The following is a 56,684-nucleotide window of genomic DNA, read 5'->3' on the forward strand; positions in this document are numbered from 1 at the left end:
GGTGCGGTCACACGGGTTGGCTGGACGGACACGGCATTCCTCCGGCGGGGACAGAGTTGCGGTGGGGGAGTTGCTCAGGGGTCGACGAGCGCGCCGTCGTGCATGACGACCTGGTCGCCGATCTCGATGGTGGGCGACCGGAACACCATGTCGACGTGTAGGCCGCCGTCGATCACGTCGATGCCGGGGTCGGCCGGCGTGGTGCCCACCGCGACGTGGGCGGTTCCGTAACATGCCTCGGCGCTCGTCACGTTGTCGATCAGCTTCGCCTGGTCGTTCAGGCCGATGCCGATCTCGCTGACGCCGAACGCGTTCGGGTTGTCCGCGGAGCGCAGCAGCCGCATCAGCTCCGCGCCCTGTGGGCCGCCGTCGATGTCGACGACGCGCCCGGACTCGACCTGGACCGTGAACGCCTCGTCCACCAGGCCGATCCCGACGCAGTACGCGTCGACGACCACGGTGCCGTTCGCGGTTCCCGCGACCGGCACCACCCCGGCCTCCAGGAACGGCGGTGCGCCGAACTGCCCCGGCTGGGTGGCCAGGCCGGTGAGCGCGCGCCCCGGCCGGCCCTCGGCGGAGACGGTGATGTCGGTGCCTGCCGCGCTGGTGAGCCGCATCCGGTCCGCGTTCGTCACGAAGTCGGCGACCCGCTCGATGCGCGGCGCGAGCGCGTGGAAGTCCGCGCAGACCGCGCCGGGGCCGCGGAGCATGTCGGCGTCGATGTCACCGATGAACAGGTAGCGCAGGCCGCGCTGCTGACCGTCCTGGCGCGCCTTGCTGTGTTGTACGAAGCGACTGGTCAGCTCGATGACGAGGGCCGCGCCGTGGAAGGCGGCGGCGGCGACCTCGGTGGGCCTGAGCTGGGCCTGCGGCCGCGGCCGCATCTGCACCACGGAGGCCTCGGCACCGGTCTCCTCGACGGCCGCGCGGAAGACCTCCACGATCTCGGCCGCAACCCGTCGCCGGTGAGCAACAGCACCTCTTCGTCCGGGCGAGGGTCACCACAGGCCACCAGGCGCCTTGCGGCCCCGGAGCAGTGTTTCGTCGGTCATGCGTACGGCTCCGCCTTCAGCTCTCGCTTCGCTTGTACGGCCGAATCCCCGGAGGGTGCTTACCCTTACCGAAGGCGTACAGATGTCAATGGCGAAACCGTTCGTCCTCGAACCCGCCCGCACGATCCTCCGCCAGTGCCTGAACGTCCGTCCGGGCGAGAACCTGCTGGTCATCTCGGACACCGGCACCGTCGCCTACGGCGAGGCGTTCGTGCTCGCCGGCAACGAGCTCGGCGCGGAGGTCGTCACCACCGTCATGGCGCCGCGCACCAAACACGGCGAGGAGCCGCCGGCGACGGTGGCCGCGGCGATGTGCGCTGCGGACGCGATCGTCGCGCCGACCACCTTCTCGGTGAACCACAGTGAGGCGCGGTTGGCGGCCAGCGCTGCAGGGGCGCGACTCATCTTCATGCCGGACGTGTGCGACGATGTCTTCCTCGACGGCTCGCTCGACATCGACTTCATGGAACGCAAGGCCGTCATCGACCAAGTGGCGCGCGTGCTGGACAACGGCACGGAGGTACGGGTGCGATCGCCGCGCGGCACCGACCTGTGGATGAGCATCGCCGCCAAACGCGCGGTGCCGCAGAGCGGCATCTGTCACGAGCCCGGCACGATCTCGCCGCCGCCGTGCATCGAGTGTGCCGTCGCGCCCGACGAGGGCACGACGACCGGGACGATGATCATCGACGGCGCGACCGTACCCGGCGGGCCGGTCACCGAGCCCATCACCGCGACGTTCGAGGCGGGCCGCATCGTCGCCCTCGACGGCGGCGCCGAGGCCGACCGGCTGCGCGCCACGCTGGACGGTTACGGCGACCCGAACATGTACTGTCCCGTCGAGATGGGCATGGGCATGAACCCCAAGGCGCGTATCGGCCAGGGTGGTCCGCTCGAGGACGAGGCGGAGTTCGGCACCATGCACATCGGCATCGGCAACGGCATCACGTTCGGCAGCTCGATCCGCGCGCCCGGCCACTGCGACCTGGTGATGCGCGACGCCGTCGTGGAGGTCGACGGGCAGGTGCTGCTGGCCGAATGCGAGCTCCACCTGCCGTGAGCCGCCGCTACGGCAGCCCGCCGGTGGCGCGGATGTTCTGTCCGGTCAGCCAGCGTGCGTCCGAGGTGGCCAGGAACGCGATCACGTCGGCGACGTCGGACGGCTGGCCGAGGCGGCCCAACGGGGTGAGCTGTTCGGTCAGCTGCAGGGTCTCTGCGGTGTTCGTGGACCGGAGCAGGTCGGTGTCGGTGGCGCCCGGTGCGACGGTGTTCACCGTCATGCCCCTGGGGGCGAGCTCGCGCCCGCGACGTGGGTGAACTGCTCCACGGCGCCCTTGCTCGCGGCGTAGGCGGCGAGACCGGGTGCGGCGAGCACGGTGTTGAGGGTCGACAGGTTGACGATCCGGCCGCCGTCGCGCATGTGCCTGGCGGCGAACTGGATGGCGACGAACACGGCCTTCGTGTTCACCGCAAGCACGCGGTCGTACTCGTCGTCGGTCAGGTCGGTGGAAGCTGGTCGGGGTGTGGGGCGCGGCGGCGTTGTTGACGAGGATGTCGAGGCCGTCAGGTGGTCGAGTGCCCGGTCGAGGAACGCGCGGGTGGCGGCCGGGTCGCCGAGGTCGACCTGGATGCCATGTGCGCGGCCGCCGCCGTGGTCGGCGGTCTTCTCCACGTCCAGCGCGGCCGCGGTGTTCTCGGCGTAGCCGAACACCACCGCGACACCGTCACGGGCGAGCCGGTCGACGACTGCCCGGCCGATGCCGCGCGAGCCGCCGGTCACGATGGCGGTCCTGCCCGCCAGTTCGCCCATCAGCTGGTCGACCATGGTCACTGATCGTAGAGGCAGCGACCCGGTAGCTTGCTACGGCAGCAGGTCGCTGATCCGACAGGCCAGCGACCGGGATGCGTCCTTCCCCGGCGTCTTGCACGCCTCCGACGACTCGCTCGGCGACGGCGAGGAGGACTCGGTCGACGGGGTCGTGGTGGGCTCGACCGGCGTGCTCGTCGTGGTGCTCGGTGAGCGCTTCAGGCTGGCCTCGGTGCTCGTCTGGGTCGTGGGTGCGGGGCTGTCGTCGCTGCCCTGGCGTTGCTTGCTGGAGGTGCTGCTGGCAGGGGTACTGCCTTCGGGGGCGTCCCCGCCGCCGGTGGTCCTGCGCGGGCTGCCCACGCCGTCCGCGCGAGGCGAGGTCGTCGCGGTGCGCACCGTGCGGGACGCGGACGTGGACTCGGTCAGCTGGCTCTTCGGGGTGGTGCTCGGTGCCCCTCCGGCGTCGACCGTGGGGCGGATGGTCATCCCGACGAGTATGCCGACGCAGGCGAGCGCGACCAGGCCGGCCCCGATCGCGTGGCGGACGGGGCGGCGCCTGGGGCCGCTGGGGGTGGTGGCTGCGGGGGTGATTCTTGCGTGTCGGCCGACCGACGTGCGGCGGGGCATGGTGGGGAATCCTCCTGGGGCGAGAGGACCGGCTACCTCTGGGGCGAGAGGACCGGTTCGTCCTGAACGTACCGACTCTAACCACCGGGCGTTATCAATTCGAGATCAACTGGCCGGGGTGTTGGGCCATGCGCGTACCGCACCAACGGACCGGTACTGCCTCACGCTGAGTGAGTGTGGACGTCGAGTGTGCTGGTCAGAGGCTCACAACGCGTCCCGGGCGGCGATCGCGTCGAGCTCGACGCGGGCCCGGAACGGCAGCTCGCCGACCGCGAAACAGGTGCGGGCCGGCAGGGGAGTGGGCAGGACGTCCAGGTAGACCTCGTCCATCGCGTTCCTGTCGGTCATGCTCGCCAGGTACACGGTGATCTTGACGACGTGCTCGAACCCGAGGTCCGCGGACGCGAGCGCGTCCTGCAGGTTGGCGAAGGCCTGCCGGGTCTCCGCGACGATGCCGCCCGGCACGATCTCGCCGTCGGCGACGCCGAGCTGCCCGGAGACGAACACGAGGCCAGCGGCCGTGCCGCGTACCCGGCTGTAGGGGTGCTGGGCGTCGGAGTAGCTGGCCGGTGCGGCGTTCTCGGTCATGCGACGACCGTACCTGTTGCCGGTCGTCGGTTCAGGCATCCGGGCTTCTCGACCTCCGCCGTACGTCGTTCTCGCTGGCGACCAGGCGCGCGGCCAGGTCGCGGAGCCTGGTGTTGCTGTTCTGCGACGCCCGCACGAGCAGGGTGAACGCCTCGTCCGTCGTCAGCTGGTGGCGTTCGGCGAGGATCCCGGTGGCCTGGCCGATCTGTTGCCTGGTGACCAGCGCCCTGGCGAGCTCCGCGTGGCCGCGCTCCTCGGCGATGGCGACTGCCGCATGCGCGGCGAAGACCTGTGCGACGTCGCGAGTGACCTCGTCGAACGCACCAGGCGTGTCGGAGTACAGGTTCAGCGCCCCCAGGGTGTCCGCATGGGTGTACAGCTGGATCCCCAGCGCGCTCCTGATGCCTCGCTCCACGGCCGCGGCGGCGAACTTGGGCCAGCGCTGCTCTTCGGCGAGGTCGTCCGACCAGACGACCCGGTCGTGCCAGAGCGCGGTGACGCAGGGCCCGTCGCCGAGCTGGTACTGCAGGTCGTGCAGGTCCTCCGACGCGGGGCTTGTGGTGGCGAGCGTCCGGCCACGCTGCTCCCGCCGCGCCTCGATGATCCCGGCCCGCCGACAGCCGGCGATGACGGCTACCGCCCGGTCGCAGACCTCGTCGAGCGTCGCCTGTGTCCCCGGGGCCGCCTCGAAGTCCCGCGCGGCATCGGCAAGCAGCTGCGCGACGTCCTGGCTGTCGCCGGAGTTCGCCATCGCTGCACCGTAACCCGGGTCGGGGAGGATGCCAACCGCGCGAACGGTTTGGTCGGCTCGTGGTGTGGTATCCGTGCTCTCAGCCGGGGGATGTCGAGAACAGTGCGTCCCCGGCGAGCTGGGGTACGCGCGACGCGGCCGGTCGCGCTCCCCAGCGCCTGGAGCGCCGCGGCGGTCAATCGGCGAGTTCCGCGCGCAGGGCGGCCAGTGTCTGCTGGAGCAGCCGGGAGACGTGCATCTGCGAGATGCCCAGCTGGTCCGCGATCTGGACCTGGGTCTTGTTCCCGTAGAACCGCAGCAGGACCATCTCCTGCTCTCTGGCCGGCAACCGGTCGAGCAGCGGCCAGAGAGCTTCGCTGACGACGAGGTCGTCGAACCCACCGTCCTCGACGGCGAGGGCGTCCAGCCGCGTCGGAGTATCGCCGTCAGCGGTGTCCAGAGGTGTGTCCAGGGACATCGGGGCGAACGTGTCATCGGCGGCGAGAGCGTCGGAGATCTCGTCCTCGTCGACATCGAGCTCGGCCGCGAGGTCGGCCACCGTCGGCGGCCGACCGTACCGCTGGGTCAGCTCGTCGGTGGCTGCGTTGATCCGCGCCTTGAGCTCCTGCAGCCGGCGGGGCACCTTGATCCAGCGACGGCGGTCGCGAAAGTGGCGGCGGATCTCACCGAGGACGGTCGGGCGGGCGAAGCTGACGAAGTCGACGCCACGGGCCGCGTCGAACCGGTCGATCGCCTCGACCAGGCCGACGTAGCCGACCTGCTGCAGCTCCTCGACGTCCTCGCCGCGGTTCGCGTACCGGCGCGCTGCCCACCGGACGAGCCAGTCGTACCTCCGCACCAGCTCGTCGAAGATACGTTCCCGTTCCGTGGCGTCGGTGCGGTCGTCGAGTCGGGCGAAGAGCTCTTCGTCCACGGCAGGTTGGGTGGTGTGAGGGACGGTGGTCATGAGGACGGCCTCTCGTGCGTTTACGTCGGCTCGGCCACCGGCCGGACCGACGAGCCTTGAGACCGACGGCACGTGGCTGAACCGTCGTAGATCTGAGAAGTATAGCGGCTTGATGGGCGCCGGACGTTTACGACGAGGCTCTTCGCTGCCGGCCGGCGGGGCTACGGCTGGACGCCTTCTTCGCGGTACGGCCACGACCGCCCCCGGACCGTTGACGCTGCGACGTGCTGCGCTGTGCGGGCTGTTCCCCGGTCTCGTCCGTCTCGTCGACGGGTTCGTCCTCGTCGGCTGGCTCCTCCTCGTCGGCCGGTGGGGAGCTGTCGCCGCGCAGCTGCTCGGCGCGGTGCTCAAGATTGTCGCTGAGCCGGTCGACGCCTCGGCTGGCCACGGCGCCGGCGGCCGCGGTGGTGTCCGCCAGGCGCACACGTACGTCGTCGAACAACGTCTGCAGCCCGGGCGCTTTCTGCACCAGCTCGGAACCCTGCTGTACCAAGGTCTTCAGGTTTCCTGTGCGTCCCACGGCAACTGCGCCGAGCATCAGCCCGAGCTTCATCTTCTTCGTACGCCCGAGCAGATAGCCGACGGCAACTCCTACCGCGACTGCCTTGCCATTCGTCACGCCGTTCTCCTTGCCCACCCCGGCATCGTGTCCGGGTGTATGGAGTGCGCTACCCGGTTCGTAGATCATTAACCGGTCGTCGCGAATCACGTCACTCCCTATTTGTCATGCTGCGGCGAAACCAGATATCGGGGAGTGGCCAGCGAGCTGGAGGTGGGCATCAGGCGCTGTTCGGGGTCGGTGAGGTCGAGTCCGGTGACCTCGCCGGCCTTGCGTACTCGGTAGCGCAAGGTGTTGGGGTGCACGTGGATCCGTTCGGCGGCCGCGGCGACGTTGCCGAACGCGTCGAGGTAGGCCAGGAGGCTCGCGGCGAGGTTCCCGCCGTGACGGGTGTCCCACCGCAGCAGCGTCCGGGCGTGGCCGTCCAGGAGGTCGTCGTGTTGGGTCATCAGCTGGTGGAGCCGGTCGACCTGGACGGCGGTACGCACCTCGTCGTAGCTGGCGACGCGGGTGGTGCCCGTGGGGGTGCGGCGCCGCAGCACCCGCAGCACCGCGTCCGCGTCCCGGTGCGATCGCGGCAGCTCCGCCAAGGTGCCGCTGACCGTGCCTGTCGCGGCCAGCACCGGTTGTCCCATGCTGTGCGCGGCGCGGTTCACCAGGTCGCGGGTGGTCTCCAGCGGGATGCCCGCTTCGCCGAGGTCGCAGAAGACCAGTTCGACCATGCTTCTCGATATCAGGCTCATCGTCGAGTGCTGGTACGCGGAGAGGTGCATGGTGAGCAGGTTGCTGAGCCGCCGACGGTTCTGCGGCTCCGGTGTCCACGCGATCAGCACGCCGCACGCCCTGTCCGGTTGCACGCCGAGCCAGCTGGCCGCGGCGTCGACGTCTGCGTCACCGGCAAGCAGCTGCAGCAGGACGCCCTCGTTGAACCGGCGCTGCGACAGTGCTCTCGTCTGCAGCCACACCAGGTGTCCGCTCGCCGCCGAGGCCGCGCTGCGCAGGATCGCGTCGGCGTCCGATGCCAGCTGCTCGCGGCCCTCGGCCACCCACATCGACCCGAGGATCTCCTCGCCGGCACGGATCATGATCGCCTTGCGGCGGCCGGCGCCGAGCTCGGGAACCGGAGGGACGGAGACGACCTCGTCGCTGCTCCACAACCGCTTGTAGACGCCGAGCTCGCGTAGCCGCTCCCGGTAGGCGAGCGGGCCGTGCTGGTCGGCGACGGCCTGGTGGCGCATGGCGTCGTCGTCGGGTCCGAGCTTGGACGCGGCGAGGATCTCCTGCTGCGGGCTGAAGATGACGACCGACCCGTTGACCGCGGACGCGATGCTGTTGGCGACCGCCGTGAGGTCGCTGGTGGGTGACCTCCGCGGCGCGGGTGCCGGTCGTCGACATCGCGTTGCGCAGCAGGCTCGATATCCGCGTCCAGCTCACCCCGGGTGCGACCGCCAGCAGCGCCACCTGATGCCGTTGCGCCGCTTTCGGTAGCGGCTCCTTCGCTGCCGCGGCGCCGCGGACGACGACGGCTGCGGCGTCGGCCGTGGCCACGGACTCCAGCAGCTTCTCGATGGCCGGCGCGTCGAGCCCGACGGCGAGGACGATCGTGCCGGGGTCGAGCGGTTCGGGTTGCTCGCGGTCGTGGATGACGACGTCGCTGATCGGTTGCTCGGCACGCCTTGCCGGCACCAGCCACGGCCAGAGTGTGGACGCGCCCACGGTCTCGATCACTGTGGTGAGCGTGCAAGCGGTCACGAGCAACCTCCAGTTGTGAGATCGAACGACGACGAGCGTAGTTGTTGTCCGATCTCACCACCTGCTGCGACTGCGGGGAACCGAGAATGTCTCCACCACAGCCGACCGGGAGGGCAGCAGCGTTGTCGGACTTCGTCACCCACCTGCGAACGCTCGTCGACGCCGAGTCGCCCTCGGCGGACCCGGCGGCCGTGACCGCTGCTCAGGACGTGCTCGACGAGCTGGGCTCGCAGCTGCTCGGCGTACGACCGGTGCGGCATCGTGACGTGCTGAGCCTGGAGTGGCGACTCGGCGACCCGGACGACGACAGGCGAGTGCTGCTGCTCGGGCATCTCGACACGGTCTGGCCACTGGGCACCCTGGCGCGCCGTCCGCTCGACGTCGCCGACGGGCGGGTCACCGGCCCCGGCATCTTCGACATGAAGGCCGGTGTGGTGGTCGGGCTGCACGTGCTGGCCGAGCTCGGCAAGGAAGTCCCCGTCAGCCTCCTCGTCACGGGTGACGAGGAGATCGGGTCCGTGACGAGCCGCTCCCTGATCGAGCGAGCCGCGCACGGCAGCCAGGCGTGTCTGGTGCTTGAGGGCGCCCGACCCGACGGTGCGGTGAAGTCCGCCCGGCGCGGCTGGTCGTTCTACACCGTCGAGTTCCACGGCGTCGCAGCGCACGCCGGGCTCGAACCCGACAACGGGGTCAACGTGCTTCCAGCGCTCGCCGACGCGGTCGTCCAGGTGGGCCGGATCCGTGCCGAGTTCCCCGGTGCCACGCTGAACCCGACGACCGCCAGGGCGGGCACCACGAGCAACACCATCCCTGACCACGGGGCGGTGACCGTCGACGTGCGGTGTTCCACGGCCGACCAGCAGCGTGCCGTCGACGACGCGATGCGGCAGTTGGTCGACGGTCTCGCCGGGGACGTACGCGTCGACCTGCACGGCGGGGCGAACCGGCCACCCATGCAGGCAGGTGCCGACCACGGGCTCGTCGATCGGCTGCGGAGCACGCAGCGTCGACTGGGCTTCGGCGAGTCCGGCGACGTCTCTGTCGGCGGGATCTCGGACGCCAACCTCACCGCAGCGATCGGCGTACCGACGCTCGACGGGCTCGGCGCGGTGGGCGGCGGACCGCATGCCGAGCACGAATGGATCGACCTCGTACGTACCCGCGAACGGGTGCCGACGCTTGCCGCACTCGTCCGCGACCTGCTGGACAACCCATTGCCGACACGCGACATGGCGGAAGACACATGACCAGACGAGCACCCGAAGACACCGACTTCGAACACGACCCTCGGTACGCCGTCGCGAACCGTGAGGCGCTGTGGGGCGTCGCTTACTGGGTCCTGTTCACCGTAGTCATCTCCATGGTCGCCTGGCTGCTCGGCGGCAACCGCCGTGCCGCCGACCTGGATTTCGTCCTCGGCTTCCCGGCGTGGTTCTTCTGGTCGTGTCTGGTGGCAACGGTGCTCCTGTCGCTGCTGCCGATCTGGCTCGTCCGCCGCTACTTCACCGAGATGTCCCTGACGTCGGACGACGACACGGAAACCGAGGAGTGATCGGCATGCGATGGGCGCTCGTTCTCCCCGTTGTCGCGTACGTCCTGCTCCTGCTGCTCATCGGTGTCTGGGGGATGCGCCGGCAGGCTCGCGTCGAGACCGGCGACAAGGTGGGCGGCTACTACCTCGGCGGCCGCTCACTGGGCTGGCTCGCCCTGGTCCTCACGCTGTTGGCGAGCGCGGCGAGCGCCGGCACGTTCGTCGGCGGGCCCGGTCTGGTCTACCAGGGTGGTTACGGCTGGGTGCTGGTGTCGATCTGCAGGTGCCGACGGCCTTCGTCGCGTTCTGCCTGCTCGGCAAGCGGTTCGCCATCCTCAGCAGGAAGCTGAACCTGATCACGATCACCGACTTCTTCAAGCAGCGTTACGAGAGCGCGCTCTCGTGGTGCTGATCTCGGTCGGCGTCCTCGTCCTGCTGGTGGCGTACATGGCGCCGCAGTTCGTCGCCGGCGCCCGGCTGCTGCAGGCGGTCAGCGGCGTCGACTACACGACACTGCTGGTGATCTTCGCAGGCGTGGTGCTGGTCTACATCGGACTCGGCGGCTTCCTCGCCTCCGCGTTGACCGACGCACTGCAGGGCATCCTCATGTTCTTCGGCGGCATCGCCGTCTGGATCGCTCTGCTCACCGCCGCGGGCGGGCTCGGCGGGGTCAACACACAGGTGATGGACACGAAACCCGAACTGTTCACGCTGCCAGGGCCCGGCGGGTTCACGTTGTCGATGATCATGTCGTACTCGCTGCAGCTCGGCCTGATGATCTGCGTGCTGCCGCATCTCGCGGTCCGCGCGATGAGCTACAAGGACTCCAAGTCGGTGCACACCGCGATGATGGTCGGCCCGATCATCATGGTCGTCATCACGTTGGGCTTCCTCACCATGGGACTCGTCTCGCACCAGTTCCACCCGAACATGGAGGTCGGCGACCTCGCGCTGCCGCGTACGGTGGTCGACGTCCTGCCCGACGGCATAGCGGGCATCGTGTTGGCGGCGCCGCTCGCCGCCGCCATGTCGACCGTCGACTCGATGATCCTGATCGTGAGCGGAGTCGTCGTACGCGACCTATTCACGAACTTCGTCAACCCCCGCGTGTCCGACGGCACCGCCAAGCGGATGGCGTCCGGGGCCAGCATCGTCATCGGTCTGGTGGTGCTGCTCCTGGCCCTTGAGCCGCCGAACTACCTCGAGTACCTGGTGATCTATGCGATCGGTGGCCTCGAGGTGGTGCTCTTCGTGCCGCTGCTCGGCGGGCTGTACTCCAAGCGCGGCAACGCGCTCGGCGTCGTGCTGGCCATGGTCGGGGGCGCCGGTTGGTACGTGGTGGCCAACGAGTGGGTGCCCGACCTCGCGTTCGGCATGTTCCCAATCGCGTCGTCGTCACTGGTCTCGGTGCTCGGCTACGTGGTGGGATCCGCGGGCGGCAGACCGCCACGCCGGGAGGTGCTGGTGAAGTTCTGGGGCACCCAAGCCGAGATCGACCGACTGTCGGCCTGAGCCGTCCCGGCGCTCCGCGCGATGCATCCGCCAGGCGACGAGCATCAGCGTGCCGAAGCTGACGCCCGCGACCACCAGGTGGCCGATTGCACCGACGCCACTGTCCCAGGTGGCGTGCAGGACGACGACGCCGGCGAACACCAGGAGGAAGTGCAACCAGGCCAGCCCGCGGCGTCTGGCGCCGCGGACGGCGAACAGGGCAGCGCAGGCCAGGCCCGTCCATGCCGCGTGGCCGCTGGGTGAGGCGACGGCGCACAGCAACAGCAGGCTGGTGACCGACGCCAGCTGGCCGTGGCTGTGGAGCAGCTCGACGAACGCGTATCCCATCGTCTCCAGCGCGGCGAAGCCACTCCCCACGGATACGCCGAGCACGAGCCCGTCGATCGCTCGCGGTCGCCGCCAGGCGAGCAGGACGGCGGGCACGGCGAGCTTGGCGGTCTCCTCGATCAGGCCGATGAGTGCCGTGGGCAGAGAGCCCAGCGCGCGCATCGTCTCGAACTCGAGTTGGCCGGCGACGATGGCGCCGATGACGCCACCGAGCACCGCGCCGGCGAGGAGGTCGCCGCTCGACAGCCGCTGCGACAGGTTGCGTTCCACGACGAACGTGCTGAACGTCACCGGCACCACGGCGGCGCCGAGGAGCAGCAGCGAAGGAACGTACACCGGGGTTGCCACTGTTGCGGAGCGCGGCGAGCACCGCGACGTACAGCGCGAGCCCGACGAGGAGTACGGCGAGCCAGCGCAGGTGCAGCCGCGGGAACCTGCGCGGCTTCTGCTGTGCAACGGCGATCATGGAGTGCCCTTCCGAAGCTGTGTAGTGACCTCTTCGGTTGCACTCTGCGCCGACGTAGATGAGAGCTTGATGAGTGTTTCTGATCAGCCGTCCGGGTCGAGCCGGTAACCGGCGCCGCGGACGGCGCGGATGCTCTTCCGGCCGAACGGGCGGTCGACCTTGTCGCGCAGGTAGCGGACGTACACGTCGACGACGTTGGACCCGCCGTCGTAGGCGAAGTCCCAGACGTGCTCGATGAGGTACGTACGGCTGAGCACCTCACCGCAGCGACGCATCAGCTCGTACAGGAGCGCGAACTCCTTCGGGGAGAGCGCGATGTCGGTGCCGCCGCGGTCGACGGCTCGGGTGCTGGGGTCGAGCGTGAGATCTCCGACCCGCAGCGTGGCCGGACGTTCGAGCGGGTCGCGACGGGTCAGCGCGCGGATACGGGCGAACAGCTCGGCCAGCGCGAACGGCTTGGTGACGTAGTCGTCGGCACCGGCGTCCAGCCCGTGCACCCGGTCGGGCACGGCGTCGCGCGCGGTGAGCATGAGCACGGGTACCCAACGCTGGGCGGCCCGAATCCGCCGGCACACCTCGAACCCGTCCGGCGGCGGGATCATGGCGTCGAGCACGACCGCGTCGTACGCGTTCTCGAGGACGCTCCACAGAGCGTCCTCGCCGTTGTTCGCCGTGTCGACGGCGTAACCCTCGCGCCGTAGCCCGCGGACGAGCAGCGAGGCCATACCCGGGTCGTCCTCGACCACGAGGACTCTCATGGCGTCAAGATTAGGCGCATCGCTTCCGCGCATGGGGCAAGAGTGACCGGGCGCGGATGAGAACATCATGAGGACGCGGGAGGTGAGGCGGAGTGCGGTGGTTGCCGCGGTCGCTGCGCGGCCGCATCGTGCTGGGGTTCGCGCTCGGCGCGTCGGCCGCGCTCGTGCTGTGCCTCGTCTTCCTCTACATGCTGCTCGACCGGCAGCTCGGGGCCGCGCTGGACAGCGGCCTCACCGGCCGGGCGGCCGACCTCACGACGGCGTCGACAGGGGGAGACGTCTCGGTCATCCGGCGTGATCCCATGGCGCAGCTGTACACGTCCGACGGCAGCGTCGTCGCCAGCTCCGCGTCGCTGGACGGCCGGCTGCTCGATGTCCGGGAGGTGCGGGTGGTCGACGGCGAGGCGTTCTCCACCCGGAGGTTGTCGTTGCGGCAGGGCCAGGTGGCCGAGCCGGTGCGGCTGCTGTCGCGACAGCTCACCGACGGGCGCGTGCTGACCGTCGGTGTGTCCGCCGGGCCGGTCGAGGCGGCCGGGGTACGGCTGCTCGTGGTGCTCCTGGTCGCGGCGCCGCTGCTGGTGGGCATCCTGTCCGCGGCCGGCTGGCTCGTCGTGCGCGCTGCGCTGCGGCCGGTCGGCGTGCTGACCAAGGAGGCGGCCGCGATCTCCTCGTTCGACACCGACCGCCGCCTCCCGACCGTGCCGGGCGACGACGAGATCGCCCGGCTGGCCCGCACGCTCGACGACATGCTCGCGCGGCTGGACGTCGCGTTCGCCAGGGAGCGGACGTTCGTCGACGACGCGAGCCACGAGCTGCGTACGCCGATCGCGGTGCTGCGCGGCGAGATCGAGCTCGCGCTGTCCGCTGCCGACGACCCCGCGGAGGTGGAACGGTCGCTGCGGGCCGCGCTCGGACAGGCCGACCGCCTCGCCGAGCTCGCCGACGACCTGCTGCTGCTCGCCCGCGCACAAGACGGCAGGGTCGTGGTGGAGCGCAAGCCGGTCGACGTCCTCGACCTGGCAGCCGCGGAGGCGGGCGCGCTCGAGCGTGCACTCGGCTTGCGCGTGGCGGCGTCCGGTGCCCCGGTCGTGGTGGCCGGCGACGCCAACCGGTTGCGGCAGGTGCTGGCCAACCTCGCGGCCAACAGCGCCGCGGCCGGCGCGGCGACCGTCCAGGTGCACGTGTCGCGCGGCCGCGACACGGTGACCATCGAGGTCAGCGACGACGGCCCGGGATTCCCGCCGCACCTGATGGCGTCCGCCTTCGAACGCTTCGTCCGCGGCGACCATGCCCCCGGACGCCAGGCCGGCGCCGGACTCGGTCTCTCCATCGTGCACGCTCTGGTTACCGCCCACCGAGGCACGGTGACCATCGGGAACGCCCACCCGCACGGTGCCGTGGTCACCATCACCCTGCCCGCCGACCTCGTCGACTAGGCCGCACCAGACCTGAAAGGCTGGGTACATGCCAAAAGCACCCGACGTACGGCTGAACGACGGCAGGTCGATGCCACGGCTCGGGCTCGGCGTCTACAAGGTCCCGCAGGCCGAGACGGTCGACGTGGTTCGTACGGCCGTGGACGCCGGTTACCGCAGCATCGACACCGCGACGCTGTACCGCAACGAGGCGGAGGTGGGCCGCGCGGTCAGGGAGTGCGGTGTGCCGCGTGCGGAACTGTTCGTCACCACCAAGCTGTGGAACGACAGCCACGGTCACGACGCCGCGCTCGCCGCGTTCGACGAGAGCATGGCGCGGCTCGCGCTCGACTACGTCGACCTGTACCTCATCCACTGGCCGGTGCCGTCAGTCGACAGGTACGTCGAGACCTGGCGCGCGTTGCTCCGGCTGCAGGACGAGGGCCGCGCCAGGTCGATCGGCGTCTCGAACTTCACCGAAGCGCACCTCACCAGGCTGTTCGACGAGACCGGCGAGGTGCCTGCGGTGAACCAGGTCGAGCTGCACCCGCAGCTCGGCCAGCCGGAGCTGCGCGCGTTCCACGCCGAGCACGGCATCGTGACCGAGGCATGGGCGCCGCTGGCGAGAGGCTCGCTGCTCGAACACCCGGTGATCACCGGCATTGCCGACCGGTACGGCCGCACACCCGCGCAGGTGGTACTGCGCTGGCACGTGCAGCACGACACCGTGGCGATCCCGAAGTCGGTGAACCCGGAACGTATTCGTGCGAACATCGCCGTGTTCGACTTCGCCCTCGACGTCGGGGACATGGCAGCCATCGACGCCCTCGACTCCTCGTCGCGCACCGGCAACCACCCGGACGACGTCGGCCCGTGACGCTGCGGTCAACCGCGGCGCCTTACAACGAGGTGGTTGACCAGCCAGAGCGCCACTCCGATCAACAGCATCACACCGGCGCGCAGTAGGACCGCTGGCTCCTGTTGGGTCAGCAGGACGACGCATACGACGGCGCCGAGCACCGGGAGCACCGTAGGTGCCTTGAAATGCTTGTGCTCGACACGTTCCTTGCGCAGCACCAGCACGGAGACGTTGACGAGGGTGAAGATGGCCAGCAGCAGGGTGACGGTGGTGGTGGCGAGCACCGTGACCTCACCGGTGAAGACGAAGACCGCCGCGGCGGCGATGGTGACCGTCGACGCGATCCACGGTGTTCTCCTGGTCGGGTGAACGGTCGCCAGCACCTTGTGCAGCACCTTCTGGTCCGCCATCCCGTACAGCAGTCGCGAGCTGGACATCAGGTTGATGAGCACGCTGTTGCCCACCGCGATGGCGGCGATTGCGGTGAACAGGACGTCGGGGATGCCGAGCGGGCTGAGGCGCACCGCTTCGAGCAGTGGCGCGTTCGAGCCCGCGAGCCGGTCGCCGCCGGCGACGACCGAGACCAGGATCGCGATCGTCAGGTACACGCCGGCCGCCACCAGGACCGCGATGGTCAGCGCGCGGGCACAGGTACGTGCGGGATCCTTGGCCTCCTCGGCCATGTTGGCGGCGTCCTCGAAGCCGATGAAGGCGAAGAACGCAAGGCTCGTAGCGGCGAAGATCACCGCGACCAGTCCACCGTCGGGTGCGGAGCCGCCGGTCGCGTCCATGTCCGTGAGGTTGGCCGCACTTCCGGTGCCTACGGCGATCGCCGCGACGGCAGCCACGATCACCAGTGCGAGCCCGCCGAGCTCGACGAGGGTCAGCACGGTGTTCGACCGTGCCGACAACTGCACGCCGAGGATGGTGACGGCGCCGAGTGCCACGACGAGCACGACTGCCGTGATGACCGCAGGGACCGGGACGATCTCCGCGACGTAGCCCCCTGCGGCGAGCGAGAGCGTCGACGCGGAGTTGATCGCGGAGGCCACCATGGCGAACGCGACCATGAAGGCGAGGAACGGGCTGCGGAATGCCTGCAGGACGTACGTCGACGCACCGCCCGCACGCGGGTACTTGCTGGAGAGCTCCGCGTAGCTGAACACGGTGAGCACCGCAAGCACGAGCGCCAGCATGAACGGGATCCAGAGCGCACCGCCGACCTGCGCGGCCATCTCGCCGACCAGTGCGTAGATCCCGGCGCCGACCACGTTGCCGAGGCAGATGAAGACCAGCTGCCGCAGGTTGAGTCCGCGATGCAGGCGGGTCTCCGTGGTCGCGGCGGCCGGCTGATCGGGGGTACTCGCCTGGGTCATGCGCTACCTCGTCGCAGGGCTCGTCAGTGGTCGACACACCTCACCCGAGATACCCGTGCGAGTCAAGGTCGTCGCGTCGGCGCGGACGTACCGGCCACCCTCGGCCGTGCGTGGAACTGCCTCCCGAGGAGCAGCATTGCCGCAGCGCGCACGGTAGCCCTCGAAATTTGCGAATGCGCCCGGCTCCTTGCCTCGCGGGCGGATCGTACGCAGACTTGCAGCGGCGGCTGGTGGCAGCACGGCAGTGACGGGAGCGATCGGCGTGCACGATCTTGTCTTGCAGGGTGGCCGGGTCATCGACCCGGAGACGGGTGTCGACGCCGTGCAGGACGTCGCCGTCACTGATGGTCGGCTCGCGGCCGTGGGCGAGCAGTTGCGGGGGCGTACGGAGCTCGACGTTGGCGGCCACGTCGTCAGCCCCGGGTTCATCGACCTGCACAGCCACGGGCAGGACGTTCCCGAGCAGCGGCTGCAGGCACTGGACGGCGTGACGACCGCGCTCGAGCTGGAAGGCGGCGCGCATCCCGTCGAGGCGAGCTACCGCAGAGCGGCAGCCGAAGGCCGCCCGATCCACTACGGGTACTCGGCGTCGTGGGCGGTCGCCCGTATGCGGGTGGTAGCCGGCGTCGATGTCGGCGGCGACATCCATGCGTTCCTCGCGCAGGTGGCCAGCCCCGCCTGGCAGGCTCCAGCCACCCGGGCACAGCTCGACTCGATACTCGAGGCGCTGGCCGAGGACCTGGCCGCCGGGGCGCTTGGCATCGGAGTGTTGCTCGGCTACGCGCAGGACTGCGACCCGGCGGAGTACGTCGAGCTCGCCGGGTTGGCGGCGAGAGCGGGTGCGCCGACGTACACCCATGCCCGTGACCTGGTGGAGGTGCGTCCCGAGACTGCGGTCGACGGCGCCGCGGAGATCGTACGTGCGGCGGCCGAGACCGGCGCGAGCATGCACTACTGCCACGTCAACAGCACGTCGACCAGGCACATCGACCGGGTGCTCGGACTGGTCGGGCAGGCACGTGCGGAAGGCGCCAGGGTCACCACGGAGGCGTACCCGTACGGCGCAGGGATGACGGGCATCGGCGCGTCGTTCCTCGCACCTGAGCACCTCGCCGAGCGTGGCCTGACGCCGCAGTCGCTGCTGTATGCGCCGACGGGGGAGCGGGTCGCCGATGCGGAGCGGCTGGCCGAGCTCCGTCGTACCGACCCGGGTGGGTTGGCGGTCGTCGAGTCGCTGCGCGACGACCGTCCGGACGAGTTCGCGTTGGTGAAGGCCGCGATGTCCGCTGCTGGTTCGGTGGTCGCCAGCGACGCGATGCCGCTGCACTGGCCGGGTCAGCGGCCGGACTCGATGGCCTGGCCGTTGCCGGCGGGTGCGGTGACCCACCCGAGGGGCGCGGGCACGTATGCGAGGACGTTCCGGCTGGTCCGCGACGAAGCCCTGTTCGACCTCGCGGAGGCGATCTCGCGCTGCACTCTCATGCCGGCACGGGTGCTCGAGGACGCGGTGCCTGCGATGCGCCGCAAGGGCCGCATCCAGCCGGGCTGCGACGCCGACCTGGTCGTGTTCGACCCCGACCGGATCAGCGACCAGGCGACCTACACCGACACCACCCGCCCCTCCACCGGCATCCGCCACGTCCTGGTCGACGGCACGTTCGTCGTCCGTGACTCCCACCTGCAGCCCGACACTCTCCCAGGCCGCCCCGTCCTCGCCGGGTGAGCATTACCAACATGCGAGAACTTGGTTGCCAACAGGTTGGGATGCACGCACGCTCGTGCGATGCACAACGAGCCTGACCTCACGGCCGATCTGGCCGTCACCGGCCACCTCGTCACGTCCAGCCTGGAGCTGCCGGGCGGCGAGGTGCGCGTCAGGGACGGTCGGATCGTTGCCGTACTCGACCGGCCAAGTGACGCCCCGGCCGCCGAACGGATCGACGTGGGCGACGCCTACGTGCTCCCCGGCGTCGTCGACCCGCACGTGCACTCGCTCAGCTACGCGGGCGAGGGGATCGCGGCGGCGACCAGGTCCGCGGCCGCCGGTGGCGTGACCACGATCCTGGAGATGCCGTTCGACGAGGGCGGGCCGATCTGGTCGGTCGAGACGTTCACTGAGAAGCGTCGGCTGGTGAACGCCGAGGCGCACGTCGACGTCGGCATGTACGCAACCGTCGAGCCCGGTGGTGAAGGCATCGAGGAGGTCGCCGGGCTCGCCGCGGTCGGTGCGGCCTGCTTCAAGGTGTCGACGTACCACACCGACCCACGCCGCTTCCCGCGTACGCCGGACGACGAGCTGCTCGCCGTGTTCGAAGCGATCGCCGCGACCGGGCGCCGGGTGTGCGTGCACGCCGAGAACAACGAGATCGTCCAGGCGAAGGTGGCCGAGCTGAAGGCGCGTGGTGAGCTCGACCCGCGACTGCACTGCGCGGCCAGGCCGCCTGTCACGGAGACCGCGGCCGTCGCCAACGTGCTCGAGCTCGGTCGCGAGATCGGTGTGAAGCTGCACTTCTGTCACATCAGCACACCGCGGGCCGTCGACCTGGTCAGACAGCACGTGCGCGACGGGTCGCCGGCGAGCCTCGAAGTCTGCCCGCACTATCTCACCCTCACCGACGCCGACATGGCGACGACCGGTGCCTGGCTGAAGTGCAACCCGCCGCTGCGCGGCGAGGAACACGTGGCCGGCCTCTGGGAGCGGTTCCGTGCCGACGCCATCGACGCGATCGCGTCTGACCATGCGCCGTGGCCGCGGGAGTACAAGCAACGGGCGAACATCTTCGACAACGCCTCTGGCGGGCCAGGGGTGGAGACGCTGCTGCCGGTGACGGCGAGCGCTGCGCTGCACGAGCAGCGGATCCAGCCGTGCCAGCTGGTCAGGACGACGGCGACGAAGGTCGCGCAGCGGTTCGGGCTCGCCCACCGCAAGGGCGATCTCGCGGTCGGCCTCGACGGCGACCTGGTCGTGCTCGACCCGACCGTGCGCTGGCAGCTCGACGAGGCGGACCTCCACTCGCACGCGGGTTGGAGCCCGTTCCACCGTCGCGAGCTGCAGGGGCGGGTCACGTTGACCGTCTCCCGCGGCGAGGTGGTCTGGGACGGGTCGCAGGTGCTCGCCACGCCAGGACGCGGCGAGTTCCTCGAGGCCAGCTACCGAGACGACGAGTAGGGGACGCGATGGCAACCGCTGCCCGCACCGCAGGCGACTCGTCATTCCGCAAGGGCGTCGACGTACTCAGCGCCGTCGTGGACGGCGGCCCGCACCGGGTCGACGAGCTCGCCGCACAGACCGGCCTGCCGTCGAGCACCGTCTACCGGTTCGTGCGGACGCTCGTCGAGACCGGCTTCCTCGAGGCCAGGGACGGCGTCTACCACCTCGGCTCGCGGCTCGTTGCCCTGCAGGGCAAGGACGTCGGCCTGGAATGGCTGCGTCGGCTCGCCACTCCGCTCATGCACCGGTTGGTGCAGCAGACCGAGGAGTCCGCCGTACTCACCGTGCGCAGTGGCATGTCGGCCTTGGTCGTGGAAACCGTCGACTCACCCCAGTTGATGCGGCTGTCGTTCACCAAGGGAACCGTGCGGCCACTCCATGCCGGCGCGTCGGCCAAGGTGCTGCTCGCGTTCTCCAGTGACGACGTGGTGCGCAGCGTGCTTTCCAGGGAGCTGGAGAGGTTCAGCGCGGGCACGCCGGACAGGCAGGCGCTCACGACGCAGATCCCGGAGATCCGTTCCCAGGGCTACGTGGTGACGACCGGGGAGGTCGACCCGTACGCGTCGGCCGTCGGCGTGCCGGTCTTCCGCGGCGGCGAGCTGGCGTGTGGGCTTTCGGTTGCCGGGCCGCAGTTCCGGCTGCGCGGCAGGGAGAGCGAGCTCGTTGCGGCCGCGCGCCGGGTCGCCGAAGCACTACAGGCGGCGATCGACGAGCCGCTGGCCGCGGCGGAGGGTGCCTGATGTCGAGTCAGAATCGGTTGGCGCCGGCGCGCTCGGCACAGCGGATCAGTGCCGACCTGGAAGCGCTGTCGCAGTTTCGCGAGGAGCACAGCCCCGGCTGGACCAGACGCGCGTTCTCGCAGCCGTACATCGAGTCGCGCCACTGGGTCGCGGAACGGATGCGTGACGCGGGCCTGCACGTCGAGCGGGACGCAGCGAACAACCTGATCGGCACGCTGCCCGGCCAAGGCCCGGGGCCGGCGTTGGCCACCGGGTCGCACACCGACACCGTCGAGGGAGGCGGCCGGTTCGACGGCATCATCGGGGTGCTCGCCGGCATCGAGGTGGTCAGGGCGTTGCGCGACGCGGGGATTCGCCTCAGGCACGAGCTGCGCGTGATCGACTTCTTCAACGAGGAGCCGAACCAGTACGGCGTCAGCTGTGTCGGCAGCAGGGCGCTCGTCGGCGGGCTCACCGCCGAGCAGTTGGCGCTCGACGACGGCGCGGGGGAGACGCTCGCCGACGGCATCAGGAAGGTCGGCGGTGATCCCGAGCGCGTGCTCGACCTGGCCTGGCACCGCGGTGATCTGGCCGCGTTCGTCGAGCTGCACATCGAGCAGGGACCGCGCCTGGAGCTGTCGGACCTGCCGCTCGCCGTCGTCACGGCGATCGCCGGCATCGACAGGTACCGGCTGGTTTTCGAAGGGCAGCCGGACCACGCCGGCGCAACACCGATGGACGTGCGGCGCGATGCCCTCTGCGCGGCCGCCGAGGTGGTGCTCGAGATCGAGCGACTTGCCGAGGGCACCGACGGTGTCGCCACCACAGGTCGGTTGCAGATCGAGCCCAACGCGGCGAACGTTGTGCCTGGAGCCGCGGTGGCGACCGTCGAGCTGCGTGACGCGGATCGCCGCCGACTGGACGACCGCGGGCGGCGGCTGATGGCCGCAGCCCGCGCGGCAGGCGAGTCACGTGGCGTCCAGGTCACGTCCGAGCCGTTGACGACGGTCGACCCGGTGCCGGCGGACGACACCGTGCAGCAGGTGCTGGCAGCTGCCGCCGACCGGCTCGGCCTTCCGCACGAGGCGATGTTCTCCGGCGCCGGCCACGACGCTGCGCACATGGCCGCGATCGCGCCGATCGGCATGCTGTTCGTCCCTTCGGCCGGTGGCCGTAGCCACTGCCCGGACGAGTGGACCGACCTCGACCAGGTGGCGGTCGGCGCCCGCGTGTTGGCGCAGGCGCTGCTCGATCTCGATGCGTCCGGAGGTGACCGATGACCGCCAGGGTGCTGTTGCTCAACCCGAACAGCTCGGTCGAGGTCACGGCAGCCGCAGCGGGTGCGGCGTCGGCGGTGCTCGACGTGCCGGTCCACGCCGACCAGCTCGCCGACGCGCCGCCTGCCATCGAGAGCCCGGACGATCATGCCGTCGTCGCGCCGTTGGTCGTCGACTACCTGCGTCGACACGAAGCGGACTACCACGGTGTCGTGCTCGCCTGTCACGGCGACCCTGGCATGCGCGAGGCGCGCGCGGTCGCTGGTTGTCCCGTAGTGGGCATCGGAGCTGCCTCGCTCCATGCAGCCGCCGCGCTCGGTGAGCGGATCGCAGTGCTCACACCGGCTGCTGCGCTCGTCGACCCGAAGTGGCGGCAGCTGACCGCGGCCGGCCTCGCCGACCGGTGCGTTGCCGTCGAACCCGTTGCCGGGGGTGTGCTCGGCGGGCTCGGCGCCGACGCAGACCCTGAACCCTTCGTCCGTGCCGCTGAGAAGGCGGTCACGGCGGGAGCCGACGCGATCGTGCTCGGCTGCGCCGGCTACGTCGCGGTGGCCGAGCGCGTGCAGGAGCGGGTGGACGCGGTCGTGGTCGAGCCCGTCTCGGTCGCCGCCGCCGTACTGCGGGCGGTCCTGCGGCGAGCAGACCGCGGCGCCTCCGACAACTGACATCACCAGGAGCTGTCATGAACTCACCTGGACCGACCGACAACGCACCGGAGGAGCCCGGCACCTCGCCTCGCAACGTACGCAAGGTCGTCGCGGCGAGCCTGGTCGGCACCACCATCGAGTGGTACGACTACTTCGCCTACGGCACGGCGGCGGCGCTCGTGTTCCCCAAGCTCTTCTTCCCCGACTTCTCGCCGATTGCCGGCACTCTCGCGTCGTTCGCCACGTTCAGCGTCGGCTTCATCGCCAGACCCGTGGGCGGTGCGGCGTTCGGGCACTTCGGTGACCGGATCGGCCGGAAGACGATGCTCGTCGTCACGCTGATGCTGATGGGCGTCGCGACCGTGCTGATCGGCCTGCTTCCCACCTACGCGCAGATCGGTGCCGTCGCGCCGTTCCTGCTCGTGGTGCTGCGCTTCGCACAAGGTGTCGCGGTCGGCGGCGAATGGGGCGGTGCGGTACTCATGGCCGTCGAGCACTCGCCGCGCAAACGCCGTGGGTTCAACGGGAGCTGGCCACAGGTGGGGGTGCCGGCCGGCCTGCTGCTGTCGACCGGTGTGTTCTCGGTCGCGTCTTCGCTGCCGGAGCAAGCGTTCCTCTCCTGGGGGTGGCGGGTGCCCTTCCTGGCGAGTGCGGTGCTGGTGCTCGTCGGGCTGCTGATCCGGTTGCAGATCATGGAGTCGCCGGTATTTCTCCGCATGCAGCAGGAACGGAGCGGGGGCAGGATCCCGCTCGTCGACCTGTTCGTCACGCACTGGCGCGGGGTGCTGTTGTGCGTGGGGACGCGGATCGGCACCGACGTCTCGTTCTACGTGCATGCTGTGTACAGCCTGAGCTACGTGACGACGAACCTCGGTCTGCCGAAGAGCGTGGCGCTCAACGCTACGCTTATCGCGGCGGCGTTGGAGATCGTGACCATCCCCGTCGTCGGGCGGCTGTCCGACCGATTCGGGCGCAGGCCGGTGATGATGGTCGGTGCTGTCCTGTTGGCCGCCTGGGCCCTGCCGTTCTTCCTGTTGCTCGAGACCCGCAGCGCGCTAGGCGTGACGTTGGCGATCGTCGTCGGGCTCGCGGTCGCCCAGGCAACCGTCTATGCGCCGATGGGGACCTTCTATGCCGAGCTGTTCGCGCCGCGGGTGCGGTACAGCGGCATCTCGGTCGGGTACCAGGTCGCCGGCGTGTTCGGCGGCGGCCTGGCGCCGATCATCGCGACCGCGCTGTACGCGGCGACCAACGGCTACCCGGCGATCTCCGTCTACATCGCGCTGACGGCCGCGCTGACGCTACTGTGCGTGTGGCTGGGGCGGGCATTGCTGCGGCACAACCTTGCTCACGACGAGGTGGCCACGGCACGCAGCAGCTGACGCCATCGAGGAGGCAGCGGGATGCAGACCGTCATTCGTAACGTTCGGCCTTGGGGGAAGGGGCCCAGCGACGTCGTTCTCGATGAGGGACGGATTGCTGCGGTGCGTTCGCATGATCCGGGGGTGACGGTCGACGGGGAGGTCGTCGATGGGCGTGGGCGGCTGCTCCTGCCGTCGTTCTCCGATGTCCATGTGCACCTGGACTCGACGCGGCTCGGTCTGCCGTTCCGGCCGCACACCGGGAGTCCGGGCATCTGGAACATGGTGATGAACGACCGCCGCAACTGGCGCGATGCGGAGTGGCCGGTCGACAGGCGCGCGGACCACACGCTGGCGCTCATGATCGCCCGCGGCACCACCCGCGTGCGCAGCTACGCGCAGATCGACGTCGACTGCGGTCTGACCCGGTTCGAGGCTGTGCTGAAGGCGCGGGAGAACCACGCGGCTCGCTGCGACGTGCAGGTCATCGCGTTCCCGCAAGCCGGTCTGCTGCGCGAGGACGGCACCGTCCCGCTGATCGAGGAGGCGCTGCGTTCCGGCGCGGACGTCGTGGGCGGGATCGACCCGTGTGAGCTCGACCGCGACCCGGTGCGGCACCTGGACATCGTGTTCGGCCTCGCGGAGCGGTACCAGGTGCCGGTCGACATCCACCTGCACGAGCCGGGCGACCTCGCGGTGTGGACGACCGGCCTCATCGCCGAACGTACCCGGGCGTGCGGCATGCAGGGCAAGGTGTCGATCTCGCACGGCTACGCGCTCGGCGGCGTGTCGGAGGCGACCACCGCCAGGGTGATCGACGACCTCGCCGCGTCGGACATCGCCATGGCGACCGTCGCACCATCGGTGGACACCAGCCTGCCGCTCGCACAGCTGACCGCCGCTGGCGTACGGCTCGGCCTCGGCGAAGACGGTCAACGGGACTACTGGTCGCCGTACGGCAACGCCGACATGCTCGACCGCGTCTGGCAGCTGGCGTTCACGAACAGGTTCCGCGCCGACGAGCTCATCGAGCACTGCGCCGCCGTCGGCACCGTCGGCGGTGCAAGCATCCTCGGCGACGCGACGGCACGGTTGCAGTCGGCCGCCGACCGGCCCGGCCTGGAGGTCGGTGATCCCGCCGACCTCGTCGTCCTGGCCGGCGAGACCGTCGCGGCAGCGGTGATGGACCGGCTCGAGGACCGTACGGTCATCCACGCCGGCAGCGTCGTCGCGGACGCGTTCGAGCTCGTCGGCTAGCGGGGAATCCGCGGGCGAGGGGTTGACGGCGTCCAGAACCAGCGGCCATCATCGGTCTTTCATCTTGCGGAAGGACCCATTCCTGGAGGTGGAAGTGCAGCGGCTGGGCGTCCGGGTCGGGGAGCTAGCGCTCTCCTCGCCGGTGTTGCCCGCCTCCGGCTGCTTCGGGCCGGAACTGGCTCCGCTCGTCGACGTGTCCAGGCTCGGCGGTGTCGTCACGAAGACGGTGTTCGCCGCTGTCCGGTCCGGCAATCCCGCGCACCGGCTCGCCGAGGTACGCGACGGCATGCTCAACTCGGTCGGCATCCCCTCGCTCGGGGTGGCGCGCTGGCGCGCCGAGGCGTGGCCGGCGTACGCGTCGCTCGGGGTGCCCGTGGTGGTGAGCCTCGGCGGGCTAGCCGAGGCCGACTACCGCAGGGTCGCCGAGGAGGTCGCCGACCTGCCGCTCGCGGCCGTCGAGCTGAACCTGTCGTGCCCCAACCTGGAGGCCGGCGGTGTCGAGCTCGGCGCGGACGCCCACGCGGTGGAACGCGTTGTCGCCGACGTGCGGTCGGCGCTGTCCGTGCCGGTGTTCGCCAAGCTGACCCCGAACGTCGCCTCGATGGCCGAGCTGGCACGGGGAGCCGCCGCCGGCGGCGCCGCGGCGGTCGTCGTCGCGAACACGTACGTCGGCATGACGATCGACATCCGTACCCGCAGACCCGTACTCGGCAACGCCGTCGGTGGGTGGTCCGGGCCGGCGAGCAAACCGCTCGTCCTCAGGCAGGTGTGGCAGGTGAGCCGCGCCGTGCCACTTCCCGTGATCGGCTGTGGCGGCGTCGCCACGGCCGATGACGTCGTCGAGTACCTGCTCGCCGGGGCATCGGCAGTGCAGGTCGGCACCGCCACGTTCACCCGACCGCAGGCGATGACGGACATCCTCGACGACCTCCTTACGGTGTTCGACCGCCTTGGTGTCGCTGCCGTCGCTGAGCTCGTCGGACAGGTCGAGATACCCGACACACAAGCCGTCTGACCGCTCGTGGAAAGGCCCTCCCATGACGGACCGAGCAGACTCCCAGACAACGACCACAGCAGGCGCCGGTGACAAGTACGCGAAGAAGGCAGTCGTCGCGTCGAGCGTCGGTTACGCGATGGACGGTTTCGACCTACTGATCATCGGCTTCGCCCTCGCCTCGATCACCGCGACGTTCAGCCTCTCCGAGCCGCAGGCCGGGGCGCTCGCCACGTTCACCCTCGTCGGCGCCGTGCTCGGCGGTGTCGGGTTCGGCATGCTGTCGGACCGCTTCGGCCGGGTGAAGATGCTCACCTGGTCGATCCTGCTCTTCGCCGTGTTCACGGGCCTGACGGCAGTCGCCTGGGACTATCCGTCGCTGGTGGTGTTCCGGTTCATCGCCGGCATCGGCCTCGGCGGCGAGTTCGGCATCGGTATGACGCTCGCCGCCGAAGCGTGGCCGGCCAAGAAACGCGCCCGCGCGACAGCGTGGGTGGCGAACGGTTGGCAGCTGGGCACACTGCTCGCGACCGGCGCGGCCGCGCTGCTGTTGCCCCTCGGCGGCTGGCGGCTGCTGTTCGCCGTCGGCGCGTTCCCCGCCGTGGTGGCGTTCTTCCTGCGCCGGCAGCTGGAGGAACCGCTGAAGTTCGTCGAGGTGATGCGTAAGGACCAGCGGGAGAAGTTCCCCGTCCGTGCGCTGGTGGCGGATGCGCGCTCGATCCGTACGAGCATCGGGGTGCTGATCCTCGCCTCGGTGCAGAACTTCGGCTACTACGGCATCATGATCTGGCTGCCGACCTACCTGGCGAACGACATCGGCTACTCGTACAACTAGTCCGCGACCTGGACGGCCGTGACGGTAGTAGGCATGATCATCGGCGTCTTCATCTTCGGCAGGCTGGCCGACACCATCGGGCGGCGGCCCTCGTTCCTGATCTGGCAGGTCGGCGCGCTGATATCCGTCATCATCTACGCGAACCTGACCTCCGGTCTCGCACTGCTCGTCGGCGGTCTCGTGATGGGGTTGTTCGTGAACGGGATGATGGGTGGCTACGGCGCGCTGATGGCGGAGCTGTACCCGACCGCGGCGCGGGCCACGGCACAGAACGTGCTGTGGAACCTCGGTCGTGCCGTTGCCGGGTTCGCGCCTCTCGTCGTCGCCGCGCTCGCCGCGCAGTACGGCTTCGCGCTCGCCATCGGTGCGCTCGCCTGCATCTACGTGGTCGACATGTTTGCGCTCCTGCTGATCCCGGAGCGCAAGGGTGCCGAGCTCACCTGACCAAGAAACCAACGACGAGGGGGGAACAGATGCAGCCCGTAGTCCGAGCGCTCGCAGTGTTGCGGTCGCTGGCGCCGAACCCGAACGGCCTGACGCTCGCCGAGCTCGCCGAGCGCCTCGAGGTGCCGGCAGGGAGCATGCACCGTGTGCTCGCGGTGCTGGAGCGGGAGCAGTTCGTCTCGCGGTCGCCGTCGAACAGGCGCTACTTCCTCGGACCTGCGGCGCGACAGCTCGCGGACGAGAACGCCCGCGGGCACGCGCTGCTCGTCTCGCCACATCCGGCGCTCGCGACGGCCGCGCGGGCGAGTGGCGAGACGGTGTTCCTCACCGAGCTGGTGGGCGACCGGGCGGTCTGTGTGTCGCTGGTCGAGTCTGTGCACCCGCTGCGGATGTTCGTACGGATCGGGCAGGACATGCCGCTGCACGCCGCAGCGTCCGCCCGCACCCTGCTCGCCCACCTGTCCGAGGAGGACGCACGCAGGCTGCTCGGGCCCGGCCCGTTCCGCGCATACACCGACGACACCATGACCGACGCGGACGCCGTCGTCGAACACCTCACCGTGGTAAGGGCTCGCGGTTACGACGTCTGCGACGACGAGCTCGACCGCGGCGTGTGGGCGGTGTCGATGCCGGTGCGCGCGTCGACGGGCCGGGTGGCTGCGTCGGTGTCGCTTGCCGCCCCGGCGTACCGGGTGGCCGAGCCCGCCGACAGGGAGCGGATGCGCGCCCTGCTCGCGGAGGCTGCGGACGCGATGTCGGCAGACCTCGGGTGGGTCGCAGACGCGGACCAGCCCGGCGCCGTCGACACGATCGAGGCCGGCCGATGACCAGTTCGCTGCTCGAGTCCATGTCCGTCGGTGGCGCGAACGCGCTGCAGACCGCGGCGGAACGCCGCGACGAGCTCGCCCGCGACCTCGTTGCGGCCGCGTACCTGCGCGGTGCGTTCGTGCTGTCGTCGGGACAGCCGTCGAGGTACTACATCGACAAGTACCTGTTCGCGACGAAACCCACTGTGCTGCGCCGGCTGGCGTCACTGCTCGCCGAGCGCGTCCCTGACGTGGACAGGATCGCCGGGCCCGAGCTGGGGGCGGTGCCGATCACTGCGGTGCTGTCGCTGGAGACCGGTGTGCCGTTCGTGATCGTCAGGGACGCGCGCAAGGCGTACGGCCCGTCCGCGGCGATAGAGGGCGAGCTGCACGCGGGGGAACGCGTGCTGCTCGTCGAGGACGTGGTGAGCACCGCAGCGCAGGCGCTGACGGCTGCCGCCGCTCTCGCCGAGGCGGGCGCGACCGTGGCTGGCGTGCTCGCCGTCGTCGACAGGGAGCAGGGCGGTGCCGAGGCCGTTACGGCGGCCGGGCTTTCGTTCGACGCGCTGTTCCGGTTGTCGGAGCTGCCGTTGCCCGAGGAGTTGGAGGACCGATGAAGAGCATCGACGACGAGCTGCCCGCAGGTCTTGAGCTCAGCGACCCCGCGCGCACCGAACGGGTCGGCGCCGTGCTGGCCGCCGCCATGGCGGAGCTGGACGTCACCGTCGTGGTGTGTTGGGACACCAGCGAGGACACCGTGCTCGGCCACGTGGTGGCGCGCGAGCTGGGTGCGGAGCTGGTGCTCGCGGAGGAGATCGAGGGCATCGTGTCGCTCCTGCAGCCGCTGCCAGCCGACGCGCGGGTGGCGCTGGTCGCCGAGGAGTTCCGCGCACACACCGGGCTGGCCGGGCTGTCGGGGGTGGTCAAGCACGCCGCGGGTGAGCTGGTCGCCGTCGCCGCGGGACGCGGGACGCCCGAGCTGGCCGGCACCGAGGCTGCCGCGGCACGGTTGGTGCGACCGGAGGCTGGATGACGACGACCGCGGCCGAGCGCGCCAGCCCCATTGCGCGTCCCGACCCGCAGGCCGTTGCCGCGTTGGTGGACCAGCTGGCCCAGCTGTCCGAGGCCGGGCCCGGCGTCACGAGGCTGGCCTACACGCGGTTGGAGCGCGACGCCCACGAGCTGTTCGCCTGCTGGATGCGTGACCTCGGCTGCGCGGTGCAAGTCGACGCCGCCGGCAACACGATCGCAACCCGGCCCGGCAGGCGGGCCGGCGCGCCCGCGATCGGTACCGGCAGCCACCTCGACTCGGTGTACGAGGGCGGGAGGTACGACGGTGTCGTCGGCGTGGTCGGCGCGGTGCTCGTCGCGCGGTCGCTCGCCGCGGCCGGTGTCGAGACCGAGCACCCGCTGCGGTTCGTCGTCTTCGCGGGTGAGGAGGGCGCGCGGTTCGGGCAGGCGTGCCTCGGCTCGAAGCTCGCCGCCGGACAGGCGACGCTCACCGAGTTGACCGAGCGCGTCGACCGCGACGGCGTCAGCATCGCGACCGCCATGCGGCGCCTGGACATCGACCCGACACGTGCTGCCGACGAGCCGTGGCGACCCGCCGAGTGGGCGGCGTTCCTCGAGCTGCACATCGAGCAGGGGAGCGTGCTGGAACGCGACCAGCTGTCGATCGGCGCCGTCGACCTGATCTCCGGTTCCACCAGGCTCGAGCTCACCCTGGACGGCCAGCCTTCGCACACCGGCGGTACGCCCATGCTGGGCAGGTCGGACGCGCTCGCCGCGGCGGCCGAGGCCGTGCTCGTCGCGGAGCAGCTGGCGCTCGACCCACGGCACCGCGGCACCCGCGCCACCGTGGGGCGGCTGGAGGTCTCGCCGGGGTCGATCACCACCATCCCCGGGCAGGTGGTGCTCGCGGTGGACGTGCGCGACGTGGACGCCGACCGGCAGCGTGCGACGGCCGCGGAGATCGTACGCAGGGTGCGCGCGGTGTGCGACAGGCGCAGGGTGGGGCTGGGGGTTCGGCTGCTCGGCGACACCTCGCCTGTGGTGCTGCCGGTCTGGGTGCGGCGGGTCGTCACCGACGTCGCACGTGACCTCGACGTGCCTTACCGGGTGCTCACCTCGGGTGCCAGCCACGACGCGCAGCAGGTGAACCGGGTGATGCCGGCCGGCATGGTCTTCGTGCCCAGCAGAGCGGGCCTGTCGCACGTTCCCGAGGAGTGGACGTCGCCGGTCGACATCGCACTCGGCACGCAGGTGCTCGCGGAGAGCCTGTGCGCACTCGACCGGCAGCTCGCGGCGCTGGCGGACGGTGTCGCGTGATGGCGCCGACGACGGGTCGTACCCCGCTGCTCGACGGCGCCGGCCTGGTGCCGCTCCCGCCGGCACCGCGACAGGCGCCGAACAGCGTCGACGCCGAGGTGGTCGCGAACGCGCACGTGGGGGACAGGTACTGGCGGCTCGATGTGGCCGCGCCGCACGTCGCGGCGTTCGCGCGGCCCGGCCAGTTCGTCATGGTCACCGTCACGAGGACGGTGCGGGAGGGACCGGTGCTGCCGCGCCCGATGGCCGTCTACGACACCGCGCCAGGCACGGGGATCGTGACGATCGTCTACTCGGTGGCCGGTGCCGGTACCCGTGCTCTCGCCGGCTTCCTGCCCGGTGAGCGGGTGCCCGTCGTCGGCCCGCTCGGGCGCCCGTTCGACCTGCCTGCCGACGGCGGCGTCCTGCTGCTCGGGCGCGGTATCGGGACCTGCTCGCTGACGCTGCTCGCCCGCGACGCCGCGGCGGCCGGGCGGCGGGTGAAGGCGGTGGCGTCCGGCCGGCACGCGGGAGCCGTCGTCGGCGCAGACCACTACGACGCGCTGGGGTTGGCGCCGGTGCTCGTCGACGACGAGCGCGGCACGTCCGACCCCGCAGCGCTCGAACTACGGTTGCGCCAGGCGCTCAACGGTACGCCGCCACAGCTGGTCGCCGCGTGCGGCTCGCGCCGGCTGGAGGAGCTCGGCCGGCGGCTGGCCGACGTCTGGTGCGCGGACCTGCAGGTGGCCGTCGAGGCGCACATGGCCTGCGGGCTCGGTTACTGCCACGGATGCGCGACGGGGGACCGGTCGGCCGGTGCCGAGACGCCGCTGGTGTGCAAGGACGGACCGGTCTTCCGGATCGGACACGATCGATGAAAGGGACTGCTCGATGCCACTCGTCGTGAGGAACGGAACCGTCGTCACAGCAGCCGGCCTGGTCGACGCCGACGTCGTCTGCGCGGACGGACGCATCGCCGGGCTGGTGGAGCCCGGCAGCGCGGCCACGGACGGCGAGGTGGTCGACGCGGACGGGTGCCTGGTTTTCCCCGGCTTCATCGACCCGCACGTGCACTCGCGCGACCCGGGCCTGACGCACAAGGAGACGTTCGCGCACTCCACCCTCGGCGCGCTGTGCGGTGGTGTCACCACCGTGCTCGAGATGCCGAACGCGATCCCGCCGGTCACCGACGCGGCGATGCTGGCACAGCGCAGAGCCGAGCACGAGGCGAAGGCGTGGGTGGACTTCGGGCTGTGGGGCCTCGCGCTCGGCCCCGGGCACGCCGAGGACATCCAGGGCCTGTTCGCCGCAGGCGCGGTCGCCGTGAAGCTCTTCTGGGGCTACGCACTGCACCGGGAGACCAAGACCCTGGTCTACAACTTCGCCGACGAGCCGCCGGAGAACCTGCTGTTGCCGCCTGAGGCCGGGGACGTGCGTGCGCTGTTCCGCGAGGTGGCCGCGACGGGCGGCGTGCTCGGCATGCACTGCGAGGACAGGCATGTACTCGCCCGGGCGGGCGACGACCTCGGCCACCCGATCGAGACGTACGACGACCTGCTCGCCGCCCGTCCCGCGGTGGCGGAGGCGGTGAGCATCGCGATCGGTGCACAGCTCGCGGCGGAGACCGGCGCCAGGTTCCACGTGGTCCACGCGGCGTCCGCGGCCGGCATCGACGTGGTTCGGCAGGCGCGGGCGGCCGGCGCGCCCGTCACCGCGGAGACCTGCCCGCAGTACCTGACGCTCTCCGATGCCGACGCGGAACGCCTCGGTCCGCTGCTCAAGGTCTACCCGCCGGTGCGTACGGCCGCCGACCAGGAGGCGCTGTGGCGCGCCGTCGACGACGGCACGGTCAGCTCGGTCGGGTCCGACCACGCCCCGCACACGGTCGAGGAGAAGATGGTCGGCTTCGCGGCCGCCCCTGCAGGTGGCCTCGGCGTCGAGACGATGGTGCCGCTGCTGGTGGACGCGATGGTGGAGGGCAAGCTGTCCGCGGCACGCCTGGCCGAGGTCGCGTCGACGGCCACCGCGAAGCTGTACGGCCTGTGGCCGCGCAAGGGCAGCGTGCAGCCAGGCACCGACGCCGACCTCACCATCGTCGACCCCCGCGGCGACCACGAGGTGCGGAACGAGGACCTGCATGCTCTGCACCCGGCCAGCGCCTGGCACGGGCGCAAGGTCCACGGCAGGATCGTCGCCTCCGTACTCCGCGGCGAGCTCGCGATGCGCGACGGCCAACCGGTCGGCGACCACCGCGGCCGCTTCGTGCCCGCCACCCACACGCCGTGAGCGGTCTACGGTCGGCAGCTCACTCCGGCTCGTTGCCGGCTTTCCCGCCGACGGTGTACGGCGTGCGGATGCCTTCGTACATCAGGTGCGTGACGAGTCCCTCGCGGGCGTGCGGCAGGTTGTGGCAGTGATCCATCCAGATGCCGGGGTTGTCGGCGACGAACGCGACGTCGTAGGAGTCGCCGTGGTCGACGTCGAGCGAGTCCACCCACCACGGGCTCCCGGTCGCGGGAACGCCGTTGCGCGCCAGTACCACGGCGTGATGGCCATGGAGGTGCATCGGATGCGTCTCGCCGCTGTGGTTGGAGATACGCATCCGCACCACGTCGCCCTCGGTGACGACGAACATCGGCACGTTCGGGTACAGGTGGCCGTTGACCGTCCACCACAGACCGGGTCGGCCGTCGAGGAAGCCCGGCCGGCGCCCGATGTCGTAACGGAACCGCCGGTCGGCTCGCGCCGGGTCGAACCTCAGCGGTGCGCGTCCGCCGTACGACAGCGGGTCGAGCGGTTTCGCTGGCTGCGCCGTGGCGGGCGCGTCGTACGAACCCGAGCCGAGTACGACGGAAACCCCGCCACCGAGGTGGACCCGGGCCGGTGAACCGTCGGCCGGCATGGTCACCTCGAGGTCGGCCCGGCCGCCGGCGGCGACCGTCACCGTCGCGTCGCCGATCGGGGTGGGGCCGTTCACCTCGGCACCGTCGATGGCGAGCAGCCTGGCCGACGCGCCGGCCACCCACACCGACATCTTGCCGTTGTCGGTGTTGATGATGCGTACCCGGGCCCGCTCGTTCGGCTGCGCTTCGAACCTGGCGTCGTCCTCGCGGCCGTTCACCGTCTGGACGCCGTCGTACAGATGGACCAGTACCACGACGTCCGTGGTGCCTGCCGGCGACTGCGGCGGAGTCACGACGAGCGGGCCGAGCAGACCGCCGCGGACCTGTTCGTGCGACACCTGGTGTGCGTGGTACCAGAAGGTGCCGACCTGGTCGGCGACGAACCTGTACGTGTGGGCGCCGCCGACGCCGACCGCGTCCTGCGTGACGCCGGCGACCCCGTCCTCCGCGTTGGGCACGTCCACGCCGTGCCAGTGCAACGTGATGCCTTCGGCGACCGACTTGTTGACCAGGCGCACCTGCACCAGTTGGCCCGCCGTCGCCCGGATGGACGGGCCGGGCGACCGGCCGTTCAGCGTGTAGCCGTCGACGGTCCGGCCAGAGGCGAGCCGGAACCGCTCCTGCCGCGCGACCAACGTGACCTTGACGTCGGCGCGGCGGTGCGGGTCTGCGGTCAGCGACGCGACGTCCCGGCCGGACGCCTCGTGCCCGCCGTGGCCGGCATGTGCCACCGGACCGGTGCCATGGCCACGGCCGTGGTCCACGTACCCCATGTCGGTCACCGAGTACGTCGATGGCAGCAGGCTGGCCGCCCAGAGCCAGATGACCGGAGCGATCACCGCTAGGACAGCGGCAGAGGTGAGCGTTGCCCGGAGCCGGCCAGGGCGGTGCCTGCCTGATTTCACCCGTGGTCCTGGGGGACCGCCACCGGCGTCGGCGCCGGCCGCTCGTCGACCTTGGGCGTGGAGCGCATCCGGATCGCGGCGTAGGTGGCCGCGCCGAGCAGCAGGAACGCGTTCAGGCCGTGCAGCGCGCCGAGGGCCGAGAAGACGTGCCCGAAGATTCCCAACGCGATCTGCACCGCGACGAGCAGGACCACCAGGCCTGCCCACAGCGCCGCGCGAGGGAACTTCGTGAAGAACGAGGAGATGAGGAGCAGCAGCGCGACGATCGGGATGACCATCGTGCCGTTCATGCCGTGGATCATGAAGCCCACGATCTCCGGGAACGGCGTCTGTTCGCTCTCCATCACCGACTTGTCGAGGACACCGCCTTCCTCGACCCATATGCCAAGCCCGGCGACCGCGAACACCATCGCCACCGCCTGCACGACGACCAGCGCCGCGACGATGTACGCCAGCACCTTGTAGACGATCTTCATGATCGATCCCCCTCGAGAGAGTTCAGAGCAGGACCACGGATGACCGCTCTGGTCTGGCCCGGACACTAGATGCCGTGCGCCGCCGAGGAATCGGGTGTTTCCCTATGTCGTGCCACCGGTTCCGACATACGGCGTCCGAGCTGTGCGCGCGAGCGGATGCCCAGCTTGCTGTAGACCCTGGCGAGGTTCGCCTCGACCGTCTTGGGGCTGATGAACAGCGCCGCCGCCACCTCACGGTTGGTCATTCCGGTAGCGGCCAGTTCGGCTACTCGCTGTTCGGACGGGGAGAGAGCCGTGCCTCCCGTCGGTCTCGCGGTGGCGCGCTGTAGCTCGCCGCGGGCCCGCGCCGCCCACAGCGGCGTGCCGAGCCGTTCGAAGATGTCGACGGCCTCCTGTAGCGCTGCCGCGGCGGCACGCTTCTGTCGTCGTCGGCGCTGCAGCTGCCCGAGCGCGAGCAGCGTACGGGCGCGCTCGAACGGCATCGGAAGCCGCTCGTGCTCGGCGAGCGCGCGCTCGGCGGCGTCGACCGCCGCATCCAGGTCGCCCTGTGCGGCGAGCAGGAGCGCACGGCAGCGCGCGCCGAGCGCGAGCGCCCACGGTCGGTCGAGCCTGCGGCCGTTGCTCTCGAGCTGGTCCGTCAGGGCGGCCGCCTCGTCCAGCTGGCCTACGCCGATGAACGCTTCCACCGTGTCCGGGGCGAACGGCGCGGCGGTCGGTTCGCCGTATCCCATCGCCACTGCGGCGGCGGCGAGTGGGCTGAGGATCGCTGCCGCCGCCTCGTGGTCGCCGACCGACACTTCGAGGAACCCCAGCGTCACCATCGGCCAGACCGTCACCGCGAGGCAGCTACCCCGCTCGAAGATCGTCAGCGCCTGACGGGCGGCGTGACGCGCCTCGTCGACCTGGCCGCCGTACGCAGCCACGTTCGCCCGGGTGCACAGCGCGATGGCGAGCGGCAGGTCGGTGCCGAGCTGCGAGGCGCGGTCCCTGGTGTCCTCGGCGAGCCGCCGTGCGGCCGCCAGGTCGCCGCGCCAGCACTCGACGACCACGGCGTGGAACGCGATGAACATCAGGTCGCTCTCCTCGCCCCGTTCGAGGCAGCGCCGGCGCAGGGCGAGCAGTTGTGCGCGTGCCTGGTCGAGTCGCCCCGTCCATGCGAGCAGGAGGCTGCCGATCAGGGTGGGGCCGCAGCATGACGGGGCCTGGCAGCTCGGGGTCCTCCAACGCGAGAGCGCGCTGTAGCGCGGGCTCGTCGAGTCCGTGCCCGGTGAGGAAGCGGATCATGACGGCGGTGGCGAGCGCCTTGGCCAGCAGGTCGGGGTCCCGCAGCCGCTCGGCGTGGGCGGCCATGTCGTCGGTGAGGCGGAGTGCGTCCGGGAGCCGTCCCAGGTTGACCAGGACGAAGAGCAGCTCGACCGAGATCTGCACCCGTATCCGCAGGTCCGCGCCGACCTCACCGAGCGCCTGTTCGAGGTAACCCGCCGCCTCCCGGTAGCTGTCGTCGTGCAGCCGCACGGTGGCCAGCGCGAGCAGCGCGGTCGCGCGGGTCCTGCCCGGGGCGGAGGTCGCGACGACGTCTTCTAGTATCGCGCGGGCGCGTACCGGCGCTCCGGCGTCGAAGTGGTGCTGTGCCGCACGAATCCGGCGCTCGGCACTGTCCGCGCCGAGCCCAACGGCGAGCTCGACGAGTTCTGCGGCGGCTGCCGGCGCACCACGTGCGCGTGCCCGTACGGCCGCGTCGTCGAGCGCCGCGACGGTCCGCCCGTCGGCCCGTACGGCGGCGAGCGCCAGGTGGCGAGCCCGCTGCTCCGGGTCGGTCACGAGCGTGGCGAGCCGGCGGTGCATTGCGCGCCGTTCCGCCGCCGTCGAGTCGGCGTAGACGCCCGCGGCCAGCAGGGGATGGGCTGCACGCGCCGACCGTCGACGCGGAGCAGACCGCCGGTCTCGGCCAGCTCGAGCAGCCGTTCGCCCTCCGCCGGATCGGCACTCGCGGCCAGCTGGAGGAGACCGACCGTCGGTTCGGCGAGTGTGGCCGCAGCGAGCAACACCTGCCGTACGCCGGCCGGGACCCCGTCGATCCGGTCACGGACGAGGTGCGCGAGGCTGGCCGGCAACGGCACCTGCCCCTCGGCCTCGCCGTCGGTGCCGACGCCCCTGGCGAGCTCGAGCGCGTGGAACGGGTTCCCGCCCGAGATCTGGTGGATCCGCTCGAGCACCGGCCGCGGGAACGACCGGCCGAGCCGTTCACGCAGCATGCTGTGCACGATCTTGCGGTCGAGCGGCCCGACCCGTACGTGGCGCGTGGTGTCCAGTTGCAGCGGTCCGGGCGACGGCCCGGGCTCCGCGGAACGCAGCGCGGCGAGGAGGCCGACCCGCGCGCTCAGCCGTCTGGTCGCGAACTCGATGGCTGCGGCGCTCGAGCTGTCCACCCACTGCAGGTCGTCGATCGCGAGCAGCACCGGTGCCGCGGCGGCGAGCCGCTCGAGGACCGAGAGCAGCGCCGCGCCGATCGCCCGGCGGTCGGTGGCCACGGCGGTCGCGTCTCGCAGCAGGACGGCATCGAGTGCGCGGCGCTGCGGTTCCGGCAGCGCCTTGAGTACCGCGTTCTCGACGGGCGCGAGCAGGTCGGCCAGCGACGCGTACGCGAGCTGCGTCTCGGCCGCCGCCGGCCGAGCCGTCAGGACCCGGAACCTCCGCCGGCGCGCCTGGTCCACCGCAGCCTGCCAGAGCGTCGTCTTCCCGATCCCGGCGTCGCCCTCGAGCAGCAGGACCGCGGGCCGCGCCGCGAGCGCGTCGAGAAAGTCTGCGACCGCCCCCAACTCCCGCTCGCGATCAACCACCCCGAACGGGCGTAGCCGCGTCACCGCCTCCATCTGCCATCCCCACCTGTGTCTCCCACCGTCCTAGACACGTTCCCGGCCCGGACCGCAATCCGTTAGGGCCATTGGGCCCGTATCAGGGACCTGGTTCCCGTGCGGCGGGGAGTTCAACGGCGGCTTCAAATGCCGTTAAACAGGTCTGGCGCTCGGGCTCTTGTTCACCGGATGGGCAGCTGGATATAGCTGGTCACGGCATGCCGGCCGATAGTCGTAATTCCTATCGAAGGGCTATTTCCATTGGTTCGGGAATTCGTGCGCGGTGCCGTTGGATTTCCGATGACCGAACAGATCGCACAGCTCGACGCCTGGCACGTACCCGTCGGGCTGCATCGTGGCCACACCATGTCCTTCGGCACGATCGAGCACGCCGACCTCGTCGTGGTGCGAGCCACCGGGGACAGCGGGACCACCGGCTGGGGCGAGGTGACCGTCCTCGGGGGCCTTACTGGTCGGAGGAGACCGCGGAGTCTGTCCTCGCGGTGCTCGACCGTTACTTGTTCCCCCGGGTGACAGGCATTGGGGTGCATGCGGGCGCGGCGACCGCGTTCCGTCAGGTGCGTGGCAACCCGTTCGCCAAGTGTGCGTTCGACATCGCGCTCACGGACCTGCGAGCCCGCGTCCTTGGCATTCCGGTGGCCGCGCTGTGGGGTGAGCACAGTCCCATGCCCGTGCCGCTGAGCTGGAGCCTGGCGGGCACGTCGGTTCGGCAGGACGTGACGGAAGCCGTCGCGAAGCGTGCGCTCGGGTACGGGATCTTCAAGCTGAAGGTGGGGGCGTTGCCGCTGCGGCAGGACCTCGACCGGGTACGCGCCGTACGCGAGGCACTCGGCACTGCGGTGTCGTTGCGGGTCGACGCCAACCAGGGGTGGACGCGCGCGGACGTCGGGGTGGCGATGCGTGAGCTCACCGAGCTCGATGTGGCGTTCGTGGAACAACCGGTGCCGAGCGCCGACACGGTCGGCATGGTGGCGCTGCAGAACGCCGGCAACGTACCGATCGCCGCCGACGAGTCGCTGCGAACGGTCGCCGACGCGACCGCGCTCGCCGAGGCGGACGCCGCGCGGGTCTTCGTCTACAAGCTCGCCAAGCATGGCGGTTTCACGCCGGCGAGGAACGTCGCGGCGGTAGCCGACGCCCATGCGGTCGCCGGCTACCTCGGCTGCATGATCGAGAGCAGCATCGGGACGGCCGCGTACCTCGCGTTCGCAGCGTCCGGCGTGGGCCTCCAGTTCGGCTGCGAGCTCTTCGGCCCGCAGCTGCTCGTGGACGACATGACCAAGGAACCGGTCGAGTACTCCCCGGGGTACGTGCACCCGCCGGCCGGCCCGGGCCTCGGCGTCGAGGTGGACGAAGCCAAGGTCGCCGCGATGGCGGTGGCACACGTTCGAGCAGGCAGGTGACGGCATGGCAGAGAACCCGACGGCCCCAGTGTCGACCGAGCCCGAGGCCGCAGGAGGAAACCGGGTCGCGGCCCGCGCCGCGGTGTCATCGTTCATCGGGACGACGATCGAGTGGTACGACTACTTCCTGTACGGCACCGCGTCCGCGCTCTTCCCGAAGGTCTTCTTCACCAACCTCTCGCCCGGCGTGGCGACGTTCGCCTCGCTTGCGAGCTTCTCGGTCTCGTGGCTGCTGCGACCGATAGGTGGGCTGATCTTCGGCCACTTCGGGGATCGGGTGAGCCGCAAGAAGATGCTCATCATCACCTTGCTGCTGATGGGCGTAAGCACGTTCCTCATCGGCTGTCTCCCCGGGTACGCACAGGTCGGGCTGCTCGCGCCGGTCCTGCTGATCAGCCTGCGGATGCTGCAGGGCCTCGCCCTGGGCGGTGAGTGGGGCGGGGCTGCGCTGATCGCGATCGAACATGCGCCGGCGGGCAGACGCGGCCGGTACGGTGCCGCGGTGCAGATGGGGGTGCCCGCCGGGCTGTTGTTGTCGACGGCTGCCGTGTCGGCCATGTCCGGGCTCCCCGACAGCGCGTTCTTCAGCTGGGGCTGGCGAGTGCCGTTCCTGGTCAGCATCGTGCTGCTCGGCGTCGGCTACTGGCTGCGGTCCGCCCTGGACGACCCGAAGGCGTTCGCGCGGTTGCGGGAGCGCAGCGAACAGGCCCAGCTGCCGATCGGCGAGGTGCTCTCGGGAAACGCAGGACCATCCTGCTTGCCCTGGTCCAGTTCGCCTGCAACGCCGGGTACTACGTCTTCACGGTCTACTCCGGCAGCTACGCCACCGACCATCTCGGTTTGCCCAGGTCGTGGGTCCTGACGGCGCTGATGGTAGCCGCCGCCGTGGACCTCGTGATGCAGCCGGTGTTCGGCGCGTTGTCCGACCGGTTCGGGCGGCGTCCCATCTACATCTTCGGCTCTGTGTTCATCGGCGTGTGGGCGTTCCCGTTCTTCGTGATGTTCGACTCGGGGTCGCAACCGCTGATCCTGCTGGCGACGGTCGGCGCGCTGGGCATCGGGCACGCGGCCACCGGGTCGTTGAACGGACCGCTCTACACCGAGCAGTTCCCGGTGCGCATGCGCTACACCGGTTCCTCGCTGGCCTACCAGCTGTCCGGTGTGGTCACCAGTACGCCCGCGCCGTTGGTTGCGGCGTGGATCGTGGAGAGCACGGGCAACAGCCGGTTCGTGTCGATGTAGGTGATGGGCGCCGCGGTGGTGTCGGTCGTGTGCGCACTGGCGTTGCGGGAGACGTACAAGGTCGACATCGACGACTGACGGAAGCTGCGCGGCCCGTATCCTGCGGCGATGAGGCTGGTGCACCTGGAGACGTTGCGGGCCGTACTCGAGACCGGGTCGCTCTGTGGCGCTGCGAAGCAGCTCGGGTACACGACGTCGGCCGTGTCGCAGCAGATCGCCGCACTGGAGCGGACGTTGGGCGTGCCGTTGTTCGAACGCGGTCCGCGCAACCTGTGGCCGACGGCTGCCGCCGTCCAGATGGGACGGCACGCCTCGGCCGTCCTGTCGCGGCTCGCGGAGGCTGCGGACGACATGCGCGGGTACGCCGGCGGGCACAACGGCAGGCAGCGGGTGGCCGCTTTCACGACGGTCAGCTCACGGGTGGCACCGAGGGCGCTCGCACGTACGGTCACGCGGTTCCCCGACGCCGAACTGACGCTGCACGACGACGACTCGGCCGACGTGGCGCTGGCGGTGTGCGAGGGGACGGCCGACCTCGGGCTGGTCTTCGAGTACGACCTCGTGCCGCAGACCTGGCCGGAGGAGTTGCGTACGTACCCCGTGCTCGACGAGGAGCTGGTCGTCCTCTGCCACCCCGAGCAGTATCCGGCGAACGGGGCGCACATCGACGTCGCCGAGCTCGCCGACGCGATCTGGGTGACGAACCGCGAGGGATCCACCGGGCACGAGAACCTGGTTCGGCTGTGCGCGCAGTTCGGTTTCGACCCGGTCGTCAGGTACACCAGCCACGACTTCGACGTCGTCCGCGGGATCGTCAGGGAGGGGCTCGGCATCGCCCTGGTGCCGGCCCTGGCCCTCGGCACCGACCCGGCCATAGCCATGCGCCGGCTGCGACCTGACGGTCCCCGCCGCAGGGTCCTGGCCGTCCACCGGGCCACCGACCTCAACCCGCTGGTCCCAGCCGCACTGGAGACCATCCACGAAGCCGCCCGCGAGTTCACCCGCTGGACCACAGAAGCACTCACCGTCCGCATCGACTCACCCCTCGCCTCCGCACCGGCGGTTGTTATTGGGCGGTGATTGGTCTAGGGTTACGGACCAATCACCGCCCAATTGGTCGTGGGGTATCCGTGTACTCGTCGTCGAGTATGAGTGACATCGTCGTGGACGAGGGGAGTCCTGTCCCGGCGTACTACCAGCTCTACGAGGCGTTGCGGCATCGGCTCGGCGGTCCAGGGTTTCCGCCGGGGAGTCGGCTCGCCACCGAGCGTGCGATGGCCCAGGAGCTGTCGGTCAGTCGGGCGACCGTTCGTGCGGCGATGACGAGGCTGGAACGGGACGGCCTGGTGCGCCGGCGGCAGGGTGACGGCACGTACGTCGCCGAGCCGCGGGTGGCGCACGACATGCGCACGCTGTTCGGGTTCACCGCCGAGTTCGCGCAGTCCGGGATGCAGGTGCGCTCACACGTACTGTCGCTGGGCACGATCCGGCCGTCGAGGCACCTCCGCGAGACGCTCGGCGTGCCCGACGGTCCCGCGGCCGCGATCGAGCTACGGCGGGTGCGCGTGATCGACGGCGTGCCGATCTCGCTGGAGACGGTGTGGCTCGCCTCCGACAGGTGCGCGGAGCTGTTGAAGGTCGACCTGAACGACCACTCGCTCTACGACGCGCTGTACGCCATGGGCATCAAGCCGACGCACGGCCACGAGCAGCTCACCGCCACCACGCTCGACGACTACGAGGCGAAGCATCTCGTGCAGACGCCAGGTGACGCCGCGTTCCTCGTCGAACGCGTCACCTACGACGCCGACGAACGCTGCGTCGAGTGCGTCAAGAGTCTGCTGCGGGCGGACCGTTTCACCATAAAGACCGAGCTCGATCTCGAAGCGACGACGCCCCAGCCGGCGTCGCAGAAGGTTCCGAGGAGGACATCGTGAGCGCGACAGAACCTCGCCACGTGGAACGTCGTACTGCGGCACGCTTCTTCACCCCGCGACGGGTGGCGAGGGTCGCGATCCTGGTGGCCTTGAGCGCCGTCGGTGCGTTCATAAAGATCCCCAGCCCGACCGGCACCGTGGCGTTGGACTCGGCGCCCGGTTGGCTCGCCGCGTACGCGTTCAGCCCGGTCGAGGGCTCGATCGTGGGTGCGCTCGGCCACCTGGTGTCGGCGCTGAGCACGGGGTTCCCGCTCGGCCTGCCTGTGCACCTGCTTGTGGCCGTCGAGATGGCGGTGTTCGTCGCGGTCTTCGGGCTGCTCGCCAGGAAGGTGAGCATCTGGCTGGCGATCCCCGTCGGCATCGTGCTCAACGGGGTCGGCGGTGCGGCGATCATGATCCCCATCGGCGGTGTCGGCATGTTCGTCTCGCTCGTGCTGCCGCTGACCGTCGGCGCGGCGATCAACATCGTCATCGCCGCGGCGGCCGGCCGCGTGCTGAAGGCTGCGGGGCTCGCCGCCGCCGACGAGAAGGGCGGCCGCGGGAAGCAGGAGAAGTCCGCGTGACCGGACCGGTCCACGGCGTCCGGCGAGTACGCGACCTCACCGTGCTGGACGTACCAGGGGGCAGCCTGGTCGTCGCCTGCGACTCGGTCGGCGGGATCGGGCCGAAACAGCACGACACCGTAAGAACCGCGGCGGCGACCACCGCCCACTTCGCTGCCCGGGTGGCGCTGCTCGAGGTCATCTGTGCGGGCGCCAAGCCCACCTTGGTCGTCGACACGCTGAGCGTGGAGGCCGAACCACAGGGCAAGGAGATGATCCAGGCCGTCGTCGAGCTGGCCGCCGAGGTCGGTCTCGCCGCCGATCGGGTCACCGGCACCACCGAGGACAACGTCGTCACGCACGCGACCGGCATCGGTGTGACGGTCGTCGGTGAGGTCGCCGGCGGCCTGCGCGCCGGCGGCTCGCGCGACGGCGACGTGGTCGTCTGTCTCGGCGCACCGCGCTCGGCGCCCGACGACCAGCTGTACGTCGGGCACCCGGACCTGGTCGGTATCGCCGAGCTGACCGCACTCCTCGACACCGACCTCGTGCACGACGCGCTGTCGGTCGGCTCGAAGGGCCTCGCCTGGGAGGTGCCGCAGCTCGCCGAGGCCGCCGGGCTGAGCGTCGACTGGCGCGCCGACGCCGGCGTGCCGCGCGACCGCTCGGCGGGGCCGTCGTCGTGCGTGCTCGTCAGCTGCCGAGCGGCCGACGTGGCGTCGGTGCGTGCCCGGTTCCGCAGCACGTTGCCGACCGCCGTCGTCGCCGACCTCGCTGCGGAGGACGGATGAGCGTCGCACTCCATGCCGACGGGCTGAGCTTCAGGTACCGCGGGACGGACGAGCGTCAGCTCGACGACGTGAGCTTCCGGATCGAGACCGGCGAACGCGTCGCGATCATGGGTGCGACGGGCGCGGGCAAGACGACGCTCGTGATGACGTTCAACGGCCTCATCCCGCACCACCACGCCGGCCAGATGTACGGGTACCTCACGTCGGCCGGCCTCGACACCGTCGACCACGACGTCGTCGACCTGGTGCGGCACGTCGGCATGGTGATGCAGGACCCGGAGGCGCAGATCACCGGCAGGACGGCGATCGACGACGCCACCGTCGGCCCGGCCAACCTCGGCCTGCCACGCGAGGAGGTCTTCGAGCGCGCACACCGTGCACTCGACGCCGTCGGCCTCGCCGACCTCGCGGACCGCGACACCGGTCAGCTGTCCGGCGGTCAGCAACAGCGGCTCGCCATTGCCGGGATCCTCGCCATGGAGCCGGAGATCCTCGTGCTCGACGAGCCCACGAGCGAGCTGGACCCGGACGGCACCGCACACGTGTTCGCCGTCGTGGAGAAGGTGACCGACCAACCGGGCCAGACGGCGGTACTTGTGGAGCACGAACCCGAGCTGGTGGCCCAGTGGGCCAGCCGGCTGCTCGTACTGCACGACGGCAAGCTCGTCCACGACGGGCCGCCGGGGCAGTTCTTCGCCGACCCCGTGCGTTCCCGTGAGGCGCGGTTGCGGCCGCCGCAGGTGGTCAGCGTCTGCTGTGCTCTGCAGGACCGCGGCGTGCTGCAGCAGGGCGAGGTGGCCGTGACCGTGGACGAGGGCGTCGACCTGCTGCGCGACCGCGTCCCGCACGGGGCGCGCGCACACGGGCGAGCGACGTCGGCGACCCGGCCTGACCCGTCCGTGCCTGTCGCGGTCAACGCCCGCGGTGTCTCGCACCGCTACCCGTCCGGCGTGCAGGCGCTCAGCGACGTCGACCTCGCCGTGCACGAGGGCGAGTTCGTCGCGCTGCTCGGCAGGAACGGCGCGGGCAAGACGACGTTCGCCCGCCACCTCAACGGCCTGCTGCGGCCGACCGTCGGCGAGCTGCTCGTCAACGACCGCCCGACGGCGGGACGCAAGGTCAGCGAGCTGGCGACCGAGGTCGGCTACGTCTTCCAGAACCCCGATCACCAGATCTTCGCCGCAAGCGTCAGGGACGAGGTGGCGTTCGGGCTTCGCAACGCGGGCGTGGCGGCCGACCAGGCGGAGGCGAAGGTCGAGGAGGTGCTCGAGCTGGTGGGGATGCGCGAGCACATCGACGACCATCCGTTCCGCCTCGGCAAGGGGCAGCGGCAACGCCTCGCCGTCGCCAGCGTGCTCGCCCTCGAACCACAGGTCCTCGTCGTCGACGAACCCACGACGGGACAGGACTGGCACGGCTCGGTAGCGATCATGGAGCTCATCCGCGAGCTCAACGAGGCCGGCCGCACCATCGTCATGATCACGCACGACATGCCGCTGGTCGCTGCGTACGCGCACCGCGCCGTGGTGTTCGACGCCGGACGGCTGATCGCCGACCTGCCGGTGCCCGAGCTCTTCGCCGCCGAGGACGTGCTCGCCAAGGCGCAGCTGTCCGCGCCACAGGTGACCCGGCTGGCGAAGGCCCTCGGCCTGCCGCCGGTCACGACGGTGGACGCGTTCGCCGAGCTCTGGGACGTGGCCTGATGTTCCTCGAGTACCGCGACGGCACCACACTCGCCCACCGGTTGGACGCGCGTACCAAGCTGTTCGCGTTCACCGCAGCGGTCGTCCTCACGTTCCTGTTCACCGACCCGCTGCCGAACGCGCTGCTCGCCGGGGCGGCCTTGGCGCTGTTGTTCGCGCTCGGCACGCGTCCCCGTCAGGTCGGCAAGCTGCTCGCCCCGCTCGCCCCGGTCGTCGTGTTGATCGTCGTCTTCGCGGCGATCAGCAGGTCGACGACCGAAGGCTCGGCCGGTCGGGTACTCGTCCACCTCTGGTTCGACGGTGGCCTGCCGGTGACCACGGACGGGCTCGCGGGCGGTGTCAACCTCGGGCTGCGCATCCTCGCCATGGTGTGCCTGACGAGCGCGCTGGTGATCTGCACGCCGATCGAACACTTCGTCGCGGTGATGCGACAACTGCGGATGCCGTTCCCCGTCGTGTTCATCGTGATGACTGCGCTGCGGTTCGTCCCGACCATGCAGCACCGCGCCAACCAGGTGCTCGACGCCCAGCGCGCCCGCGGTGCGCGGATCGCCGACGCCGGCATGTTCGGCGCGATCCGTGCGTACACGACGATCATGGTGCCGCTGTTCGCCACCGGCATCCGCATGTCGGAGGAGCTGGCCGCGGCGATGCTCAACCGCGGGTACGGGATCACCAAGCAGCCCACCCAGACCGTCACGTTGCACGCCACGTGGCGCGACGCGCTCGTGGCCGCCCTGACCGCCGCGCTGCTCGTGCTGGTGTCCGTGGCGCGCATCCTCGGGTGGAGCTTGTGACGGCCGCCCGCGACCAGAAGAGAAACCGGAGGACTGAATCTCGATGACGGACCAGTCGACCACTGGCCTCGAAGTGCTCACCGACCGGGCACGCGGCTGCCTGGCGGGCGTGGCGCTGGGTGATGCAATGGGCATGCCGGGGGAGTTGTGGCCACGTGAGCGGGTGAAGGCGCACTTCGGCTGGATCGGCGAGTTCCTGCCGGGGCCCGCCGGTCACTTCGTCGTCGACGGGTTCGTCGCCGGGCAGGTGACCGACGATACCCAGCAGACGTACATGCTCGCGGACGCCATCCTCGCTGCCGGCGGCACGGTCGACACCGCGGTCGTCGCCCGTCACCTCGTGGCGTGGGCGGACCGGGTGGGGGCGAGCGAGGGGAACTTCCTCGGGCCCAGCTCGGCGCGGGCGATCCAGAAGCTGCGGGAGAACGGCGACCCGACGAAGACCGGCGAGGGTGGCGAGACCAACGGCGCGGCCATGCGGATCGCGCCCGTCGGTCTGCTGCACCGGTCGGGTGATCTGGACGCGCTCGTCGATGCGGTGCTCGGTGCGTCGATCATGTCGCACAACACGAGCGTCGCGATCAGCGGCGCGAGCCTCGTCGCCGGCACGGTCAGCGGCGCGCTCGACGGCGAACCGGGTCTGTCACCTAGCGCCCTCCTGCAGTCCGCGCTCGAAGTCGGCTACGCCGCCGGCGCCATCGGTGCCCGTAGGGCGGAGCAGGTGATGAGCCCTTCGGTGGTGCGGCGCGCGCAGTGGGCGGCCGAGCTCGCCGAGCGGTCGACGACGGACGAGCAGTTCCTGCAGGACCTCTACGACCTCGTCGGCGGAGGCGTGGCCACCGCAGAGTCGGTACCTTCGGCCGTCGGCCTGCTGGTGCGTTCCGGCGGCGACCCGGTACGTTGCGCCGTACTCGCCGCGAACCTCGGCGGCGACACCGACACCATGGGTGCCATCGCGACCGGGATGGCCGGAGCCGTCGCCGGCATCTCGGCCATCCCCGACGGGCTCCTCGGCCAGCTGCGGTCGGTGAACCAGATCGAACCGGAGCGCCTCGCCGACGACCTGCTCGCGTACCGACATTGAGCTCAGGTGCGGTGCTCGGCGAGGGCGACGATCTCGTCGCGGGGGATGGCTGCGAGGGTCTCCAACGCGCTGAGGAAGGCGGCACGCTCAGCGCGTCCGAGGCGTGCGAGTAGTGCGTTCTCGCGTCGCTGGATGTCCGCCTGGGCGGCGGCGTGGACGCGAGCGCCGCGGTCGGTGAGTGAGAGCAGCCGGGCGCGGCGGTCCGCGGGGTCCGGCTGGCGGTTGATGAGCCCGTCGTCCTGGAGGTCGTCGAGTACCGCGATGACGCGTGTCTTGTCGGCACCGATCGACTCGGCCAGGGCGGACTGGGTGCGTACCTCCTGGCCGCGGAGGCCGCTCAGCACCGCGTAGCCCCACATGGTGAGCCCGTGGCGTTCGAGCACGGGCGTCTCGAGTGCCATCAGCGACCGGGCGAGCGGTGCCAGCATCGCGGCGAGGTCGGGTCGGGAGGCGACCGGTTTGCGAGTTGCCATGCGTCAGACGTTACGCGTGGACAAATAATAGGCGTGCGCTTATGATAAGCTCATGCGGAATGACTTCTCCCGGGCCGTCGAGCTGGATCGCCGAGTGTACGAGGCGGGTCTCGCTCTTGTGCGTCGCACGACGCGGGCCGACCTCGTCCGACCTACGCCGTGCGCCGGTTGGACCCTTGCCGACCTGATCGAGCACATGACCGCGCAGAACCACGGCTTCGCCGCGGCCGCGCGCGGTGCGGGCGCCGACGAAGAGGTGTGGCATGGCGGGCCACTCGGCGACGACCCGGCCGCCACCTACGCGGCGAGCGTCGCCGACGTGACTACGGCCTTCGCCGACGCCGATGCGGACGCGCCGTTCGTGCTCGGCGACATCCGCCCCGACCCGTTCCCCGCGCCGCAGGCGGTCGGCATGCACCTCGTCGATGGCGTCGCGCACGGGTGGGACGTCGCCAAGGCGCTCGGCCTGCCGTTCGACCTCGACGACGACGCGCTCGCCGCCGGCTGGCAGGTCGCGTCCGCGGTGCCTGACGGCGAGTTCAGGACGGCGCCAGGGTCGCCGTTCGCGCCTGCAGTGCACGTCGACGAGTCTGCGCCGGCGCTCGACCGCATCGTCGCCGTGCTCGGCCGGTCGCCCGCCTGGACCGCCGGCTGACGCGTCACGCGTCGACGGGTACCCAGTGACCGTCGTCGAGGGTGCCGAGTACGACGTCCGCGAAGTGCATGCCGTAGCCGACGGTGTCCGGGCGTGCGAGGAGGTCGGCGAGGAGCTCGCGCGACGCCCGCGCCGCTGCCGGGGCGCTGTCCCTGCGCGCGCCGTGCTCGGGGTGCTCCAGCTCGACCGGGTTGTGCGCGGCGTCGCCGACCACCACCAGCTCCCGGCCGCCGCCGGCGAGCACGAACGACGTGTGTCCTGGCGTGTGGCCCGGCGTCGGCAGGGCCGTCACGCCGGGGAAGATCTCGGCGCCGCGGGCGAACGTCTCGACCAGCTCGCCGAGCGGGCCGAAGAACGTCTCCTGGTCGAGTTGGCCGTACTTGTCGCCGTGCGACCGGCAGAACGCCCACTCCGGCTCCGCTACCAGGTACCGCGCGGACGGGAACACCGGTGGATGCCCCGGCCGGTCGCGGTGGACCAGCCAACCGACGTGGTCGAAGTGCACGTGGGTGACCACGACCGTGTCCACGTCCGACGGTGAGACGCCGAACTGCGCGAGGTTGTCGAGCAGGGCGCCGCCGCGAAACGGGCCGAGGCCGCGTGCCGTCGCGTCCGGACCCTCGAACGCGGGCCCTGGACCGTACCCGGTGTCGATCAGCAGGGTACTTCCGTCGCGCTGGACGAGCAGCCCGCCGAGGCTCGCCACCAGCGTCCCGTCCGCGGCGAGGTGCTGCGGGTAGCGGTGCCAGTCGACCGTGGGCAGGAACACCTCGGGGATCAGTGCGCCTACGCCGTCCGGTACGTAGCTGACGGTGGCGTCGCCGAACGTCAAGGACCTGCCGACGGCGGCCCGCACCAGCCGGCTCATGCCGACTCGACGTCGCTGGTGGACGGGGTGGCCGCGTCGTCCGCGAGGGCGGCCTCCGCGGCGGCCCTGATGTGCGACCGCCAGAGCTGGCTGGCCCGGTCGCCGCCGCGGTCGCGCAGCGCGGCCAGCACCTCCTCGAGCTCGGTCTGGCTCGCCTGCGCGCGGCCCGGCCGGCCCAGCGACTGCGCGCGCAGCCGCCACAGCCGGCTCTGCAGCAGCGACGCCTGGCCCTCGAGCAGCTCGTTGCGTGCGCCGGCGTACAGCTTGGCGTAGAACGCCTGTTTCGCGGCGAGCATCGCGTCGACGTCACCGCACTCGTGCGCCGTCCGCAGCTCGCCGACGGCGTCGCCGAGCGAGGCGAGCTCGGCGTCCGTCGCGCGTTCCGCGAACAGCCGGATCGCGTGGCACTCGAGCGCCTCGCGCACCTCGTAGACGGCGACCGCGTCGGCGGCGCTCATCCGCGCGACGGTCGCGCCGCGGTGTGGCGTCACGGTGATGAAGCCCTCGGACTCCAGCTGGCTGTACGCCTCGCGCAGGGTGGCGCGCGAGACGCCGATCCGGTCGCTGAGGTCGCGGTCGACCAGCCGGTCGCCTGGACGGAGCTCGCCCGTCGCGATCGCGTGCCTGATCGCCTCGGCTGCCTGCTGGCGCATCGGAGCCACTACGCGCATCACCCGCATGCCGGCAGTGTACCTGAGATGCCTGATTGCCTGGCAATCCCTAGGGTGAGTCCGACACACACTGACGGTGCGGTCGGGAGGACCCAGCATGGCTACACGGCCGACGAGGTACGGCCTGTTCATCGACGGCGACCAGGTCGAGGCGACAGCCGCGGGCACGCTGGACGTCACCGACCCGGCGACCGGGGAGACCTGGGCACAGGTTCCGGACGCGTCGGCGGCGGACGTGGACGCCGCGGTGCGCTCTGCGCACGCCGCGTTCACCGAGGGGCCGTGGCCCCGTTACCGGGCCGCGGACCGGGCCGGCTTCCTGATCAGGTTCGGGCAGCTCGCCCAGGAGCGCGCCGACGAGCTGGCCGAGCTGCAGGTGCGGGAGAACGGCAAGCTGCACCGCGAGATGTACGGCCAGACGAAGCTGCTGCGCGAGTACTTCGAGTACTACGCGGGCCTCGCGTACACACTCGGCGGCTCGACCAACCAGCTGCACGTCACGGACATGGTGAACTACACCGGCCGCGAGCCGCTCGGCGTGGTCGCCGCGATCACCCCGTGGAACTCGCCGCTGCTGCTGCTGGCCTGGAAGCTCGGCCCGGCACTGGCAGCAGGCAACACCGTGGTGGCCAAGCCGTCGGAGGTGACGCCGGTGTCCACCGTGCGGTTCGCCGAGCTGGCCGTCGAGGCCGGGCTGCCGCGCGGGGTGTTCAACGTGGTCACCGGCCTCGGGCACCCGTCGGGCACCGCGCTCACCGGCCTCGGGCACCCGTCGGGCACCGCGCTCACCGGCCTCGGGCACCCGTCGGGCACCGCGCTCACCGGCCTCGGGCACCCGTCGGGCACCGCGCTCACCGGCCACCGCGACGTCGCGAAGATCGCGTTCACCGGTTCCACCGCCACCGGCCAGGCGATCGCCGCGGAGGCCGGCAAGACACTGAAGCGCGTCTCGCTGGAGCTGGGCGGCAAGTCGCCCAACATCGTGTTCGACGACGCCGACCTCGACGGCGCGCTGAACGGGATCGTCGCCGGCATCTTGGGCGCCAGCGGCCAGACCTGCATGGCCGGCTCGCGCATCCTCGTGCAGGACGGCGTCTACGACGAGGTGGTGAAGCGGCTCGCCGAGCGCGCCGACGCCATCACCGTCGGCGACCCGCGCGACCCCGCGACCGAACACGGCACGATCGCGTCGCAGGCGCAGTACGAGAAGGTCCTCAGGTACGTAGAGGTCGCGAAGGCGGACGGCGCGAAGCTCGTCGCCGGCGGCGGGACCGCGAAGGTACCCGGCCTGGAGGACGGGTTGTTCGTCCGGCCGACCGTGTTCGCCGACGTCACCAACGACATGCGCATCGCGCGTGAGGAGGTGTTCGGCCCGGTCGCCGCGGTGCTCGGGTTCCGCGACGAGGACGAGGCGGTCGCCGTCGCGAACGACACCGAGTTCGGTCTCGCCGCGGGTGTCTGGACGGGCAGCGTGCAGCGTGCGCACCGGGTCGCCGCGCGGCTGCACGCCGGCACCGTGTGGATCAACAATTACCGCAAGTCCTCCTACGCCACGCCGTTCGGCGGGTACAAGCAGAGCGGCCTCGGCCGGGAGAACGGGCGCGACGCACTGCTGGAGTACACGGAGGAGAAGAGCGTCTGGGTCGACACCGGGCAGGGCGTGAAGGACCCGTTCAACCCGCGGGCGTGACGTCCCGTGCACCCGCTCAACGTCGAGAAGGGAAGATCGATGGCAGCAACACCACACGTCGTGGTCGTGGGCTCGGGCGTCGCGGGACTCTCCGCCGCGGTGACCGCGGCCGAGGAGCTCGGGTCCACGGGCAGCGTGGTGCTCGTCGAGCGATGCCAGGAGCAGGAGGCCGGCGGCCTCACCAGGTGGACGTCGGCGTACCTGCGGCTGGAGGACGTGTACGAGACGGCGGACTCGTTCGTCGAGGACGTCGTCGGGTTCTCCGGCGGCCGCACCCGCCGCGCGTACGTCGAGGCGCTGCAGGCGGCCGTGCCCGACACCATGGAGTGGATCCAGGGGCACGGCGCCAGGTTCAAGAAGCTGCCCACGTACTTCGTCAACAGCACCCGCCCGCGGCTGCAGCCGGTCGGCGGCGGTGAGGCGCTGCGGAGGCACCTGCTCGCGGCGGCGGAGCGGCTCGGTGTCGACATCCGTTACGAGACAACGGCGGTCGACCTGGTGCGCGACGACGCCGGCGCGGTGGCCGGGCTCGCTGTGGAGCGCGACGGGCAGCGGTTCGTCGTGGACGCCACTGCCGTGGTCATCGCGTCCGGCGGCTTCGAGGGCAACCCCGGGGACCTCGCCGCTGCGCTCGGTCCAGAGGCGGACCGGCTCGTCGCCGTCGCACCTGGGGCGCACGCCAACAGGGGCGAGGGGATCGCCATGGCGTTGCGCGCCGGCGCTGCACGCAGCGGCGAGTGGGACAACTTCCATGCCGAGCCGGTCGACCCGCGCAGCAACGACCCCGGGGCGCTGGTGATGGTGTTCCCTTACGGCATCCTGGTGAACGCCGCCGGCAGGCGCTTCGTCGACGAGGGTGCGGGCACCGTCGACGAGGCGTACGAGCAGACCGTGCGGGCGATCTGGCGTGAGGGAAACGGCACCGCGTACTTCGTCACCGACAGGCAGCTCACCGACATCTCCGACTAGGCCAGGGGAATACTGACCTCGGTACAGCCGGTGCGGGCGGACACCGTCGAGGACCTCGCGGTCGGCCTTGGCCTGTCGCCCGAGGCGTTGCGCAGCACGGTCGACGAGTTCAACGCCGCTGTCGCGGACGGCGACTACGACTGGGTGCGCAAGGACGGCAAGCGCACCCACGGGCTCGACCCGGACAAGTCGAACTGGGCGCTGCCCGTCGACCGCCCGCCGTACGTCGGCTACCCGGTCGCCTGCGCCATGGTGTTCACCTTCGGCGGCATCGACGTCGACGAACGTGGCCGGGTCTCGACGAGCGGCAGCGTCCCGTACCTGGCCTGTACGCGGCGGGGGAGTGCACCGGCATCTACTACGGCAAGTACCCGGGGGCGACATCGGTGCTGCGCGGCCTGGTGTTCGGCCGGGTCTGCGCGCGAACGATCGCCGAGACGACCGTGGGAGCGTCCCGATGAGCGCGACGAACCAGCCGAAGCGCGTGGCGCTCGGCAGCCTGGTGGGCACCACGATCGAGTGGTACGACTTCTTCATCTACGGCCAGGCCGCAGCGTTGGTCTTCGACAAGCTCTACTTCCCCGACCTCCCCGCGCCCGTCGCCACCCTGGTGTCGCTGGCGACGCTCGGCGTCGGCTTCGTGGCCCGACCGGTCGGTGGCTTGCTGTTCGGCCACTTCGGCGACCGGCTCGGCCGCAAGAGCGTGCTGATCGTCACGCTGCTCGCCATGGGCATAGCGACGATGCTCGTCGGCGCGCTGCCCACCGCCGCGACCATCGGGGTGTGGGCGCCGATCCTGCTCGTGCTGCTGCGGCTGGTGCAGGGTGTCGCCGTAGGCGGTGAGTGGGGCGGCGCCGTGCTGATGGCGGTGGAGCACTCACCCGAAGGCCGTCGCGGCTTCTACGGGAGCATCCCGCAGATGGGCATCCCGCTCGGCCTGATCTCGTCGTCCGGTGTCTTCGCGCTGTTGTCCGGCGCGATGTCGGACGAGGCGTTCCTCGCCTGGGGCTGGCGGGTGACGTTCCTCTCCAGCATCGTGGTCGTGCTCGTCGGGCTGTTCATCCGGCTCGGCATCGACGAGTCGCCGTCGTTCGCCCGGGTGAAGGAGCGGTCGGAGCAGGTACGTATCCCGCTGTTCGAGGTGCTGAAGTACGCCAAGCGCACCGCGGCGCTCGCGATCGGCAGCCAGGCGCTGGTGAACATTGCCTTCTACGTCGCGACCGTCTACGTGCTGACGTACGCCAGGGACACCGCAGGCATCTCCCGCACCGAGAGCCTGCTCGCGCTGCTGCTCGCCGCGTTCGTCGACCTGGTCGCCATCCCCACGTGGGCGGCGATGTCCGACCGGATCGGTCGACGCACGGTGTTCATCATCGGCGCGGTCGGCGCGGCGCTGCTCGGCTACCCGATGTTCTGGCTCGTCGACACCGGCAGCTTCGGGCTGACGGCGCTCGCCCTCAGCCTGGTGCTCGCGCTCGGGCACGCGCCGACGTACTCCACGCTGGCGTCGTTCCTCTCCGAGTCGTTCGACGTACGCATGCGGTACAGCGCGATCTCGGTGAGCTACCAGTTCGCCGGCGCCCTGTGGAGCGGCCCGACACCGCTCGTCGCGGCCGCGCTCGTCGCGGCGACCGGGGGCGTCGGCGTGCTCGTTGGCGTCATGTCCGGCGCGCTCGTGGTCACCGTCGCCTGCACGCTCGGCCTGCGGGAGACGTACCGGGCCCGCCTGGACGCCGCCGAGCCGGAGGCGGTGAAGGTGTCGTGACGGCCACGCCGACGAGGGCCGCGGTGTTCCGCGGCAAGGATGCCGGGCTGCGGATCGAGGACGTACTCGTGCCTGCGCCTGGGCCGGGTGAGGTGTTGTTGCGGGTCGCCGCCTGCGGTGCCTGCCACAGCGACGTGCACAAGCTGGAGGGCCACGGCACGGTACCCGTGCCGAACGTGCTCGGGCACGAGATCGCCGGCGTGGTCGAGCAGGTCGGCCCTGGCGTCGACGCGTTCGCGCCCGGTGACCGCGTGGTGTGCGGCTTCCTCGTCCCGTGCGGCGAGTGCACCGACTGCGCACGCGGCCGCGACGACGACTGCCTGGTGTTCCGCAGGCGGATGCAGACCGAGGGCGTGAGCCTGCGCGGCGGGCCGCGCTTCCTGCTGCCGGACGGCACGCAGGTGCGTGGCTCCGGTGTCGGCGGGCTCGCCGAGCACACCGCGCTGCCGGTGACGGCCCTGGCGGCGGCGCCCGACCGCGTCCGGCTCGCGGACGCCGCCGTACTCGGCTGCGCCGGCCTCACGGCGTACGGCGCCGTCTACCGGTCCGCGCAGCTCGAACCGGGGGAGACCGCCGTGGTTATCGCGGTCGGCGGTGTCGGGTTGTGCGTCACCGCGCTTGCCGCGCACCGGGGCGCGGGCCAGGTGATCACCGTCGACCTGCGGCCCGAGGCGCTCGAGGTGTCGAAGCGGTTCGGCGCGACGCGTACGGCGCACGGCACGGCGGACGACGTACGCGACGCCGTGCTCGCCGCCACCGACGGCCGGGGCGCCGACGTGGTGTTCGACACCATCGGCACCGCGGCGACGCTGCGGCAGGCGGTCGGGCTCGCCGGCGTCGGCGGGCGGGTCGTCGTGTCCGGCCTCGCCGGCACCGACGCGCCGGGCGAGATCGACCTGGTGCCGTTCGTCCGGCGGCGGCTGCGGCTCGTCGGCAGCTACGCAGCACGTACGAGGCGCGACCTGCCGGCGTTGCTCGACGTCGTCGCGGACGGTGCGCTCGACCCGGCCGACCTCATCTCCGCGCACTACCCGTTCGATGCAGCGGCCGACGCGTACGCGGCGACGGCGTCCGGCGGTGTCCTCGGCCGCGCGCTGATCGAGATCGGCGCCGACCGGGTGTGACCGTCACGGGCAGCGTCGGTCCTTCCGCGGGTGCGACTTGCAGGCTCTCGTGTTTCGACTCGACGGTGGCGACGGGTCCCTGAGCGTCGGTGACTTCGTGGCGACCGGCGCACTCGTCGTCGGATCCGGCGATCGCGTCGCTCGCCGCGTCCGCTCGTCGCGGTTGCCTTCGGTGGTCCGTCGAGAGGACGGCGTGTGCATCTCCTCGTCGGCGAGCGGCGGCGCGAAGAGCCAGCGCGGGTTCGGCCCGTGCGCGGCCTTGGTCGACCGCACGTCCGGGCTGGCGGATGTCGAGCTGCGCGCCCCGCCGGCCTCGACCGAGACGCGGACGACCAGCGCGACCAGGAAGGCGACCGAGACGACTGCGACCACGACGGCGGCGAGCGCACGCTGGAGGGGCAGCCGCGGGCGTGCGGCGGCCGGAGGGGTTCTCGCGTGCCGGCCGGCCCGCGTACGGGGGAACATGCGGGGGCATCCTCCTGGGCCGAAGAGGACTGGTTCGCCCCCGACTGTAGCCGCCGGCGTGTTGCCAATTCGGCACCATTCGGACACCGTGACCGGCCGTGCGCGGTTCGCCATCGTGGTCACCCCTGATAGCGGTGGGTAACGAAGGTGCAAGTCGGATTCAACGGAATTCGCCCGATTCGTTGACCAGGTCACGAAATGGTTACTACGGTGTGCCGAGGCCGGATCGTTAGTCCTGTCGCCTGCCCCGGGCGGCGCGACCGGCCCGCCGCACCGTCGCAGGACGCCCCTCCTGCGGCGAAACCGGTCGATCGCGATGCCGGGGGGCCGCGAGCCGGTAGGCGAGACGAGATGAGGAATCGCCCCGTGTCCCCTACCCCCCGATCCCGTGGCGCGTCGTTGTTCCGACGGGCCCTGACCGTGATCGCCGTGGTGGCGTTGGTGGCCGTGACCACCCCCGGCCTGGCGCAGGCCGATCCACAGGACGATCTCCGTACCGCCCAGCGCAAGGTGGACGCCCTCGGCCGCAAGGTGGGGGAGCTCGCCGAGCGGTACAACGTGGCGAAGATCCATCTCACCGCGGCGAAGCGGCAGTCGGCCGCGGTGGCCAAACGGATCCGCAAGCAGGAGGCGAACGTCGATCGCCTGCGCAAGCAGGTGGCGGCCCGCGCCAGCTCCGCCTACATGAACGGCCCCACCGACGTCGCGTCGCTCGTCTCTGCGGAGACGCCGCAGGACGTCCTCGACATGACGACGAGCCTCGAGCTGCTCTCCGAGCGGAGCGAGCGGCAGCTGGCGGTCTTCACCGATGCGTCCAAGAAGCTGGCCAAGCAGCGCGCGACCGCGGCGAAGGCGTTGACGGCGAAGCGGGAGATCAAGAAGACGATCGGGCAGACCCGCACCAAGATCGAGGCGAAGCTCGGCGAGCAGAAGCAGCTCCTCGACCAGTTGAAGGAGCGGGTTGCGGAGCAACGGGAACGCGCGGCGGAGCAACGGGCGAGCCGCGACACCGAGCAGCGTGCTCCCGAGCCGTCCAACGACGCGCCGGCCACCAGCGGCAAGGTCGCGGACGTCATCGCGTTCGCCGAGGCCCAGCTCGGCAAGCCGTACGTGTGGGGCGCAGACGGTCCGGACTCGTACGACTGCTCGGGGCTGACGATG

The 56,684-nt window shown here is 70.9% G+C and carries 51 protein-coding genes and 4 pseudogenes (1 of these 55 only partly in view); 37 read left to right on the top strand and 18 right to left on the bottom strand.

Features of this window, described 5'->3' with window-relative positions; all coding sequences use genetic code 11:
- Positions 1 to 74: 74 nt before the first annotated feature.
- The gene (locus tag GEV07_06920; GenBank protein ID MQA02451.1) at positions 75 to 941 is read right to left on the bottom strand and encodes a hypothetical protein; all 867 of its coding nucleotides are present in this window, start codon (positions 939 to 941) and stop codon (positions 75 to 77) included.
- 109 nt (positions 942 to 1,050) lie between these two features.
- Between GEV07_06920 and GEV07_06925 the strand changes: the two genes are divergently transcribed.
- Positions 1,051 to 2,112 (top strand): aminopeptidase, encoded by a 1,062-nt coding sequence (locus tag GEV07_06925; GenBank protein MQA02452.1) that lies wholly within the window; start codon positions 1,051 to 1,053, stop codon positions 2,110 to 2,112.
- Positions 2,113 to 2,119: 7 nt separating this feature from the next.
- Here GEV07_06925 and GEV07_06930 read toward each other — a convergent pair.
- The 7 genes and pseudogenes from GEV07_06930 to GEV07_06960 form a co-directional block, all read right to left on the bottom strand.
- Positions 2,120 to 2,862: pseudogene (locus GEV07_06930) on the bottom strand (SDR family oxidoreductase).
- A gap of 51 nt (positions 2,863 to 2,913) precedes the next feature.
- Positions 2,914 to 3,345, bottom strand: coding sequence for a hypothetical protein (locus GEV07_06935; protein ID MQA02453.1), 432 nt, complete (start codon positions 3,343 to 3,345; stop codon positions 2,914 to 2,916).
- A gap of 345 nt (positions 3,346 to 3,690) precedes the next feature.
- Positions 3,691 to 4,074 carry a hypothetical protein gene (locus GEV07_06940; GenBank protein ID MQA02454.1) on the bottom strand — a complete coding sequence of 128 codons (384 nt, stop codon included), beginning with the start codon at positions 4,072 to 4,074 and terminating at the stop codon, positions 3,691 to 3,693.
- A gap of 31 nt (positions 4,075 to 4,105) precedes the next feature.
- Entirely contained in the window at positions 4,106 to 4,825 is a 720-nt protein-coding gene (locus GEV07_06945) for an ANTAR domain-containing protein (GenBank protein MQA02455.1), read from the bottom strand.
- A 175-nt stretch (positions 4,826 to 5,000) separates the two neighbouring features.
- Entirely contained in the window at positions 5,001 to 5,771 is a 771-nt protein-coding gene (locus GEV07_06950) for a SigB/SigF/SigG family RNA polymerase sigma factor (protein MQA02456.1), read from the bottom strand.
- 127 nt (positions 5,772 to 5,898) lie between these two features.
- Positions 5,899 to 6,390 (bottom strand): hypothetical protein, encoded by a 492-nt coding sequence (locus tag GEV07_06955; GenBank protein MQA02457.1) that lies wholly within the window; start codon positions 6,388 to 6,390, stop codon positions 5,899 to 5,901.
- A gap of 98 nt (positions 6,391 to 6,488) precedes the next feature.
- The gene (locus GEV07_06960; GenBank protein ID MQA02458.1) at positions 6,489 to 7,568 is read right to left on the bottom strand and encodes a hypothetical protein; all 1,080 of its coding nucleotides are present in this window, start codon (positions 7,566 to 7,568) and stop codon (positions 6,489 to 6,491) included.
- 600 nt (positions 7,569 to 8,168) lie between these two features.
- Here GEV07_06960 and GEV07_06965 point away from each other — a divergent pair.
- The 4 genes from GEV07_06965 to GEV07_06980 are packed head-to-tail and all read left to right on the top strand — an operon-like array spanning position 8,169 to position 11,125.
- On the top strand, positions 8,169 to 9,329 hold the full coding sequence (locus tag GEV07_06965; GenBank protein MQA02459.1) for a M20/M25/M40 family metallo-hydrolase: 1,161 nt from the start codon (positions 8,169 to 8,171) through the stop codon (positions 9,327 to 9,329).
- Entirely contained in the window at positions 9,221 to 9,634 is a 414-nt protein-coding gene (locus tag GEV07_06970; GenBank protein MQA02460.1) for a DUF997 family protein, read from the top strand. Before GEV07_06965 ends, GEV07_06970 begins: the two co-directional genes overlap by 109 nt.
- A gap of 5 nt (positions 9,635 to 9,639) precedes the next feature.
- A complete protein-coding gene (locus GEV07_06975) occupies positions 9,640 to 9,963 on the top strand; it encodes a hypothetical protein (protein ID MQA02461.1) in 324 nt (107 codons plus the stop codon).
- On the top strand, positions 9,863 to 11,125 hold the full coding sequence (locus GEV07_06980; GenBank protein MQA02462.1) for a sodium/panthothenate symporter: 1,263 nt from the start codon (positions 9,863 to 9,865) through the stop codon (positions 11,123 to 11,125). The genes GEV07_06975 and GEV07_06980 overlap by 101 nt, the downstream gene beginning before the upstream one ends.
- Here GEV07_06980 and GEV07_06985 read toward each other — a convergent pair.
- Positions 11,009 to 11,908: a PrsW family intramembrane metalloprotease gene (locus tag GEV07_06985; GenBank protein ID MQA02463.1), complete on the bottom strand. Its 900-nt coding sequence runs from the start codon at positions 11,906 to 11,908 to the stop codon at positions 11,009 to 11,011. The genes GEV07_06980 and GEV07_06985 overlap by 117 nt on opposite strands.
- Before the next feature lie 93 nt (positions 11,909 to 12,001).
- On the bottom strand, positions 12,002 to 12,676 hold the full coding sequence (locus GEV07_06990) for a response regulator (protein MQA02464.1): 675 nt from the start codon (positions 12,674 to 12,676) through the stop codon (positions 12,002 to 12,004).
- Positions 12,677 to 12,768: 92 nt separating this feature from the next.
- Between GEV07_06990 and GEV07_06995 the strand changes: the two genes are divergently transcribed.
- Positions 12,769 to 14,112, top strand: coding sequence for a HAMP domain-containing protein (locus GEV07_06995; GenBank protein ID MQA02465.1), 1,344 nt, complete (start codon positions 12,769 to 12,771; stop codon positions 14,110 to 14,112).
- A gap of 28 nt (positions 14,113 to 14,140) precedes the next feature.
- On the top strand, positions 14,141 to 14,968 hold the full coding sequence (locus GEV07_07000; protein MQA02466.1) for an aldo/keto reductase: 828 nt from the start codon (positions 14,141 to 14,143) through the stop codon (positions 14,966 to 14,968).
- 8 nt (positions 14,969 to 14,976) lie between these two features.
- Here GEV07_07000 and GEV07_07005 read toward each other — a convergent pair whose 3' ends face one another.
- Positions 14,977 to 16,326, bottom strand: a complete 1,350-nt coding sequence (locus GEV07_07005) for an amino acid permease (GenBank protein ID MQA02467.1) — start codon at positions 16,324 to 16,326, stop codon at positions 14,977 to 14,979.
- A 202-nt stretch (positions 16,327 to 16,528) separates the two neighbouring features.
- Between GEV07_07005 and GEV07_07010 the strand changes: the two genes are divergently transcribed.
- The 15 genes and pseudogenes from GEV07_07010 to GEV07_07080 all read left to right on the top strand — a co-directional run bounded on the left by GEV07_07010 (position 16,529) and on the right by GEV07_07080 (position 32,470).
- Positions 16,529 to 18,049: an amidohydrolase family protein gene (locus GEV07_07010; GenBank protein MQA02468.1), complete on the top strand. Its 1,521-nt coding sequence runs from the start codon at positions 16,529 to 16,531 to the stop codon at positions 18,047 to 18,049.
- Between the two features lie 60 nt (positions 18,050 to 18,109).
- Complete coding sequence (locus GEV07_07015; GenBank protein MQA02469.1) at positions 18,110 to 19,495, top strand: amidohydrolase family protein; 1,386 nt, start codon at positions 18,110 to 18,112, stop codon at positions 19,493 to 19,495.
- An 8-nt stretch (positions 19,496 to 19,503) separates the two neighbouring features.
- Positions 19,504 to 20,277, top strand: coding sequence for a helix-turn-helix domain-containing protein (locus GEV07_07020; GenBank protein MQA02470.1), 774 nt, complete (start codon positions 19,504 to 19,506; stop codon positions 20,275 to 20,277).
- On the top strand, positions 20,277 to 21,536 hold the full coding sequence (locus GEV07_07025; protein MQA02471.1) for a hydantoinase/carbamoylase family amidase: 1,260 nt from the start codon (positions 20,277 to 20,279) through the stop codon (positions 21,534 to 21,536). The genes GEV07_07020 and GEV07_07025 overlap by 1 nt, the downstream gene beginning before the upstream one ends.
- On the top strand, positions 21,533 to 22,198 hold the full coding sequence (locus GEV07_07030; protein ID MQA02472.1) for a hypothetical protein: 666 nt from the start codon (positions 21,533 to 21,535) through the stop codon (positions 22,196 to 22,198). Before GEV07_07025 ends, GEV07_07030 begins: the two co-directional genes overlap by 4 nt.
- Before the next feature lie 17 nt (positions 22,199 to 22,215).
- Positions 22,216 to 23,562 (top strand): MFS transporter, encoded by a 1,347-nt coding sequence (locus tag GEV07_07035; GenBank protein ID MQA02473.1) that lies wholly within the window; start codon positions 22,216 to 22,218, stop codon positions 23,560 to 23,562.
- Between the two features lie 21 nt (positions 23,563 to 23,583).
- Positions 23,584 to 24,798, top strand: a complete 1,215-nt coding sequence (locus GEV07_07040) for an amidohydrolase family protein (protein MQA02474.1) — start codon at positions 23,584 to 23,586, stop codon at positions 24,796 to 24,798.
- A gap of 22 nt (positions 24,799 to 24,820) precedes the next feature.
- A complete protein-coding gene (locus GEV07_07045; protein MQA02475.1) occupies positions 24,821 to 25,813 on the top strand; it encodes a dihydroorotate dehydrogenase in 993 nt (330 codons plus the stop codon).
- A 22-nt stretch (positions 25,814 to 25,835) separates the two neighbouring features.
- A pseudogene (locus GEV07_07050) lies at positions 25,836 to 27,071 on the top strand (MFS transporter).
- Between the two features lie 29 nt (positions 27,072 to 27,100).
- Complete coding sequence (locus GEV07_07055; protein ID MQA02476.1) at positions 27,101 to 27,898, top strand: helix-turn-helix domain-containing protein; 798 nt, start codon at positions 27,101 to 27,103, stop codon at positions 27,896 to 27,898.
- 20 nt (positions 27,899 to 27,918) lie between these two features.
- On the top strand, positions 27,919 to 28,494 hold the full coding sequence (gene pyrE / locus GEV07_07060; GenBank protein MQA02477.1) for an orotate phosphoribosyltransferase: 576 nt from the start codon (positions 27,919 to 27,921) through the stop codon (positions 28,492 to 28,494).
- A complete protein-coding gene (locus tag GEV07_07065; protein MQA02478.1) occupies positions 28,491 to 28,910 on the top strand; it encodes a hypothetical protein in 420 nt (139 codons plus the stop codon). Before pyrE ends, GEV07_07065 begins: the two co-directional genes overlap by 4 nt.
- Positions 28,907 to 30,205, top strand: a complete 1,299-nt coding sequence (locus GEV07_07070; GenBank protein ID MQA02479.1) for a hydantoinase/carbamoylase family amidase — start codon at positions 28,907 to 28,909, stop codon at positions 30,203 to 30,205. The genes GEV07_07065 and GEV07_07070 overlap by 4 nt, the downstream gene beginning before the upstream one ends.
- Positions 30,205 to 31,062: a dihydroorotate oxidase electron transfer subunit gene (locus GEV07_07075; GenBank protein ID MQA02480.1), complete on the top strand. Its 858-nt coding sequence runs from the start codon at positions 30,205 to 30,207 to the stop codon at positions 31,060 to 31,062. Before GEV07_07070 ends, GEV07_07075 begins: the two co-directional genes overlap by 1 nt.
- 13 nt (positions 31,063 to 31,075) lie before the next feature.
- Positions 31,076 to 32,470, top strand: a complete 1,395-nt coding sequence (locus GEV07_07080) for an amidohydrolase family protein (GenBank protein MQA02481.1) — start codon at positions 31,076 to 31,078, stop codon at positions 32,468 to 32,470.
- Positions 32,471 to 32,489: 19 nt separating this feature from the next.
- On the opposite strand, the gene GEV07_07085 is transcribed toward GEV07_07080, so the two are convergent.
- The 3 genes and pseudogenes from GEV07_07085 to GEV07_07095 form a co-directional block, all read right to left on the bottom strand.
- Positions 32,490 to 33,860: a multicopper oxidase domain-containing protein gene (locus GEV07_07085; GenBank protein ID MQA02482.1), complete on the bottom strand. Its 1,371-nt coding sequence runs from the start codon at positions 33,858 to 33,860 to the stop codon at positions 32,490 to 32,492.
- A 128-nt stretch (positions 33,861 to 33,988) separates the two neighbouring features.
- On the bottom strand, positions 33,989 to 34,468 hold the full coding sequence (locus GEV07_07090; protein MQA02483.1) for a hypothetical protein: 480 nt from the start codon (positions 34,466 to 34,468) through the stop codon (positions 33,989 to 33,991).
- Positions 34,469 to 34,533: 65 nt separating this feature from the next.
- Positions 34,534 to 37,341 (bottom strand): annotated as a pseudogene (locus tag GEV07_07095) (AAA family ATPase).
- A 200-nt stretch (positions 37,342 to 37,541) separates the two neighbouring features.
- Between GEV07_07095 and GEV07_07100 the strand changes: the two are divergent.
- From GEV07_07100 to GEV07_07140, 9 genes and pseudogenes are all read left to right on the top strand, one after another.
- A complete protein-coding gene (locus GEV07_07100; protein MQA02484.1) occupies positions 37,542 to 38,747 on the top strand; it encodes a hypothetical protein in 1,206 nt (401 codons plus the stop codon).
- Positions 38,748 to 38,751: 4 nt separating this feature from the next.
- A pseudogene (locus GEV07_07105) lies at positions 38,752 to 40,067 on the top strand (MFS transporter).
- Between the two features lie 30 nt (positions 40,068 to 40,097).
- Positions 40,098 to 41,069 carry a LysR family transcriptional regulator gene (locus tag GEV07_07110; protein ID MQA02485.1) on the top strand — a complete coding sequence of 324 codons (972 nt, stop codon included), beginning with the start codon at positions 40,098 to 40,100 and terminating at the stop codon, positions 41,067 to 41,069.
- Positions 41,070 to 41,137: 68 nt separating this feature from the next.
- On the top strand, positions 41,138 to 41,926 hold the full coding sequence (locus GEV07_07115; GenBank protein MQA02486.1) for a UTRA domain-containing protein: 789 nt from the start codon (positions 41,138 to 41,140) through the stop codon (positions 41,924 to 41,926).
- A 20-nt stretch (positions 41,927 to 41,946) separates the two neighbouring features.
- On the top strand, positions 41,947 to 42,489 hold the full coding sequence (locus tag GEV07_07120) for an ECF transporter S component (GenBank protein MQA02487.1): 543 nt from the start codon (positions 41,947 to 41,949) through the stop codon (positions 42,487 to 42,489).
- Positions 42,486 to 43,259 carry a transcriptional regulator gene (locus tag GEV07_07125; GenBank protein ID MQA02488.1) on the top strand — a complete coding sequence of 258 codons (774 nt, stop codon included), beginning with the start codon at positions 42,486 to 42,488 and terminating at the stop codon, positions 43,257 to 43,259. Before GEV07_07120 ends, GEV07_07125 begins: the two co-directional genes overlap by 4 nt.
- Positions 43,256 to 44,962, top strand: coding sequence for an ATP-binding cassette domain-containing protein (locus GEV07_07130; protein ID MQA02489.1), 1,707 nt, complete (start codon positions 43,256 to 43,258; stop codon positions 44,960 to 44,962). Before GEV07_07125 ends, GEV07_07130 begins: the two co-directional genes overlap by 4 nt.
- On the top strand, positions 44,962 to 45,759 hold the full coding sequence (locus tag GEV07_07135) for a hypothetical protein (protein MQA02490.1): 798 nt from the start codon (positions 44,962 to 44,964) through the stop codon (positions 45,757 to 45,759). Before GEV07_07130 ends, GEV07_07135 begins: the two co-directional genes overlap by 1 nt.
- Before the next feature lie 43 nt (positions 45,760 to 45,802).
- Complete coding sequence (locus GEV07_07140; protein MQA02491.1) at positions 45,803 to 46,843, top strand: ADP-ribosylglycohydrolase family protein; 1,041 nt, start codon at positions 45,803 to 45,805, stop codon at positions 46,841 to 46,843.
- 2 nt (positions 46,844 to 46,845) lie between these two features.
- Here GEV07_07140 and GEV07_07145 read toward each other — a convergent pair whose 3' ends face one another.
- The gene (locus GEV07_07145; GenBank protein ID MQA02492.1) at positions 46,846 to 47,316 is read right to left on the bottom strand and encodes a MarR family transcriptional regulator; all 471 of its coding nucleotides are present in this window, start codon (positions 47,314 to 47,316) and stop codon (positions 46,846 to 46,848) included.
- Between the two features lie 52 nt (positions 47,317 to 47,368).
- Here GEV07_07145 and GEV07_07150 point away from each other — a divergent pair, with 52 nt between their 5' ends.
- The gene (locus GEV07_07150; protein MQA02493.1) at positions 47,369 to 47,971 is read left to right on the top strand and encodes a TIGR03086 family protein; all 603 of its coding nucleotides are present in this window, start codon (positions 47,369 to 47,371) and stop codon (positions 47,969 to 47,971) included.
- Between the two features lie 4 nt (positions 47,972 to 47,975).
- On the opposite strand, the gene GEV07_07155 is transcribed toward GEV07_07150, so the two are convergent.
- Together GEV07_07155 and GEV07_07160 are read right to left on the bottom strand one after the other, a co-directional pair.
- Positions 47,976 to 48,839, bottom strand: coding sequence for an MBL fold metallo-hydrolase (locus tag GEV07_07155; GenBank protein ID MQA02494.1), 864 nt, complete (start codon positions 48,837 to 48,839; stop codon positions 47,976 to 47,978).
- On the bottom strand, positions 48,836 to 49,642 hold the full coding sequence (locus GEV07_07160; GenBank protein MQA02495.1) for an FCD domain-containing protein: 807 nt from the start codon (positions 49,640 to 49,642) through the stop codon (positions 48,836 to 48,838). Before GEV07_07160 ends, GEV07_07155 begins: the two co-directional genes overlap by 4 nt.
- On the opposite strand from GEV07_07160, the gene GEV07_07165 reads away from it, so the two are divergent.
- The 4 genes from GEV07_07165 to GEV07_07180 all read left to right on the top strand — a co-directional run bounded on the left by GEV07_07165 (position 49,608) and on the right by GEV07_07180 (position 55,058).
- Positions 49,608 to 51,200 carry an aldehyde dehydrogenase family protein gene (locus tag GEV07_07165; GenBank protein MQA02496.1) on the top strand — a complete coding sequence of 531 codons (1,593 nt, stop codon included), beginning with the start codon at positions 49,608 to 49,610 and terminating at the stop codon, positions 51,198 to 51,200. The two genes, GEV07_07160 and GEV07_07165, sit on opposite strands and share 35 nt — an antisense overlap.
- A 39-nt stretch (positions 51,201 to 51,239) precedes the next feature.
- Positions 51,240 to 52,169 (top strand): FAD-binding protein, encoded by a 930-nt coding sequence (locus tag GEV07_07170; protein MQA02497.1) that lies wholly within the window; start codon positions 51,240 to 51,242, stop codon positions 52,167 to 52,169.
- A gap of 457 nt (positions 52,170 to 52,626) precedes the next feature.
- Entirely contained in the window at positions 52,627 to 53,934 is a 1,308-nt protein-coding gene (locus GEV07_07175) for an MFS transporter (GenBank protein MQA02498.1), read from the top strand.
- Positions 53,754 to 55,058, top strand: coding sequence for a zinc-binding dehydrogenase (locus GEV07_07180; GenBank protein MQA02499.1), 1,305 nt, complete (start codon positions 53,754 to 53,756; stop codon positions 55,056 to 55,058). Before GEV07_07175 ends, GEV07_07180 begins: the two co-directional genes overlap by 181 nt.
- Positions 55,059 to 55,061: 3 nt before the next feature.
- Here the strand turns inward: GEV07_07180 and GEV07_07185 are convergent, their stop codons facing one another.
- Complete coding sequence (locus GEV07_07185) at positions 55,062 to 55,523, bottom strand: hypothetical protein (GenBank protein ID MQA02500.1); 462 nt, start codon at positions 55,521 to 55,523, stop codon at positions 55,062 to 55,064.
- A 198-nt stretch (positions 55,524 to 55,721) separates the two neighbouring features.
- Between GEV07_07185 and GEV07_07190 the strand changes: the two genes are divergently transcribed.
- Positions 55,722 to 56,684 carry the 5' portion of a hypothetical protein gene (locus GEV07_07190; GenBank protein MQA02501.1) on the top strand. It continues 255 nt past the right edge of the window, so 963 of the gene's 1,218 nt are visible here — the first part of the coding sequence; its start codon is at positions 55,722 to 55,724; its stop codon lies off the right edge, out of view.

The organism is Streptosporangiales bacterium, assembly GCA_009379825.1.
Taxonomy (GTDB): Bacteria; Actinomycetota; Actinomycetes; order Streptosporangiales; family WHST01; genus WHST01.

Excerpts from the sequence above, each read along its gene's own strand:
- GEV07_06925 (MQA02452.1), top strand. The coding sequence starts at position 1,051 with ATGCGTACGGCTCCGCCTTCAGCTCTCGCTTCGCTTGTACGGCCGAAT.
- GEV07_06935 (MQA02453.1), bottom strand. The coding sequence starts at position 3,345 with ATGACCATCCGCCCCACGGTCGACGCCGGAGGGGCACCGAGCACCACC.
- GEV07_06940 (MQA02454.1), bottom strand. The coding sequence starts at position 4,074 with ATGACCGAGAACGCCGCACCGGCCAGCTACTCCGACGCCCAGCACCCC.
- GEV07_06945 (MQA02455.1), bottom strand. The coding sequence starts at position 4,825 with ATGGCGAACTCCGGCGACAGCCAGGACGTCGCGCAGCTGCTTGCCGAT.
- GEV07_06950 (MQA02456.1), bottom strand. The coding sequence starts at position 5,771 with ATGACCACCGTCCCTCACACCACCCAACCTGCCGTGGACGAAGAGCTC.
- GEV07_06960 (MQA02458.1), bottom strand. The coding sequence starts at position 7,568 with ATGCGCCACCAGGCCGTCGCCGACCAGCACGGCCCGCTCGCCTACCGG.
- GEV07_06965 (MQA02459.1), top strand. The coding sequence starts at position 8,169 with ATGTCTCCACCACAGCCGACCGGGAGGGCAGCAGCGTTGTCGGACTTC.
- GEV07_06970 (MQA02460.1), top strand. The coding sequence starts at position 9,221 with ATGGATCGACCTCGTACGTACCCGCGAACGGGTGCCGACGCTTGCCGC.
- GEV07_06975 (MQA02461.1), top strand. The coding sequence starts at position 9,640 with ATGCGATGGGCGCTCGTTCTCCCCGTTGTCGCGTACGTCCTGCTCCTG.
- GEV07_06990 (MQA02464.1), bottom strand. The coding sequence starts at position 12,676 with ATGAGAGTCCTCGTGGTCGAGGACGACCCGGGTATGGCCTCGCTGCTC.
- GEV07_07000 (MQA02466.1), top strand. The coding sequence starts at position 14,141 with ATGCCAAAAGCACCCGACGTACGGCTGAACGACGGCAGGTCGATGCCA.
- GEV07_07005 (MQA02467.1), bottom strand. The coding sequence starts at position 16,326 with ATGACCCAGGCGAGTACCCCCGATCAGCCGGCCGCCGCGACCACGGAG.
- GEV07_07015 (MQA02469.1), top strand. The coding sequence starts at position 18,110 with ATGCACAACGAGCCTGACCTCACGGCCGATCTGGCCGTCACCGGCCAC.
- GEV07_07020 (MQA02470.1), top strand. The coding sequence starts at position 19,504 with ATGGCAACCGCTGCCCGCACCGCAGGCGACTCGTCATTCCGCAAGGGC.
- GEV07_07025 (MQA02471.1), top strand. The coding sequence starts at position 20,277 with ATGTCGAGTCAGAATCGGTTGGCGCCGGCGCGCTCGGCACAGCGGATC.
- GEV07_07030 (MQA02472.1), top strand. The coding sequence starts at position 21,533 with ATGACCGCCAGGGTGCTGTTGCTCAACCCGAACAGCTCGGTCGAGGTC.
- GEV07_07035 (MQA02473.1), top strand. The coding sequence starts at position 22,216 with ATGAACTCACCTGGACCGACCGACAACGCACCGGAGGAGCCCGGCACC.
- GEV07_07040 (MQA02474.1), top strand. The coding sequence starts at position 23,584 with ATGCAGACCGTCATTCGTAACGTTCGGCCTTGGGGGAAGGGGCCCAGC.
- GEV07_07055 (MQA02476.1), top strand. The coding sequence starts at position 27,101 with ATGCAGCCCGTAGTCCGAGCGCTCGCAGTGTTGCGGTCGCTGGCGCCG.
- pyrE (MQA02477.1), top strand. The coding sequence starts at position 27,919 with ATGTCCGTCGGTGGCGCGAACGCGCTGCAGACCGCGGCGGAACGCCGC.
- GEV07_07065 (MQA02478.1), top strand. The coding sequence starts at position 28,491 with ATGAAGAGCATCGACGACGAGCTGCCCGCAGGTCTTGAGCTCAGCGAC.
- GEV07_07070 (MQA02479.1), top strand. The coding sequence starts at position 28,907 with ATGACGACGACCGCGGCCGAGCGCGCCAGCCCCATTGCGCGTCCCGAC.
- GEV07_07075 (MQA02480.1), top strand. The coding sequence starts at position 30,205 with ATGGCGCCGACGACGGGTCGTACCCCGCTGCTCGACGGCGCCGGCCTG.
- GEV07_07080 (MQA02481.1), top strand. The coding sequence starts at position 31,076 with ATGCCACTCGTCGTGAGGAACGGAACCGTCGTCACAGCAGCCGGCCTG.
- GEV07_07085 (MQA02482.1), bottom strand. The coding sequence starts at position 33,860 with ATGGGGTACGTGGACCACGGCCGTGGCCATGGCACCGGTCCGGTGGCA.
- GEV07_07090 (MQA02483.1), bottom strand. The coding sequence starts at position 34,468 with ATGAAGATCGTCTACAAGGTGCTGGCGTACATCGTCGCGGCGCTGGTC.
- GEV07_07100 (MQA02484.1), top strand. The coding sequence starts at position 37,542 with ATGCCGGCCGATAGTCGTAATTCCTATCGAAGGGCTATTTCCATTGGT.
- GEV07_07110 (MQA02485.1), top strand. The coding sequence starts at position 40,098 with ATGAGGCTGGTGCACCTGGAGACGTTGCGGGCCGTACTCGAGACCGGG.
- GEV07_07115 (MQA02486.1), top strand. The coding sequence starts at position 41,138 with ATGAGTGACATCGTCGTGGACGAGGGGAGTCCTGTCCCGGCGTACTAC.
- GEV07_07130 (MQA02489.1), top strand. The coding sequence starts at position 43,256 with ATGAGCGTCGCACTCCATGCCGACGGGCTGAGCTTCAGGTACCGCGGG.
- GEV07_07135 (MQA02490.1), top strand. The coding sequence starts at position 44,962 with ATGTTCCTCGAGTACCGCGACGGCACCACACTCGCCCACCGGTTGGAC.
- GEV07_07140 (MQA02491.1), top strand. The coding sequence starts at position 45,803 with ATGACGGACCAGTCGACCACTGGCCTCGAAGTGCTCACCGACCGGGCA.
- GEV07_07145 (MQA02492.1), bottom strand. The coding sequence starts at position 47,316 with ATGGCAACTCGCAAACCGGTCGCCTCCCGACCCGACCTCGCCGCGATG.
- GEV07_07150 (MQA02493.1), top strand. The coding sequence starts at position 47,369 with ATGCGGAATGACTTCTCCCGGGCCGTCGAGCTGGATCGCCGAGTGTAC.
- GEV07_07155 (MQA02494.1), bottom strand. The coding sequence starts at position 48,839 with ATGAGCCGGCTGGTGCGGGCCGCCGTCGGCAGGTCCTTGACGTTCGGC.
- GEV07_07165 (MQA02496.1), top strand. The coding sequence starts at position 49,608 with ATGGCTACACGGCCGACGAGGTACGGCCTGTTCATCGACGGCGACCAG.
- GEV07_07160 (MQA02495.1), bottom strand. The coding sequence starts at position 49,642 with ATGAACAGGCCGTACCTCGTCGGCCGTGTAGCCATGCTGGGTCCTCCC.
- GEV07_07170 (MQA02497.1), top strand. The coding sequence starts at position 51,240 with ATGGCAGCAACACCACACGTCGTGGTCGTGGGCTCGGGCGTCGCGGGA.
- GEV07_07175 (MQA02498.1), top strand. The coding sequence starts at position 52,627 with ATGAGCGCGACGAACCAGCCGAAGCGCGTGGCGCTCGGCAGCCTGGTG.
- GEV07_07185 (MQA02500.1), bottom strand. The coding sequence starts at position 55,523 with ATGTTCCCCCGTACGCGGGCCGGCCGGCACGCGAGAACCCCTCCGGCC.